We start from the raw sequence: 57,161 nt of genomic DNA, 5'->3' as shown, positions 1-57,161 counted from the left end.
GATGGTGTTGTGCTGGATATAAAGAAAGCTGTGGGTGCAGTTCGCCGCATTACTATTGAACAAACCAGCTCTGCCGACCATGAAGACCAGGACTTCAGCGCGAAACGATCTGTAATGGAAAGTGTGGAAGCCAAAAGCAAAGATGTTATGGCAGCGGCATTTGAATTTAAATGTATTCCTTATGAGGGATTAGGCGAGCGTCGCTTTAAATTGCGCTATAGCATTCTCACTGGTGGTAATACCCCCGTATTAGTATTGCGCATTGTCCAACTGGAAGCGGAAGAAGAAAAAATTGCTGTAGAGTTTCTTGAACTGCTTACCGGTAAATTTAAAGACGTCGAAGTTGAAACCTTTATTGGTAAATTCAAAGCGTAATTAATTAAACCTTAACTAATTAGTATCACTTCAAATATCCCAGCAATGGGGTATTTGGCGGGGTATTACCTAAAAACCGTGTGGAGTATATTTATGTCTTATATTACGACTTATTCAGGGCTGGACTTTGATTATTTAAAACCACTGGCCAGCAGTATTTGTATTGAAGATATCGCGCAGGCGTTATCACATGAATGCCGCTTTGCTGGTCACCTACATAATTTTTATAGTGTGGCCCAGCATAGCCTTTTAATGAGCTTCATTGTCGAAGAGCAAAATGCACTTGAAGCATTGCTGCACGACGCATCCGAAGCCTATTGCAAAGATATTCCCTCCCCTCTTAAGCGCTTGCTTCCAGATTACCAGGCAATTGAACGGCGGGTTGATTTGGCTGTTCGTGAGAAATTTGGCTTGCCCGGTGAAATGGGTTTCGTCGTGCATTATGCGGATCTTGTCATGCTGGCCACTGAGCGCCGTGATCTGGATATCGATGATGGACGTGCATGGCCAATGCTCGAAGGTGTGCCGCCATCAGAGATTTCTATTACCCCGTTAACGCCATTGCAGGCCAGAGCAAAGTTTTTGCAGCGCTTCAATGAGCTAACAGGAGTGACAGCATGATGTACGGCCTGTTCTTGCTCGTCTGCTACACCTTCCAGCCGTGCCAGTACGAGCCGCAAGGCTACGTATACCCAGATGATAAAAACTGTATGGCAGACATCCAGCAACAAGCCCTCCCGCCTGATTATGAATGCCTGCCGATTGATGGCGTTATTTATGCGAGGAAACAATGATGAAAAAGACAATTACCGCAGCACCAGTTGAACGTGATTCCTGTGGCTTCTGGACTCATCCCGATTTCTTTGAGCCTGCAAATGGTAATGAGTTTGGTGTTGAAGGTGAATTCGATGCATGGAAAGCATTAAACCGTGTTACTGGCGCGATAGGTTGGATGGATAGCGAAGAAAATGCAGAAGAGATTAAAGCTGCGTTCGACTCTGTTGGCTGTAATCTCAGCATGTGGCAACCCACTCCACCAGCAGGTGACAGTTGGTTTATGGTTTCAATACATGACACTGAAGAGGGGCCGGTTTGTTACTGGTTGCGCCCTATCGAATGCGATCCCGAAGCGTTAGCTAATCACCTAGAACGCAGCCATCTTGAAGCATTAAAGATAGCGCTTCTCGATAAGCATCAGGCAGCAGTGACAGCAGCGCATGAATATTTTGCGGCGTGTGATGTGGGGGAGGAAAGGCTTTTTGCGGCAGCAATCTTTGAACGTCTACGGGTGGCCACTAGAAAACATCAAGGTGACCTATGAGCTTTCAACTGTTGTTCGAACAAAAAGGCGACTTTCAAGCCTGGTATGCATGCCAAGCGTGGCTTAATGATCGTGGCTACAGTTACGGCCAAACATCTGCTCGCGCACCGGGGGCCGGTGTTCTTAAGGGGGATTTCTGTATCGCCAAAATGCACAACCTAACCAAACGGGAAATTAGCCAACTGGACGGAATAGTTGACGGTAATTTCCGAGATGGTCCAGTGTGCCTACGGCTAAAGGTTGAACCAGAAGTTATGGTAAGCAGCGAATCAACGAAGCAACAGCGCCTTGATCATGCCAATCAGTTGATCGGGATTATTGCCGCCTATGGTCGCCGGTTCTTCTTTGACCCGAGAACGGAGAGAGTTGCCAAACTCGAATTGAACAGCACCGGCAGGGTTTTTCTGATTGATGAATATACCGGTAAGCGAATTTATACCCACTTTGAAAACCGCCACTGGAAGGGATTTAACCACGGTGGAACTTTACGGTCGCTGGTTATTATGATGCGGAATTATATCTGCAGGGGTGAGCGTATTGATGCTTACTATCTAGGACCGGAACGCAGCAGCCTATGCAAAGGAAATATATGGGGCTATCCACAAGAAGCGATCGAGGCTGTTCGTAGTGAAGCTGGATTACTGCCAATCATCGCAGGAGAGGCATGATGGATAAGTCAATTCTAGATATGTGCTGCGGCTCCCGCATGTTTTGGTTCGACCGTGCTGATCCCCGCGCTGTGTTCGTCGATATCCGCTCTGAAAGTTATACGCTATGTGATGGCCGGAACTTAGATATCAGGCCGGATATTGTGGCTGATTTTCGCCAGTTACCGTTTGCCGATAACACTTTCCAAATCGTTGTATTCGACCCGCCCCACCTCACACACTGTGGGCCAGAGGGTTGGCAGGGGAAGAAATACGGCATCCTCAGTAAGTCATGGAAAGACGACCTAACCAAAGGCTTTGCTGAGGCGTTTCGTGTATTACGTGCCGGGGGAGTTCTTATATTTAAGTGGAATGAAGTGCATATCCCTACTCGCGACATTATCAAACTGTCGCCGGTACCGCCAATATTTGGACATCCATCAGGCAAACGGGCAAATACCAACTGGGTGTGCTTTCAAAAGCCAGGTAAAAACTTGATGGCCCAACTGGCAGCAGCAGAAGCACAGATAAAAGATATGAAAGAGGTTTTACGCGGGATTCATAACACAGCCATCGATCCCTACGGTTCACGGGCTGGGATAGCAATTGCCGCTAAACGAGCGGTTCTGGGGGTTACATATGCTGAGTAAAGATAAGCTGAAATATCCAACAGAGATAACCGACGAGCAGCTCCGGTACCTGATTACCGCTTTCGAAAATAATATGGCAGAGTTTTACCCTATTGGTCGAGAGGCAGAAATAGCACGACAGCTGCTCTCACTGCGTGAGCAGAATCTAACGTTAAGCCATCAGCTCGATGTCATGACAGCTGCAGCACAAGCATTGCGTGATGAAATGTATAAAGGGGATGCGAAACTAGAGGCGTTGGCGGCGGCTGGTGAAACTTGTTGGTCATGTGGTAAATACTTCACGTATCTACAGCATACAGAGTGTGATGGTTTCTGCCCTCATTGCGATGCAGAAGTTGAACTGACGCCCTCAGCACTCGCAGTCCCTGATATAAAAACCATTCAAGATAATCTGATCGAACAAATTGGATTAATGTGCGACCGATCAACCAATATCCATGAAAAGAATGTCTATGGTGAAGCTTTTTGTGTATTGAAATACGGAATACTCCCTTACCTGCGCAAGCAAGGAAAACAATGAATAACTTAATGATCGACCTGGAAACTATGGGCAATAAACCAAATGCCCCAATTGTGTCTATCGGTGCGGTATTTTTTGAACCAGAAACAGGTGAGCTTGGCCCTGAGTTATATGCAGCAGTTGACCTCAAGTCAGAAGTCGCACTGGGGGCCGTTCCCGATGCTGACACTATCTTGTGGTGGCTAACTCAAAGCAGTGAAGCAAGAGCAGCTATTACTGGTGAAGCAATGCCGATCCGTGATGCTCTGTCAGAACTTAACGCCTTTGCTGCACTTAATAGTGCATCGCCCAAGAGTCTGCATGTTTGGGGGAATGGTGCCTCATTCGATAATGTCATCCTGCGGGCTGCATATGAACGTTGCCAGATACCTCCATGCTGGAGTTGGTTCAACGATCTGGATGTTAGAACCATCGTTAAACTCGGTCGAGCTGTTGGCTTCGATCCCAAGCGAGATATGCCATTTGATGGCGAACGGCACAATGCGCTGGCTGACGCAATTCATCAAGCTAAATATGTTTCAGCGATTTATCAGCGCCTGGTACCGTCCACCAGCAACGATATCGATTAACAATACGGCCCGATTGCGGCGGGCCTTTAAATAAACAGTGTGGAGAATGGCCATGGCGAGAACACAAACATTAACAACGTGGGCAATGGAGGAATTTGAGGAGCCGGTTCCTAGTTATCCTACGTTAATTAAATATGCCAAAAGCGGCATGATATCCCCTCCACCTATGAAGGCGGGTAAATGCTGGCGGGTCGATAAAACGGCAAGATTTATCGGGGTAACAGTCAAACCAGTGATTAAAAAAACCGATGATCCACGCCTAAAAAGGATAATGGAAGATGGGCAGGCCACGTAAGTACAACGTCGATGTACCAGGTCTATCATGCTATACGGACGCCAGAACCAAAAAGGTCTACTGGCGCTATAAACATCCCGTGTCAGGTAAATTCCACGGATTAGGCGACAACGAAGCTGAGGCAAAAAATATAGCAGTAGAAGCAAATGCACGACTCGCTCAACAGCAAATGGGGCAGCTAATTACAGCCAGGGACAAAATCAGCAGAGATATGGGAAAAGGTATTTCTGTTAGCTCTTGGCTAGATATTTATTGGAAAATTCAAGAAGAACGCCTACAGGACGGGGAGTTAAAAGCCTCGTCAGTGAACCAGAAAAAGGCACCAATTAAGGTGATGCGGGCGGTGATTGGCAATAAAATGATTTCTGAGGTTTCGGTCAGAGACATCGCCGACATTCTATCGCCCTATAAAGAGCGTGGGCAGCTTGTCATGGCGCAGGTTGTCCGTAGGGTTATCATTGATGTTTTTAAAGAAGCACAGCACGCTGGCGAGGTTTCTCCGGGCTATAATCCGGCAACCGCGACTAAGCAGCCAAAATCTAAAGTTAAGCGGCAAAGACTTAGCCTGGATGAGTGGAAAATAATATTTAGCACTGCTGAAGGTATGCAGACTTATTTACAACGAGCAATGCTCTTAGCTGTTCTTACGGGACAACGTCTTGGTGACATTGTCGCTATGAAATTTTCAGATGTTTGGGATGATCATCTTCATATAATTCAGGGCAAAACAGGGGCAAGACTAGCGATCCCATTATCACTTAGATGTAACGCCCTCAATGTGACACTGAAAGAAGTTATTTCACGGTGCCGGGATGGAATAGTCAGCCCTTACGTTCTACATCACCACCATACCGTAGCCAGTGCCAAAAGAGGCGGGCCAATAAAAAGTAAAACAGTAACCAGTACATTCAGCAGCGCAAGAGACGCAAGCGGCCTTACTTGGAAAGAAGGAACCCCACCAACATTTCACGAACAGCGATCACTTTCAGAGCGGCTATATCGCGATCAAGGGGTCGATACAAAATCTCTGCTTGGTCACAAAAATCAAATAATGACTGATAAATATAACGACGACAGAGGGAAGGAATGGATCACTATTGCAGTTTAGAATAGAGCGATATTTAACCCGTTTTGCAGGATAGTTTTGCTGGGGTTTTGCAGGGGAATTTTAAGGGCAGATTGTTATTTTTTTAAAAAATGGCTAAGCCAGATAAATTCTTTTAGTTTACAATTAATTATGATTAATAAATTTCTTCCATGTGATTTTATTCTTATTTCCTAATCACATATCGATATACCAATTACTTACTTCCATAGCCATACTGTTAGCGTATGCTTTGAACGTTTCCTACATTTTCATAGAGTTAAAGGACGGGCTATGAGCAAGATATATGAAGACAACTCTTTAACAATCGGCCATACGCCGCTGGTTCGTTTGAACCGTATCGGTAACGGGCGCATTTTGGCGAAGGTTGAGTCGCGTAATCCAAGTTTCAGCGTTAAATGCCGTATCGGCGCGAATATGATTTGGGATGCCGAAAATCGTGGCATTCTGACCGCAGACAAAGAGCTGGTTGAACCTACCAGTGGCAATACTGGTATTGCACTGGCGTTTGTCGCCGCCGCTCGCGGTTATAAATTAACCCTGACCATGCCCGAAACCATGAGTATTGAGCGCCGCAAGTTGCTTAAAGCACTGGGGGCCAATCTGGTGCTGACCGAAGGTGCCAAAGGGATGAAAGGGGCGATTGCCAAAGCGGAAGAAATTCAAGCTACCGACCCAGACCGCTATCTCATTTTGCAGCAATTCAGTAACCCAGCAAACCCTGAAATTCACGAGAAAACCACCGGCCCGGAAATCTGGGAAGATACAGATGGTGAGGTAGATGTCTTTATCGCAGGTGTCGGTACTGGCGGTACTCTGACTGGCGTCAGCCGCTATATCAAAAATACCAAAGGCAAAGCGATTACCACAGTTGCGGTAGAACCCACTGATTCTCCTGTTATTACTCAGGCGTTGGCTGGTCAGGAAATCAAACCTGGCCCACACAAAATTCAGGGTATTGGCGCGGGTTTTATTCCCGGTAACCTCGACCTGAGTCTGGTGGACCGTGTGGCACTGGTCACCAATGATGAAGCCATTTCCATGGCCCGCCGGCTGATGGATGAAGAAGGTATCCTGGCGGGTATTTCTTCCGGCGCAGCCGTTGCGGCTGCGGTCAAGCTTTCTGAAGAAGATGGCTTTACTGACAAAACAATTGTGGTTATTCTTCCGTCATCGGGTGAGCGCTATTTAAGTACGGCGTTGTTCGCAGATTTGTTCACTGAACAAGAGCTGCAACAGTAGTCAGGCCGTCGCACTAAATGCTAAAAAAGCACCCTCATGGGTGCTTTTTTTGTGGCGCGCTTCAAAGTTTTTACTACATAAAGATTGATTTTACCCTCTGGGTTTAGTATTTAACCGGTCAATTATTTTGATACGCGAAATTAATCGAATATTGAACGCCTCTCTGGCTGAATCGATTTATCAATTATGCAACACAACAAAAAATGTCATCACTGAGCGCTGATTGAAGACATAATGCAAAGAGAGCATTATTCTTAGTTGTAGCAGTATCGATTTTAAGCCTGAACTCAGGTTGTATCGGAAACTGTCTTTGTGACTTACCTGCGGTTGAGGCATAGTCATGCGCGAGTTGAAAGATGAGTTATACGCGCACCAATACAGGCTAAAGTTTGGGTTTTACACTAAACTTTAGCTCCACAACATAAATCCAATAAGTTGGGGAAATACAATGTTCCAGCAAGAAGTTACTATTACTGCACCAAACGGTCTGCATACCCGCCCTGCTGCCCAGTTCGTAAAAGAAGCAAAAGGCTTTGCGTCTGAAATTACTGTTATCTCTAACGGTAAAAGCGCTAGCGCCAAAAGCCTGTTCAAACTACAAACTCTGGGCCTGACCCAAGGTACTGTTGTTACGATCTCTGCTGAAGGCGAAGATGAGAAGAAAGCTGTTGAGCATCTGGTAAAACTGATGGCAGAGCTTGAGTAATCACGCGCTCTTTTTTAGTTAACACCAGTCAAGAGTAAGGTAGGGTTATGATTTCAGGCATTTTAGTATCACCGGGTATTGCTTTTGGTAAAGCACTTTTACTGAAAGAAGATGAGATTGTCATCAACCGGAAAAAGATCTCTGCTGACCAAGTGGAGCAAGAAGTCGAGCGTTTCAAAACTGGGCGGACTAAAGCTGCTGAGCAGTTGGAAGCGATTAAGACCAAAGCTGAAGCAAGTCTCGGCGAAGAGAAAGCGGCCATCTTCGAAGGGCATATCATGCTGTTGGAAGACGAAGAGCTTGAGCAGGAAATCATAGCCCTCATCAAAGATGATAAGCAATCTGCTGATGCAGCGGCTTATTCTGTCATTGAAGGCCAGGCGAAAGCACTGGAAGAACTGGATGACGAATATCTGAAAGAACGTGCGGCTGACGTACGTGATATCGGAAAACGTCTGCTGAAGAATATTCTCGGCCTGACTATTGTCGATTTGAGCGCAATCCCGGATGAAGTCATTCTGGTTGCAACCGATCTGACCCCGTCAGAAACCGCACAGCTTAATCTGGATAAAGTGTTAGGGTTCATCACCGATTTAGGTGGCCGGACTTCACATACCTCGATTATGGCACGTTCGCTAGAATTACCGGCTATCGTCGGGACCAGCAATGCGACCAAACAAATCCAGAATGACGACTATTTGATCCTGGATGCGGTCAATAACAAAATCTATCTGAATCCAACTGTTGAAGTCATTGAGCAGTTAAAAGCGGTGAAAACCCAATACATCACCGAAAGAAATGATCTGGCCAAACTGAAAGATCTGCCGGCAATCACTCTTGATGGCCATCAGGTTGAAGTTGTTGCCAACATTGGTACTGTGCGTGATATCGCCGGTGCTGAGCGTAACGGCGCTGAAGGTGTTGGTCTGTATCGTACCGAATTCCTGTTCATGGACCGCGATTCACTGCCCACAGAAGAAGAGCAGTTCCAGGCTTATAAAGCCGTTGCGGAAGCCATGGGCTCTCAGGCAGTTATCGTCCGTACTATGGACATTGGCGGTGATAAAGACCTGCCGTACATGAACTTGCCAAAAGAAGAAAACCCATTCCTGGGCTGGCGCGCCATTCGTATTGCTATGGATCGCAAAGAGATTCTGCACGCACAACTGCGCGCCATCTTGCGTGCCTCGGCGTTTGGTAAATTGCGTATCATGTTCCCGATGATCATTTCGGTTGAAGAAGTGCGCGAACTGAAAGCAGAGCTTGAACTGCTGAAAAGCCAATTACGCGAAGAAAATAAGGCCTTTGATGAAACTATCGAGGTCGGTGTGATGGTTGAAACACCAGCGGCGGCGGTCATCGCTCGCCATTTAGCTAAAGAAGTTGACTTCTTTAGTATTGGGACAAACGATCTAACTCAGTATACTCTGGCAGTAGATCGTGGCAATGAGCTGATTTCTCATCTCTATAATCCAATGTCACCATCGGTATTGGGCCTGATCAAACAGGTAATTGATGCGTCTCACGCTGAAGGTAAGTGGACCGGTATGTGCGGTGAACTTGCTGGCGACGAACGTGCTACACTGTTGCTATTGGGCATGGGGCTGGATGAGTTCAGCATGAGTGCGATTTCGATCCCACGCATCAAGAAAATTATCCGTAATACGAATTTCGAAGATGTGAAGGTGTTGGCAGAGCAGGCATTAGCTCAACCAACAGCGAAGGAATTGATGGATTTGGTTACCACATTCATCGAAGAAAAAACGCTCTGCTAATTCCACGATACTGGAACGCTGCCCAATATAAATACTTAGGAGAAGATCATGGGTTTGTTCGATAAACTGAAATCACTGGTTTCAGATGATAAAAAAGACAGTGGCACTATTGAAATCGTAGCTCCGTTGTCTGGCGAGATCGTCAACATCGAAGATGTTCCTGATGTTGTGTTTGCAGAGAAAATCGTTGGTGATGGTATTGCCATCAAGCCTTCAGGCAATAAAATGGTTGCTCCTGTTGACGGCACCATCGGTAAAATTTTCGAGACTAACCATGCTTTTTCTATCGAATCAGACAGCGGCATTGAGCTGTTTGTCCACTTCGGTATTGATACTGTTGAACTGAAAGGCGAAGGCTTCAAACGCATCGCTGAAGAAGGCCAGCGCGTCAAGAAAGGTGATGTTGTTATTGAGTTCAATCTGGCCCTGCTGGAAGAGAAAGCCAAGTCTACTTTGACTCCGGTTGTTATCTCCAACATGGATGAGATTAAAGAACTGATTAAACTGTCTGGTAGTGTCACCGTGGGTGAGACTCCGATTATTCGTATTAAGAAATAATTTTATACGAATGAAAAACGGCGCCTAAGGGCGCCGTTTTTGTTTTCTAAATCACCATCCAACGTGGAATTCGCAGTGTAATCACTAATCCGCCTTGTTCACCGTTTTTTGCTTCAACCTGTCCTCCATGTGCCAAAATCACCTTACGGGTAATCGCCAGCCCTAAGCCGTAACCTTTACCCGATACGGCCGACATAATGCGCACGAAGGGATCGAAAATGCTGGATAACTTACTCTCATCAACCCCCGGCCCTTGGTCAGAAACTTGAATCTGATAACTCTTATCAATCAACGAAAGTACCACTTTGACCTGTTGGCCATGGGTGGAGAAACGCAGCGCATTACGGACGATATTATCAATCGCCCGCCGCATCAGCTCAGCATTCCCCTTGACGGTATAATCAACTTGCGGCGTGACCTGTAACAGGATTTCAACGCCCGGCACCTGTGCCTCATAGCGAGCATCATTGACTACCGCCGTCACTAACTCATGCAGATCGAAATACTCATCATCATCGGCGATATTGTGGTTTTCGGCACGTGATAATGCTAATAACTCACCAATCATCTTATCGAGGCGTTCCGACTCATGCTCAATGCGCTGCAAGGAAGTTTCGACATTATTGGGGTTCTGGTGGGCTAATCCGATAGCTAATTGCAAACGGGCTAGCGGAGAACGTAACTCATGGGAAACATCGTGCAGCAACTGCTCGCGAGCACTGACCAACTCGTTCAGTCGCTCAGCCATTGAATCAAAATCCCGTGCAACTTCAGTCAGTTCATCATGACGACGGCGCATGACAGGTAACAATCGCACAGATAAATCGCCCTGCGCCACCCGTTCAAAACCGGCACGTAACAGGCGCATAGGCCGAGTCAGATTCCAGGCCAGTAATGTGCTAAAGAACAACCCGCCTAGCACTCCCATCCAAATCATGGGGATAGGAATATTCAGTATTTCACGGCGTTCCGCGCCATTCGGCTGATTAACCGTCCTAAACCCATCAATATCGTAACTAATACGATAGTTTTGACCATCAAGGCCTTTGACCCAGGTCGTCACTTCTCGGCTATAAAACTCGGGTTCTCGCCCTTTTTTTGGGGGTGCCATATCCGATGATTCTGCTGTAACCAGGGGGATTTCTGCTACAGGTAACACCGAAAAATGTCTTTTATCTGTCTGCGACCAGTTGGCAATCATGGAATTTAGCGCAGGTAATCCCCCGCTTTGTAATACTGAGGCCGCAGAGGCGACCTGTAGTTTAGCAATCTGGCGTACCATCTCGCGCTCAGGGGGTTCATGGCGATTACCATAAAAGGAAAACACCACCCATAACATCTGAGTCATTAAAATAAAAGTGACCCAAAACCCCAGCAAAATTTTCCAGAATAACCGTCCACGCATATCTGACTGACTCCACTAATGGCGATTATCTGATGCGGTAGCCAATGCTGCGTACCGTTTCAATATTTAACGTACTCCCCGGCAATGCCGCAAGCTTCTGTCTGATATTACTGATGTGCACATCCACACTGCGGTCATAGGCTTCTCGCGGTCGACCTAACCCCTTGTCGGAAAGCTCATCTTTAGTCACCACGCGGTCTGGCGAGCGCAATAACAGCTCCAGTAAATTAAATTCCGAAGCAGTCAAATCAAAAGGCTTACCTTGCCATTCACTGCTGCGAGTCGACGGGTTAAGCATCAAGTCACCCTGCATAATGATGCTATTATCAGCCGATGACACATCAGGATGCTCATCAAAACGGCGTAATACTGCGCGCAGCCGTGCCACCAATTCACGCGGGTAGCAAGGCTTCGGCATATAGTCATCAGCGCCCATTTCCAGGCCGATGACGCGGTCAATATTATCGCCTTTGGCTGTCAGCATAATAATGGGTAAACGGCTTTTTTTACGCACTTGGCGCAAGACATCAATCCCACTCATATCAGGCAGCATAATATCGAGGATCAAGGCGGTATAGTCCCCGGACAAGGCTGCTGTCACCCCCTCTTTACCCGTTAATACCAATTCGGCATTAAACCCTTCGCCGCTCAGATATTCCCGCAACATGGTGCCCAGTTCAATATCATCATCGACTAACAAAATTTTCATGTATTCACTCTCCGGCCTGATTTCGGCTATTTTCATGCCTATTTGACTCGCATGCAGCCAGTTTTACTCAATCCTTACATATCCTTGAATTTCACTTAACTCACAGTCACCAGCCTTGGCGGTAAATTATCCCCTGGCATTTGGTTTCACTATTTTCTTCATCGTGTTTCAAGGAATTTTGATTGATTATGCAAAAGGTTACTGGGTCGAAAAGACGCCTTATAGGGCTGGCTGTTGTGCTACTGGTTGCCGGCGGAATATTGCTCTTTAGATTCATTTCACCGCCGGAAAAACTTGGATTTATCACCGCCCCGGCAGAAATCCGCACTCTGGAACAAACCGTACTGGCCGATGGCACTATCAAGGCAAAAAAACAGGTGACTGTGGGCGCTCAGGTTTCAGGGCAAATCAAAGCCCTCCATGTCACCCTAGGTCAACAGATTGAAAAAGGCCAATTAGTCGCTGAAATTGATGATCTTACTCAGCAAAATGCGCTTAAAGATGCAGAAGAAGCGCTGAAGAATGTTGTGGCCCAGCGCGCAGCCAAAGTCGCAACACAGAAAAATAACCAATTGACCTACCAACGGCAGCAACAAATTCTGGCCAAGGGCCTGGGTGTGCGGGCTGATTTTGACAGCGCCAAAGCAACATTAGAGAGCACTGGAGCTGAAATTAAGGCCTTGGATGCTCAAATTGCACAGGCAGAAATCGCCGTCAGTACCGCTAAGCTCAATCTCGGTTATACCAAAATCAGTTCGCCAATTACCGGCACAGTTGTTGCTATTCCCGTTGAAGAGGGGCAAACCGTCAATGCGGTGCAAAGCGCCCCCACCATTATAAAGGTCGCACAACTCGACACCATGACCGTCGAGGCGCAGATTTCTGAAGCTGACGTGGTAAAAGTCAAAATCGGCATGCCGGTTTACTTCACCATTTTAGGTGAGCCAGAACAGCGCTTTAGCGCCACACTGCGCGCCATTGAACCCGCACCTGACTCTATCAATGATGAAACCACCACCTCATCAAGCTCGAGTAGCAGTTCCAGCTCGACCACTACCGCCATTTACTATAACGGCTTGTTTGATGTCGCTAACCCAAACGGAGCATTACGTATTTCGATGACGGCGCAGGTGTATATCGTGCTGCATCAGGCTGAAGATGCCGTTGTTATCCCTGCCACCGCATTGGAAAATGATAAAGGGCGCTATCAGGTACAGGTGGTCGATGGTAATGGCAAGGTCAGTGCGCGCGAAGTGACTGTCGGACTTAATAATAATGTCGATGCCCAGATTCTCTCCGGCTTGCAGGCCGGGGAGCCGGTAATTGTCAGTCAGGCGAGTCGCACCGCCAGCAACAGTAAGGCCCCGCGTATGGGGCCGCCAATGGGGATGTAGCCAATGCCCACTCTCAATCAAGGTAATATCCTGCTCCAACTCGATAATGTCAGCCGCTGGTTTGTTACGGGTGAAGAAACAGTTCAGGTGCTGAAAAATATCAATCTGACAATCCACAGCGGTGAAATGGTGGCGATTGTCGGCGCATCTGGCTCAGGTAAATCAACACTTATGAACATTCTCGGCTGTCTGGATAAACCCAGTTCAGGCGAATATCTGGTGGCAGGGCGCATCCCCCAGCATCTGGGCAGCAATGAATTAGCCGAATTACGCCGGGAACATTTTGGCTTTATTTTTCAGCGCTACCATTTACTGAATGATTTGAGCGCACGAGAAAATGTCGAAATTCCAGCTATTTATGCGGGTGTAGATAGCCAAAAGCGCCATCAGCGAGCAACCAGCCTGCTAACCCGCCTCGGATTGGTTGACCGGTTGGATTATCGCCCAAACCAACTTTCCGGCGGGCAACAACAGCGAGTCAGTATCGCCAGAGCGCTGATGAATGGTGGCGAGGTTATTCTAGCCGACGAGCCAACTGGCGCACTGGATACCCGCAGTGGTACTGAAGTCTTAAATATCCTGAAAGACTTACACCGGCAAGGTCATACCGTGGTGATTGTCACCCATGACATGTCGATTGCAGAACATGCTCAGCGGATTATCGAGCTTAAGGACGGCGAGGTCATCGCTGACAGGCAAATGTCACCGCCAGAACCGCCAGCGAAAACCCACGCAATAATAGCGCCGGAGTTAGCCAATAAAGCGCCACTAACCGCGTGGAAAGCGCAATGGGATCGCCTGCAAGAGGCGTTCAAAATGGCACTGATAGCGATGACGGCACAGCGCTTGCGCACCTTGCTGACCATGCTGGGGATTATTATCGGCATTGCTTCTGTGGTCTCTGTTGTGGCATTGGGTAAGGGGTCACAACAGCAGGTTTTGGCGAACATCAATTCAATGGGCACCAGCACCTTGGAGATTTTCCCCGGTAAAGATTTCGGGGATATGCGCTCAGCCGCAATTCACACGCTACGGGCCTCTGATGCTGATGCTTTAGCACAACAAGGCTATATCCACAGTGTGACGCCGACGGTATCCACCAGTACCACTTTGCGTTATGGCAATAAATCAGTCACTGGCACGGTCAATGGTGTCGGTGAGCAATATTTTCTGGTGCGCGGTTATACCCTCGACCAAGGAATGGCGTTTAACCGCAGCAGTGTCAATAATCTGATGCAAGAAGCCGTGATTGATGAAAACACCCGCGATAAGCTGTTTCCCAATGGCGAAACGCCTATTGGAAAAGTCATTTTGCTCGGCTCACTGCCCTGCCGGGTGATTGGTGTCGCGGCCAAAAAACAGAGTGGATTTGGCAGTGATGAGAATCTCAACGTGTGGATCCCCTACACCACCGCAATGAAACGTATGCTCGGGCAGTCCTATTTGAAAAGTATCACTGTGCGCGTTAACGATGATATTGATCTGGCGAATGCCGAGCAGGGGGTGACCAAACTATTGGCTCAACGCCACGGGACACAGGATTTTTTCGTCATGAACACCGACAGCATCCGCCAAACCATTGAGAAAACCACGTCGACCATGACATTGTTAGTGTCGATGATTGCGGTTATCTCATTAATTGTCGGCGGGATTGGGGTGATGAATATCATGCTGGTTTCTGTCACAGAGCGCACCAAAGAGATTGGGGTGCGCATGGCGGTTGGCGCGCGCGCGAGCGATATTATGCAGCAATTCTTGATTGAAGCCGTACTGGTATGCTTGCTCGGTGGTGGCCTCGGGGTGCTGCTGTCACTGGGTATTGGCCTGGTATTCAGTCAATTTAGCAGTAGCTTTTCAATGATTTACTCCGCGACATCAATTATCACGGCGTTTATCTGCTCCAGTTTAATTGGGGTGATTTTTGGCTTTTTCCCCGCCCGGCGGGCAGCAGAAATGGATCCAATCAGGGCTTTAGAGCGGGAATAAGTTTGATTAGGTTGATATTGAATAGATGGATTCGGCTATTAGCACTTCACAGCTTACCTCGCCTGTTATGCTTCAATCGCCAAAGAGTACTCAAATATGCTTTTAATATTAAAGCCAAAAAATAGGGTTTGGACTTTATCTTGTGATGTTGAGTGCAATCAGAGATATTGCCGCCAGGGACGGCGGCGGTCTTATTTCGCGCCTGAGCGCAGGGCTGCAAAGGGCTATGACCCTTATTCAAATACTCCAGTCGATAAATAGCGGTCACCGCGATCACATATAATCGCCACAATCACTGCTCCCGGGTTTTCGGCTGCCACTCTTAATGCTCCCGCTACCGCGCCACCGGAACTGACACCACAGAAAATCCCCTCTTCTGTTGCCAGCCGGCGCATGGTCTGTTCGGCTGAAATCTGCGTGACATCCAACACCTGATCCACCAACTCAGGGCGAAAAATTCCCGGCATATATTCCGCAGACCAGCGGCGAATCCCTGGAATACTGCTACCTTCTGCTGGTTGCAAGCCAATAATAGTGACATCTGGATTCTGACTTTTCAGATATTGGCTAACACCGGTAATGGTACCGGTAGTGCCCATGCTGGAGACAAAATGGCTGACTCTCCCGGCAGTTTGTTGCCAAATCTCCGGCCCTGTACCAGTGAAATGCGCATACGGATTATCGGTATTATTGAACTGATCCAGCACCTTGCCCTGGCCATTGGCCTGCATCTGCAATGCTTGATCGCGTGCGCCCTCCATTCCCTGCTCACGGCTGACCAAAATTAACTCGGCACCGTAAGCGCGCATGGCGGCCTGACGCTCCAGACTCATGTTTTCGGGCATCAGTAATTTCAGCTGATAACCTTTCAAGGCGGCAATCATCGCCAGCGCAATGCCAGTATTACCGCTAGTTGCCTCGATCAATTCATCACCCGGAGCTATTTCCCCGCGTAACTCTGCGCGTTGGATCATCGCCAGTGCTGCCCTGTCTTTCACCGAACCGGCAGGGTTATTGCCTTCCAATTTGACCCAAATCTCCGCATTTAGCCCTTGACTCAAGCGTTGCAGTTTTACCAGTGGGGTGTTGCCAATGCAGTGTTCAAGGGTCGTCACGTTAATTACCTAACTTGAATTGATTTCAATAAAAGAAAAAGGCGGCTATTAGGCCACCTTTGTTCGCCGTATAAAGAAAAACTTATCAGGCGCTTTGGGCTAAAGCAATGGGTTGCAATAATTGATCGCCAGAATATAAGCGAGCATTTAATCCGCCAACATAATAACGATTGCCACGCACCGGCGCGTCGATGTTACCTTCCGGCAATACCACACTAATAGGATCCTGATGCCAACCAATAGGTTGCACCGTCAGTTGCCAGAAATGGCCACGCGGGCTAACTTCAAGCACCTGAACCGGCAACGGGCAACGTGAGCTTGATTGTGTGCTGACCTCCATCTCCCAAGGGCGCAGGAAGAGATCCACACTGCCTTGGTGCATTGGCGCTAAATCCAGCGGCCAGTGATGAGCGCCGATAAATAATTGTGAACCGCGAATTTCGCCACTCAGACGATTAACTTCACCCAGGAATTCCAACACAAAACGTGTTGCTGGGTCCCGCCACACTTCATCTGGCGTCCCGACCTGCTCAATATTGCCCTGACTCATCACCACCACGCGATCCGCCACTTCCATTGCTTCTTCCTGGTCGTGTGTGACAAAAACACTGGTGAATTTCAATTCTTCGTGCAGCTGGCGCAGCCAACGGCGCAGCTCTTTACGAACCTGTGCATCCAGCGCGCCAAAAGGCTCATCCAGCAGCAGAATTTGCGGCTCAACCGCCAGCGCACGCGCAAGAGCTACGCGCTGTTTTTGACCGCCAGAAAGTTGTGATGGATAGCGGCTAGCCAGATGGCCCAATTGCACCATTTCCAGCAACTGCGCGACTTTCTGTTTGATAGCCGCCGCATTGGGCCGCTCACGGCGAGGTAACACCGTCAAACCAAAAGCAATGTTATCGAACACCGTCATATGACGAAATAGCGCGTAATGCTGGAAAACAAAGCCAACACGCCGGTCGCGGGCATGCAAACGGCTGACATCAGTGCCGTGGAAACTTAAACGCCCAGCGTTTTGGTTCTCCAACCCGGCAATAATGCGCAATAAGGTGGTTTTTCCCGAACCAGAAGGGCCAAGCAAAGCCACCATTTGGCCAGAAGGAATATCAAGTGTGATGTCATTTAGTACTTTGGTGCGACCAAAATACTTGCTGATATTATCAATCTCAATGCTCATGCTTTTGCTCCTGTTCGAGACGAACAACTTGACGCGCTAAGCGCCATTGCAGGCCACTTTTCAGAAAAAGGGTCACTATTGCCATCAGGGTCAGTAACGCGGCGGCGGTAAATGCCCCGGCGGTATTGTAATCCTGATGCAACAACTCAACTTGCAGCGGCAAGGTGTAAGTCTCGCCACGAATAGAACCGGATACCACCGAAACCGCGCCAAATTCACCAATCGCGCGGGCATTGGTTAACACCACGCCATACAGCAATGCCCAGCGGATGTTGGGCAAGGTCACGCGGCGGAACATTTGCCAGCCGGAGGCCCCCAGCAATACGGCAGCCTCATCTTCCTGACTGCCTTGGCTCATCATGACCGGCACCAATTCGCGCACCACAAATGGGCAGGTCACGAAGATAGTCACCAGCACCATTCCGGGCCAGGAGAACATCAATTGGATGTCGTGAGAATCCAGCCAGCCCCCCACCACACCGTTTGAGCCGTAAAACAGCAGATACATCAGGCCAGCAACCACGGGGGAAACAGCAAAAGGAATATCAATTAATGTCATCAATAACTGACGGCCCGGGAACACAAACCGCGTCACCAACCATGCCAGTACCACACCAAACACCAAATTCACTGGCACAGTAATCAGTGCCACCAATACCGTCAGCCAAATGGCGTGTAGCATGTCCGGGTCAAATAAATTCTGCCCAACCACCGCAATCCCTTTCGAGAAAGCAGTGATGAAAATCCACACCATCGGAATGACCAGCAGTAAAAATGAGAACAATGCGCCAATGGCGATCAGCGTCCATTTACCCCAGTTGATTGGAGGGCGGGCCACACCATTAAACTCTGTAATATCAGCCATCAATGCCCCCCTATCCGCCGACCAAAGCGACTTTGTAACGTGTTAATGCCGAACAGCAGTACCAGTGAGACCATCAGAATGACGGAGGCAATGGCGCTGGCCGCCGGATAATCAAATTCTTGCAGGCGGATGAAAATCATCAGCGAAGTCACTTCGGTTTTCCAGGCGATGTTACCGGCGATAAAAATAACCGCCCCGAACTCACCCAGACTGCGGGTAAAGGACAATGCGGTCCCCGCCAATAATGCCGGAGCCAGTTCGGGCATCACCACCAGACGGAAACTCTGCCAACGGCTGGCACCTAAGGTTTCAGCCGCTTCTTCATATTCCGGCCCCAACTCTTCCAATACTGGCTGCACCGTGCGCACCACAAATGGCAAGCTGGTAAACGCCATGGCGACCGCAATTCCTAACCAAGTGAAAGATACTTTGATACCGAATTCATTTAACCAGGCCCCATACCAGCCCGTGGTAGAGAACAAGGTTGCCAGTGTCAGGCCCGCCACCGCAGTCGGTAAGGCAAATGGCAAATCCATCAAACCATCAAGCAAACTGCGGCCGGGGAATTGATAGCGTGTCAGAATCCAAGCCATCAACATGCCAAATACCGCATTGAATACACTTGCAACGCCGGCTGCCAGCAAGGTCACTTTATAAGCAGCGACGACCTGAGGGTTGGTAATCACCTCCCAGTACTGTGCCCAAGTCATTTGGGCAACTTGCATCACTAATGCGCTGAGCGGTAATAACAAGATCAGGCAGGTGTAAAGCAGGCTGCTCCCAAGACTGAGGGTGAATCCGGGCAAAACCCGTTTACTGGATGCCGACAACATTACTGATGACCTTCTGCTAACAATTTATCCAGCACGCCACCAGTGGCGAAGTGAGTACTCATCACTTGTGGCCAGCTACCGAACTGCTCTTCAACCCGGAATAATTTGGTCTCAGGGAATTGAGATTTAGCGGCTTCCATCGCCGCTTTATCATAAACACGGTAGTTAAAGCTGGTAATGACCTGCTGTGCCGGTGGGCTATAAAGGTAAGTGAGGTAAGCTTTGGCCGCTTTCTCAGTGCCATTCTTCTCGACATTTTTATCCACCCAAGCTACTGGGAATTCCGCTAAAATATCGACTGGCGGGACAATGACTTCATATTTGTCACTGCCATACTCTTTGCGGATATTATTCACTTCAGATTCGAAACTGATCAGCACATCACCTAAGCCGCGTTCAACGAAAGTGGTGGTCGCGCCCCGGCCGCCAGTGTCAAAAACCACCACATTTTTCACAAAGCGTTTCATCCAATCGCGGGTTTTCGCATCGTCCTTACCATTGGCTTGTTCTGTTGCCCCCCAAGCAGCCAGATAGGTATAGCGGCCATTGCCGGAGGTTTTGGGATTCGGAAATACCAGTTTGACGTCTTCACGTACCAAATCATCCCAATTATGGATATTCTTTGGATTGTCCTTGCGCACCAGGAAAGCCATGGTGGAGTAGAACGGCGAGCTGTTGTTGGGTAAGCGGGCTTGCCAATCAGCCGGGATAAAATTGCCGCGGTCATGCAAGATTTGCACATCGGTGACCTGGTTATAAGTCACCACATCGGCTTTCAGCCCTTGTAAGATAGCCAACGCCTGTTTGGAAGAACCGGCATGGGATTGTTTGATAGTGAGCTTGTCACCGGGGTTTTGCTGCTCCCACTGTTTCTCAAAGCCGGGATTCAATGCAGTGAACAACTCGCGGGAAACATCATAAGAACTATTGAGTAGTTCGGTAGCTGACACAGTTGCACTACCGAAGATTAACGCGCTAAATAAGGCAACACGGGTCCATCCATTTTTCTTTATTAAAGTCTGTTTCATTTTGCACCTTATTCACTGAGTTTCTCTGGCAGACCTATCATTCATTAAGAATGCTGTGCCTTTAAATTCCATTCAGTGTATTTATAACTAGGTGCATACCTATAACGCTTTTATATACCGTTTAGTGATGTGCAAGTATCAAATGCTCTAAGCCAGTCACAACGCTGGCCGCCAGCCCCCTGTTTCACTGATATCGCGTCACTAAAAAGCCCGGCCAACCTGCACCGGGCAATAAAAAAGGCTTATTCGGTAAAAATGTTACTTCTGCGTGACAACACTGGCACGGATTGGGCCTACAGCACCACTGAATGGCTTGCCATCAATCGCGTCCACCATCCGTAGGCCAGATGGGCGAACCCAGCGCTGCACACGGGATGGCATATCAAAACCAATCAACAAAATGACCACAAATGTCAGGCTAAATGAAAGTGAACCCAATGCAGTACCAAGGCTAAGATGCTGAGCAATTGATGCCCCCAAAATAGGTGCTAATGCTCCTCCCAATGCGCCGACGTTATAGGTAAAGCCCAAGCCCGCCGCGCGCTGTTCAGTATCAAAGTAGCCCCCCAGCAGTTTTGGCAGCAACCCGGCAATCCCTTGGCCTAACATCTGTTGCAGGAACAATAATCCCCCAAGGAACAGGATGCTGTTGCCCTGAATCGCGAACAACGGAATTATCAGTAATTGTGAAATCAGCAAACTGGTGACATAGGCTTTACGTGTCCCCAGCCAATCACCCAAGAAGCCCCCAACGCAGCAGCCCACTGCGGCACCAAACCCGCTGAAGAACAATATGTTACCTACGGTATGCGGGTCATAACCCAAATCCATTTTTAAATAAGTGGGCAGTAATGCTTGAATCGGCCATGAGTAAAGGAAAGCGCAAAACACCACGACCATCAGCATCACGCCAGTTGGCCAGCGCTCACCACTGGTTTGAACCATAAAGTAGATGAATATCGCGGCACAAAGAATACCGAGAATAACGACCAAAGGCGTTGATACCATGCCGGTGAAACACGCATAGAGTGCTGCCGCAGCAAAGATTGTTAATGCAATATTCAGGTAGCTCAAGTGACTGCGATACAGAATATCCACCATATTGCGGTCTTTATTTTGTTTAGACTGCTGTTGTTTACTTTGCGCTTTTTCCCAATCCTCTGCTTCGGGCAGGTTTTTACGCAACCACAAAGCAAAGATAATTGGCAGTAAACCAATATAGAAAAGCATACGCCAGCCGAATGCCGGAACCACGTAACTATAAGCTTGTGCGGCTAATACAGCGCCGATTGAGAAGCCAGAAATCAGGAAACCACTGGCTTTATTACGCATATTCTTAGGCCAACTCTCCATCACATAAGTGGAACTGGAGCCATACTCCCCTGCCATTCCGATGCCAATAATCAGTCGAGCAATAAATAGCGTGGTATAACCCGGTGCTAAGCCGCAGGCCAGCGTACCAAAGGAGAACAGTACAATACTGGTGATCATCGCCAATTTGCGGCCATAACGGTCACCCATCGCCCCCAGCACTAACCCACCGAACCAGCGAGAAATAAAGGCAGCTGAAATCAGACTTGTTGCTTGAATCAGCGTCAGACCAAATTCTTGTTTAATATCAGTCAGAACCAGGGTAATAAGAACAAAATCAAAGCCATCCAGGGCATAACCGATCCAGGCGGCAATAAATGCCTTCCATTGCGCCGGGGTGAGCTGCTTGTACCAGCGCAATGTTTTATCTGCACGAGGTGGTTTGTCCGTATGGGGTTGTACTGAAGTGCTCATATCGTCGCTCTCTCTCCACCACCAGCTAAGTTCACTGGCAGAAACTGTTTTCCTCGCGGCAGGTAAACCATAGCAACTGATTGTTTAACATCACTTAATCTGTCGCCGGCCGACGTTTTTCGCCACATTTATATTTATGTGGTTTTACTCCAAATAAAACAACACAAAGGAGCAAAACTCCATTTGAGTGTATAAGATCAGCCCGCTATTTCAATCACAATGTGTCTAAAACGTGACAAAGATGGCGAAATGCTAGAGGGAGTGAGATAAGCAAGAGGATAAGGGGGGTTTACCACCGCTGGCGGGAGATTTCCGCAGCAGCGGCCAAATATAGCAGCAGAAATGGATTACCGGTCATCCATTTTGGCTAACGGCTTGTGTCGTTTTGCGTTTAATGCTTTCAGCTTGAGCCGGATCAGATTTGACCAGCAAAGCATAAATCAGATCCAAGACAAACAATTGAGCAATTTTGGTGCCTATGGAATCCCCTTGCAATTGCCCCTGCCGATTACCATTGATCAGCACGAAATCCGCCAACTCCGTAATGGTGGAACCCATATTGTGTGTCAGCGCGACAGTAGTTGCCCCGGCCTGTTTCGCCAGTTTTAATGCATGCACAGTTTCAGCCGAGGTGCCCGAATGGCTGATACCAATTGCCACATCACCGGGGCCCATCAAAGAGGCCTGCATATACATAAAGTGGTTATTTGTGGCCGCATCGACCCGTAACCCAATACGCATCAATTTGCCTTTGGCATCTTCCGCAGTGATACCGGATGAGCCGACACCAAAAATGCAGATACGATCAGCCGGGCGCAGTAGCTTAACCACCTGCTCGACACTCTCGATAGAGAGTAAATTCAGGGTTTCAGACAACACATTATTAATGGCTGACTGCAATTTATTGCCAATCGCCAACGCATCATCGCCCTCTTGCACATCGGCATCTAACAGGCTGTTCTCACTGTGATGGCGGGTGGCCACTTCAATGGCCAGGTCCATTTTGAAATCCTGAAAACCCTTATAACCCAGCGTCCGGCAAAAACGGATAATAGTGGCTTCACCGGCCTGTGTAAGCGCAGAAAGATCAGCAATAGAAAGCTGGGTCACTTTGGCCGGTTCCGTCAGGATATACGCGGCAATACGCTGCGCTGAGCGGGTCAGGCTGTTTTGCATTGCACCCAAGGCATCAAGAATTTTACCGGGCTTAAAACGGGGAGCACCAGTTTTCACGCGCACACCTCAAGGGAAAGAGAATTAACAGACAGGGACGTTTCTGAGGCGCATCATTACATAATTGGCCCATTTGGTGAAGAAAAATGGCTGTATTGTGCGGGATGAGATCAATAAAAAAACCCCGGGGGGCCGGGGAAGATGTCAAAGATAGCGTGCATTTTTATTATTTAAAAATCATGTAGATAGTTTCTTTACAATAAAGAGTGATGAACTTTCACCACTGCTTTCTTGATAGTGCCAGAACCCGCAATCTGACACCCCGGCTTATGAGGTTCGCCCGGTAAAAACACGGCGAACATCCCCGGTAACATACGTAATTGGCTTTTATCTGGAATGTCAGCGATAAGTTGGTAGTCATCATCAGCATGATAAGGTTCAAGATGCTCGGTCGGTGTCAGCACCGAATACTCAATACCCTCAATGCCACTTATCAGCAATTGAACATCGGCATAGGTTTGGTGCATTTCGGCTTTCTTGCTCTCAGCCAGTTGAGTGTCGAACTCCATCACATTCATGAAAACAAGTTCGCCATCAATTTCATGACGCCCGCAACTTAATTCAGCCAATGGCGTCTTGGCCAAATAAGCTAAAACCCATTGCAAACGCTCCGGTAACCCACTGAAAAATTTAGTTTGTGTTAATGATCCGCTGATCATATTGGCCTCAATAGTGTTGGTCTGATGTTATAACTACAGGGATGATTTGGCCCACAATGCGGCCCCCAACAGCCCACTATCCTGCCGGTGATAAGCAGCTTGAACGGGCACCCGATAGATTTCTGGCAATGTCTTTTGTGCGCCGATGACACGCTCCAAATACCCAACCGCTAATCCGACACTGCCCCCCAGAATGACCACTTCCAGATCCAGTGCCATTTTCATATCTGCCAGCATCTGAGCAATCGCCGTCGCGGAGCGGTTAATAATGTTTTCCGCATGAATATTGCCCTGCTGGGCTAATTCAAATACCTTGGCGGCGGCCACTGGCTGTTTCCAACCCAGTGTTTCTGCACCAATTGCCGTGCCGGAGGCCACACTTTCGACACATCCTCGGCGACCACAACCACAGAGCAAACCATGAGGATCGGACAACGTGTGACCAATGTGCCCGGCCAGCCCGTGATGGCCGACCAGCAACTTTTTATTCAACACGATACCGCCGCCCACACCGGTGGAAACCGTCACGAACATCATGTTATTTAACGAAATTATATTGTCGCAATCACGACTCAATGCCTGATACTCAGCCCAGGCCGCGGCTTGCCCATCATTGAGCAGCACACAAGGCAAGTCAGCAATAGATTGGAGACAATCTTGTAAGGGAAAATCCGCCAGCCCCCCCAGATTGGCGGGATTGAGTGCCGTCAAACGGCCGCCGCTGATAATGCCGGTTGAAGCAACAGCAATAAAATCAACCAGATGACGATAAGGTTTAATTAATGTTTCCAGCGCGATAGCCAGTTGTGCTGCCCCTCCGCGTGGTGTAGCCACCTGCTGACGACCAACCAACATGCCGCTTTCAGTCACAACTGCCGCAGCAATTTTTGTTCCACCGATATCCAATGCCAACACTTTTCCCATCTGGCCTAACCTCTTGCACCTATAGTGAATGTCATGACGATGATGGGATGACTATGGCAACTTTTCCGCTAAAACTCCATTAATATTTTATTCGTGGAGTAATACTCCTTAAGATTCACTTACTGGTGAACAGCTGCGCGCAGCAACTCCTGCCGCTTCAAACTCGCAAGGTATGCTTCACATTTTAGCTTTCTCGCCATTGCACCTTGGGAATAAAAGATCTAACATAATGGAGTAAAACTTCATTTAAAATTAAAGATCGGAGCTAAAAACCGTGCGCAACCTGACTGCGAGTGACCAGACGATGAGTAACACAAGTAATCTTCGCCACAAGCTCCAAAATGGGCTTATTGCCTCTTGCCAGCCGGTACCGGGCAGCGCCATGGATACGCCAGAAATCGTGGCCGCAATGGCGCAGGCGGCACTGACCGGTGGCGCAGTTGGCTTGCGTATTGAAGGAATTAGCAATATTGAAGCAGTGCGCCGGGTTACTGATGCCCCCATCATTGGCATTATTAAACGCGACCTGCCTGACTCCGAGGTCAGAATTACGCCGTGGCTGGAAGATGTTGATGCCCTGAGTGCCGCTGGCGCCGATATTATTGCATTTGACGTCACCTGCCGCCCTCGGCCAGTATCCGTGGAAGCTTTATATCAGCGGGTGCGGGCAACCGGCTGCCTGGCGATGGCTGACGCCTCCAATCTTGAAGATGGCCTGTTGGCATACCGGCTAGGCATCGATTTTATTGGCACCACATTATCCGGTTACACCCAAAACCCTATTCCTGATGAGCCGGATCTGGCACTGGTTAAACAGCTATCCCAGGCGGGCTGTAGAGTCATTGCTGAAGGCCGTTATAACTCGCCAGCACTGGCGGCGGCGGCGATATCTGCGGGGGCTTATGCCGTCACAGTCGGCTCGGCTATTACTCGTATTGAACATATTTGCGGTTGGTTCTGTGATGCCATTCAACAACATATTCCACAAGAACACCAAACTGCAAAACTGACTGAATGTTGATTGCACTGAATATTAGCCAGTGCAATTGATGGAAAACTCAAGATTGATAGCCCTAAAAACTCGCGTGACCAACCGGGTCACCCACTTTCTCTGATTTATAAAGGATGCGTATGAAAAAGTTAACTGGCCTGATCGCAGCTCCGCACACTCCCTTTGATGAGCAGGGTGAGGTTAATTATCCCGTCATCGACCAAATTGCAGAGCATCTGATAAATGATGGCGTGAAAGGCGTTTATGTTTGCGGCACCACCGGTGAAGGCATTCATTGCTCAGTAGAAGAACGCAAAAAAATAGCAGAACGCTGGGTAAAAGCAGCACAAGGTCAACTGAGTATTACCTTACATACTGGTGCGCTGAGCATTAAAGATGCCGTCGACCTTTCTCGTCATGCTGAAACACTGGATATCTTCGCGACTTCCGCCATCGGCCCTTGCTTCTTTAAGCCGGGTAATATTGACGATCTGATCGCCTATTGTCAGGCCATCGCAGCCGCAGCTCCGTCAAAAGGTTTCTATTACTACCATTCCGGAATGTCCGGTGTGAATTTGGATATGGAGCAATTCTTGATTAAAGCCGAATCAAAAATCCCAAATTTGTCAGGAATTAAATTCAATAATTCGGATTTGTATGAATTCCAGCGCTGTCTGCGGGTGAGTGGCGGGAAATTTGATATTCCATTTGGGGTAGATGAACATTTACCGGGCGGTCTGGCGGTAGGTGCTATTGGTGCTGTCGGCAGCACTTATAATTATGCGGCTCCCCTGTTCCATAAAATTATTGCTGATTTCAATGCCGGTAATCAGGCCGCCGTTCAGCGTAGTATGGATCAAGTTATTGCGCTTATTCGCGTATTGGTCGAATTTGGTGGGGTTGCAGCCGGAAAAGCGGCGATGCAATTACATGGTATTGATGCCGGTAATCCACGTTTGCCACTGCGCGCATTAACCAAAGAACAGAAACAAACTGTACTGAATAGAATGCGAGATGCGGTCGCTATTTAGAACACGTCCAAAAAAATAAAGGCCGGATATCCGGCCTTTTGTTATTTACAGAGACAGTAATTTAGTCAATGACGGCGCAAAATAATAGCTGCCAGTCACCGGTTTGCTAAAACCGAGTAATAAGTCGTGCTTGCCATCTAATGAGCCAAACATACTCAATAATTGCTGTTCGATATTGTGTAAACGCGCACAATAGGCAATGAAATATAAACCATGTTTGCCGCTGGCTTTACCGTAAGGCAAGCTTTGGCGCAGAATTTTCAGCCCCTTACCATTCTCTTTAAGATCAACCCGGCTAACATGGGAAGTATCAGGGCGTTGGTCTGATGCTAATTCCTGACTATCATGCTTGGTACGGCCCACAATTTGCTCTTGCTTGTGTTCAGGAATGCGTTGCCATTTTTTCAGGTCATGCTCATAGCGCTGTACCAATACATAACTACCACCCGCATCCTCTTCGCCCTCAGCAATGACCGCGACTTCTGGCCGGCTTTCACCTTGTGGATTTTCGGTGCCATCAATAAAGCCAGTAAAATCACGCTCTTCAACCCAGCGGAAACCGTGAGTCTCTTCCTCAACCGCAATAGCCTCGCCAAAAGCGGCAATAGCAGCTTGCGCTAGGGTAAAGTTAATATCCTGGCGTAATGACTGAATATGAATCAATAAATCGCGTTGTGTGGCTGGTGCAATCATGGGCGCTTTGCCCAAAGCAACAAAAGGCTTTAGTTCTTGTGCGCCCTGACCATTGGACAAGTCATGCCAAATATCTGAACCAAAAGCAATAACAGCGCCTAAATGCTCATTAGGATATTTTTGTTGTAACTCTTGTAGTGTCTGGCAGAATTTTTTACACCCTTGGCGAATGACATCAAATTCGCCCTGTATTTTTGCTTCCATAAAAATGGCAAAACGGCAATGTTCCAGCAAAATGCCACTCTGAACTTGAGTCATTTTTCTTCCTCACTAAAAACCCATATCAATTATGTCGAATATCATAACTGAAGCGATTAAAATAACCTTGCGTCAACGCAAAATAAAATTGAGCAGGAATTGAGGGCTTTGAGTGGGATGAAATTGTTATTAAGGCGCCAGACATAAGCCGCGCCTTAATAGAGTGACAATAAAATGATAATAATATTTATTCGCTTTTAGCGCGCCATATAATCTTACTGACTTTCCAGCTTTGCAAAGCATCGTCAGATGGCATTAAGCCTTCCGGGCCATGCCAGTCGCCCGCAAATAAATAGCTGACATGCTGACTATCTGGCGCAGCACATTCTATTTGTTCACTATCATCGCCAGAGCCTTTATGGCAAACGCCAAAGGCTTTTTTATAGAGCTGACTAAATGGCGTGCCAATGCCCACACCCCATTGGCTCGGAATATCTTTATCCATGACATCAATGCGCTCTACCGTGCCTTTTGGTTGACCGGAGATAACCAGTTTAATTTGGTCTGCTTTCATTGCCTGGAAGAAAGAGACTAATTTGCCATCATTGGTTGCCATACCGCTGCGCAGCCGATAATCACCTTTCAGCCCTTCTTTGATGTCATTTTCGCTTAAAGGCGTACTGGCCGTGATTCCACCGACACCTTTATCAGTAACTTGCATGCTACTGCTGCCGCCAAACCAATTAAGCGGGGACAAACTTGACCAAGAAAAACCGGACGTGGCTGAACAACCGGCCAGCAACAAAGGGGCTCCCAGTAATAACAAGCGCACCCCAGACAACCGTGGGCGAATATTCATCTAAAGCTCCTTAAAAAACCACTGCATCCAATGAGCTTTTCTGCAAAAACCTTTTCTTGCAAAGAACCTTATTTTGCAAAGAACAATGCACAGAAGCAAAAGCATGGCAGTTGAAAAATGATAACCAGAGATTGGAGTCCAACACGTGGAAAAAGTGCCATAACACTGTAGTCTTTAATTATTCTTTCCCATAATCGGCCTATCCAAACGAATGCAACCTGTGGTGGAAAAGCCCCCAATCAGATTGATAAAATAGACTTTATCCCCATATATACTCTTCCGGCAGCCATTTTCAGCTTAGTTGAAGATATTAATAGGCCAATTCTAATGTAATTTTGGTCTAGTATTGGGTAACGAGACCGACAAGGTCTCTGGTTTCAAATGTAATAATTCATTCATTGAAGGAGCAATAAAATGAAGAAACTGACCTTAGCTGCAACCTTGGTTATGTTATGCAGCACACCATTCTTGGCGCAAAGTGCGACAAACACCGCGCAGGGTGGTTTTGATGGTCCGGCAACAACACAGACTCAATCTGTAGCACAGGGCGGGTTCTCTGGCCCGAGCGCCACCAATACCACAGTAGATAAAGTGAAAAGCATGCGTGATGATGCCCGCGTCACTCTGGAAGGGAATATCGTCGAACGCCTGGGTCATGATACCTACACTTTCCGCGATAGCACCGGCACCATCACTGTTGATATCGACAGCAAGCGCTGGAAAGGCCAAACCATCACACCACAAGATAAAGTCCAAATTGAAGGGAAAGTTGATAAAGACTGGAACTCTGTGGAAGTTGATGTGAAAAATATTACTAAGATTAAATAATTCGACTTAACCTCGGGTACTGTATTGACATAAATTCAGTACCCGATATTTATGTTTCCTCTTAATTCCCGCCCCGCAAAATTAAATATCACTTAACAATGCATTATGTAAATATATTTAATTATATTACTGTGAGAATATGTTTATTGTTTGTTTATTTTAACTGAATAAAAAAGTGATTAGAGTACAACTTGTCAGGCGCACCAAGACAAGTCGCTTGCAATGATGAACTCAACTAATAAATCAGGAAAAACAATGACAGATAATAACCATGCAGCAGAAGATTCAGCAACCAAAGCAAGAATATTAAAAGGCGAGTCAGGAGATGATAATTTTAATGTAGACTTAGGATCGAGAAATTATGTTATTAGAGATACTGGTGGCTCTGATACCTTAACATTTAAAAATACCAAAATAGATAACTTAGAATATTCAAATAAAGAAGGCCGTGCCTATATACGCGACAAAAAAACTCAAAATGTAGTGACATTTGATGATAGCGGTTACGCCGAACGCAAGAGAAATGTAGATAAAACCTATGATTCTTTTAAGTCGATCTATCAAAGCATTGATATGAATAAGACCCTCGAAATGGAGACTGATACCGGTGTCAGTATCCATAGTGAACAATCTGAATTCCACAAAATATACGACTTTTATCAAAAAGGAATGGTTCCAGCAGCTCTACTTTCAAGATCTGTTGAGAGTGTTAATAGTAAACTTAGCGAGATGATTAGTATTGCTGACTCGCGCAATGACAAAAAGAGTTCGAATCTATACACCACGATAAAAACATCATTCAGTGATTACACTTCTCAACTTCTTAAGTTAGATATTAATCATGCAACTGTTATTGAAAAGATAAATATTGACGGAAAGATATATGATGTAAATAGTCTTTTAGTTTCCGCAGCATTCAATAACTCAAATGCCACACACCCCAAAGATATTTCCGATCTTGCCGATATCACTGACATTAGAATACTTAAAGATAATATATCTGATTATACAGAACAAGAAGTAGAAGATCTTCATACTGAAATATACTCTGCCGACACTATGATTGAATATATGGCAGGGTTCAAAGATCTAGGCCAACAACTAGGAATACAAAATTTGCCTCATTATTATGATTTCAGCCCTATGCCCGATATTGTCCCGGTGCATTAATCACACACCACGTTAGAAATAAACTTCCCCTCCTTCTGGAGGGGAAGTTTATTTCTAACGTGGCCTGAGTGTGACAAAAAAGATTTTATCAATGCGTGTGGCTAAATTATGGCAAACAAGGTCTTTTTGAGGAGAAAAAAACAATAGAAAACAGAAAAATTGGCGGCTAAAAATCTTGCGATAAAGGCCGAAATCACCTTATCTGTTGCTCGGTCATTTCGGCCAGTGCCGCTATTGAGTTAGAAATAAATTTAAATTAAATATCTTTTAAATTCAATTTACTAAACCCTCAATACTCCTGATCCACAATCAGCCGTTTGCCCAGCATAATTGAATCTTGCGTTTCATAATCAAGCTTTTCATACATGCCAATGACCGCGTCATTGTCTTCGCGCACCATGATATTGAGCTTCGGGCAGCCACGGGCAATTAATTTCTTTTCTAACCGACTGATCAGCGCATTGGCAAAGCCAATTTAAACTCTGGTGCAAACTAGGATTAAGAGTATATTTTCAATAAAAATCAAAATATTATGTAAACAAAGAATTGCAGAACACGAGGTTGAATTGCAGTATTGTGCGTTGTAAGTGTGGCAAGATTGTGGCGTAGTAACATTAAGATTTAGTGTAAGATTTTCCCTGTTCCTCTACCGCGATGTCTTTTAATCACTCTGCAAATATTGCACTCATCTGAAACCCGATGCGATCCAATGCAAGAAGCATGGTCGCAAGATGGAGTGCTTATGCAAGACTTAATGACCGCCGAACAACTTTCTAAAATCATCCATAAAACCGTGGCCAGTATCCGCAGCGATGCCACACGCAATCCAATGTCATTACCACCTATCTGCCGCTTACCCAATACTAAGCGCTTATTATGGCGCTTGGAAGATGTAGAACAATGGTTGGCTGGCCATGTGTGTACTCCACAACAACCTCCCCTACCCAGCTCGATAAACCTTGTTGTTCCTGCCAAACGTGGCCGCCCAACAAAAGTGGAGCAAATAGCCCGCAACAAAAAAAGATCGGTATTAGCAACAGCTCTGAACACTAAACGGTAGTCTTGTGAGCCATATCAACGCTAAGCCTATAGCCGATTCTTATCTTATTCATAAAGATAAAATCGCACTGTTAGATAAAAATAATATAAAACAGAATGATAGAACGCTATCTCTACCAAATACCGACGAGTCATATCGAATAATGCCGAATCATATCGCTCGTTCAAGCCTGTTCGCGCCAGTTAATTCAAAAAAAAATCCAGTGTATGTGGGTACCACTCTTGTCAGCCGCGTTGATGCTGTTATTAAATTTTGGGGAGAGCAACTTGATGAGTCCCAAGCTGATGTCTGGATGCAAGCTATGTATGAAGCCTCAAAGCACTCATTAGGTGAACCCATTGTAATCAGTCGCTCAAAATTCCTACGCGCTATAGGCCGCAATACCAGCGGTGCAAACTATGAATGGTTACACCGAAGCATGCTATGTCTTGAACAAGCAATGTTTTCTATCGAAACCAATAGGTTCGCGACGGGTTCACAATCTCCTTTACATATGATTGATAAATTTGAATACGACAATGAGATTAAATCTTATATATTTCAAATAGATCCACGCTGGGTAAGAATGTACTACAACAACGAATTCTCATTAATTGATTGGAACCAACGCCTTAACTTTTTCCACAATCAAGATATAGCGAAGGCTTTGCAACGACTCATTTCAACCTCAAATGAAGCGCAGCAAAAACACTCACTTGAATGGTTGAAAAGCAAACTAATCTATACTGGGCGGCTCAGAGACTTTAAAAATTCAATTGAGAGGGCTGGTGCTGAACTAAAACGTGTCGGCATCATCTCAGACTTCTGTATTGAAGCTAGTAGCAAGGGAAAACTTCAGGTAAACATGACTAGATTAAAGCAATCATAACCATCTGAGGCTGTTATCGTAGTCATATCGCTTTTTTATCGTAGTCATATCGCTTTTTTCGTAGTCATATCGCGTTTTCTCGTAGTCATATCGCGCTTTTTCGTAGTCATATCGCGCCGAATTCTCCGCAACCCGCATGTAGCGTGCTTTCCAGAGCAGCGAAGTGTCCTCTACCTTATTTCTACCAATAACTACGCTGACTTAGAGACAAATCAGGGATAACAAACGTAGGTTTGAAAGTAAGAGTCGCGACTCAAATCCCGTTTCAAGACGTTTTACGCCAGAGAAAGGCGCTATGATGGAGCTAACGCGAATACCCACAGTAGGTTGATCAAGATGAAACAAACGCTATCAGTAAAAATCGCCCCAGAAATGAAAGACAGGCTGGCGCAGCTTGCTCTCACGAAAGACCGCTCAATACACTGGTTATTGACGCAGGCTATTACGCGCTATATAGAACAAGAGGAAAGACAGGAATCGATCAAGGCTGCATCACTAGATGCCTGGGTAAGCTTTCAAATGACAGGGGTTGGAGTTCCATCAAAGGATGTTTGTGATTGGTTGTCCGATTTAGCACAAGGGAAATATCGAAACCCACCGCTCTGTGATGATAAATAAAGGTGTCCTCTCTAGTTTAGTTATCAACATACTTCGCCGGAAGAAACCAAATTTCGAGAGGACAGGCAGGTATTAACCCACTAACAATTATAGTGCTGAATTTTTTTCAAAGCAATTTCCGTGGTCAAAAACGCAATCCACTTTTTAAAATTTAATTTAAAGACGCATTATTAAGAATATTGCTTCGCTATCATAATGCTAAATTTTAGCGGCTAAAATTTAAGTTTTGCTGGCAAAATGAATCAATATTAAAAGATGAGTTATATTTATCATCTTTTCTGCTCTCTAATTCTAATTTATCAATTTCGTTCGTTATAGTGGATAAAAGGTCTAACTCAATAAGTTCTGGAGTTAATAATTCATTGCTTAAGATATTACGAACATTTTTAAAATAGATATCACAGATATAAATGCCTACGCCTTCAAGTTGAGTTTTTCTGTCTGTTATTAAGTGAAATCTATAAGCCGCTACAGCTCTGGCTAAATCTGCAATGGTCAATGTCTCTGTATAACCTAAATTTGCCGATATGGTTATTGCCGTTGAAAACTCTTTTAGTGGTGATGACGCCGATATCATTGGATGCGTTCGCATACAGGCGACCAATTGGCTGGTATGTCCCCACAGAGCCGCCCACAGCCCTCCGGGGCCATATTGATACACTATCTCTATGTCATCAAAGAACATTTTTAGATCAGCTAAGGTCTTCTTTGTTATGGATTGATCGCCTTTAGCTATCGGATACCACTTCTTCGATGTTGTTGTTTCAGGAATCTCTTTTCCATCGATTCTCATACTCTCGGTACGCAGATCAAACCATTTGGCGAATTGATTTGGATTGGTTGTATTAGTTCTTCGCATTAACTCTTGCATCAGAAAAGTAGTACGAACCTTATCCCTTTCGATTAACTCTTTTTTCGAAAACATATAGTGAGTTCACTCATAAGGTGTAGGAATTTTAAATAATATTACCATGCAAACTAACCAAGTCCAGATAATAATAAATCATCCAATGTTAATTGAGCCAAGTTTATGAAAAGTAATTTCGATATATTGATTGAAACACATGGAGCAGTGATAACACTGGAACAACTCGCGGCCATTTTAAGTAGAAAGCCGGAGGGTCTAAGAATGGCTTTATTGCAACCCAAAGAGCCTTGGGCCAAGAAGTTAAATGACAAGAAATTTTATGTCGGCAGAAGAATGTATTTTCCAACGGAAACAGTTTCAGAGGTAATTTCAGGCGATTTTCTATCACCTTGAAAAGTTAAATTACGATATATCGTTTGCTCATATTTATATCTTATTTAATTTTCTTGGATATATCTTGGATTAATCTTGATTTCATCTTGGTTCTATCTCGGTTTTATCTTGCTTGAATCTTGGTTTTATCTTGATTGAGAAATATGTCTTGAAAACAAACTGGCAGATACGAGGGCAAGATAGGTGAAGTTAGCTAACCAGCAAGCTGGTTATCAATCTTCACTCTCCCTTATTCGCACCTTCGGCGCTCAACGGGGATCTTGCTCTGCGAGGCAAAAGTATTGGGCCTGTTATCTCGCGACACATGCCCTCATAACAGCGGAGAAAAATATGCATTGCACTAAGTTAGCGATAGCAACCAAGTTCACATTAGTCATCTTCATGGCGTCAACTGCCGTTTTCCCTATTTCAGAAATTCAAGCGGCGGGGGCGGGTATCCCAGTGATGGATGCCACCAACCTCTCGCAAAACATCATGACTGCGATGGAAAGCGTGGCTCAAACGCTAAAACAAATTGAGCAATATAAAACCCAATTACAGCAGTACGAAAACATGCTGCAAAACACCGCTGCACCTGCGGCGTATATCTGGGATCAAGCCAACAGCACCATCAACCAGTTGATGGGCGCAATTGATACTCTGAGTTACTACAAACAGCAGGTCGGCAACATTGATGCTTATCTAGCTAAATACCAGAACATCAATTTTTACCGAACATCCCCCTGCTTCAGCAGCAATAGCTGCACCCCCGAACAGATGCAAATCATGTTGGATTCGCAAGCCTATGGCTCAGAGGCACAGAAGAGAGCCAATGATGCGGTGCTCCGTGGTGTAGATCAGCAGCAAACCGCCTTACAAAATGATGCACGCCAATTAGTCCACTTACAGCAACAAGTACAAGGCGCGACTGGGCAGATGGCCGCAATCCAGTACGCCAATCAATTAGCCAGCGCCCAAACTAATCAGTTATTGCAAATCAGGGGGCTGTTAGTCGCCCAACAAAATGCTGACGCCACCCGTTCCGCAGTTATTACAGATAGGGAAGCCCAGCAAGCAGCAGCTTCCCTTCATCTACGCAGAGGCTCATTTAAGAAAAGCCCCCCTGGAAGCTGGTGAGGACAACACTATGATCATAAAAATCAGTTTTGCCGTTGCGGTATTAGTCCTTAGCGGATGCGATAACTCAAAAAACAATCAGTCATGCAGTGATGTACGCCACATGGAGGATTCCCCCCAACGTCGGGAGCTAGCTTCCAAATGTCTTCGTAAGGGCGAGTTCAAGAAAAGCCCTTCCCAAAGTTGGTAATGGAGCAAATAAAATGAAAGTGAAAATATGTTCTAAATGGATGTTAGCGTTAGCCAGTTTCCTCATGTGGTATTCCGTTAACGCCACAGCAGCAATTGATAACTCAGGGATAATGAATACGGTATTAGACCGCTTTCAGAGCGCCGCCAGTGGTTGGGGGGCTGTCATGGTTCAATACGCTTCATGGTTATTCTGGGGAATGGCTTTATTAAGTATGGTTTGGACTTTTGGCATGATGGCATTAAGAAAAGCAGATATTCAGGAGTTCTTCGCAGAAGCATTACGTTTTCTGTCCGCCACTGGCTTCTTTTTCTGGATATTGATTAATGCCCCTGCGATAGCAATGTCGATCATTAAAACTACTCAAATGATCGGAGCTGAAGCCGCTGGCTTAGGTAGCCAACTACAGCCCTACGATATTGTTGATATGGGGTTTGATATTCTCTTTCGTGCGTTTGATCAGTCAACTTTTTGGGCACCAGTCGATGCAACCTGCGCCATTCTTTTCTCGCTAGCCACATTACTGATTTTAACGCTGATAGGGGTGCAAATGCTGCTACTGCTCGTGACCAGTTGGATACTTGCATACGCCGGTATTTTTCTACTGGGTTTCGGTGGTAGTCGGTGGACATCAGATATCGCCATTAACTACTACAAAACAGTAGTGGGAGTGGGGATACAGCTAATGATGATGATTTTACTGGTTGGTATTGGCAAAACATTTCTGGATGAATATTACGTCAAGTTGAGTGATACCATCAGTTTAAAAGAAATGGCCGTAATGCTAGTTGTCACGGTCATTTTATATGCGCTCATCAACAAAATCCCAACGCTACTGGCTGGGATTGCCGGCGCAGGTGCAATACAAAGTGGTATCGGCACTTTTGGGGCCGGGGCTGTAATGGGAGCCGCAAGCATGGCCGGTGCCGCAGTTTCTTCAGTTGCATCAGGTGCAATGTCGGCGGCCACCAGTGCCGCAGGTGGCACATCAGCGCTTCAGGCAGCATTTGAATCAGCGCAACAAAGCATTGACGCTGGCGGCAGCCCTAGTGGTGAAGGGCGTCGCTCTTCAGGTGGAAGTCTTTCAGAAGCAATGGGAAGAACAGGGAGTTTTGCTAAATTGATGGGATCAAGCCTTGCTGATGCTGCCCGTGATGTTGCTCAAGAAAAAGCTGGAGCAATAAAAGACTCTATTCAAGAAAGAGTCTCTGAAACCACTGGTGGAAAAATGGCTGACTCTATCCGTGAAAGTAGCGGAATGAATAATGGAAATTATAGCAGTCAATTTGATGGTGATGGTCTAGGGGCTGGGAACAATGCGGGACATCGCACTTCTGCGCTAGAAACCGACGAAGAAATGATCGATAACTTCATTAATAAAAAGCCAAGGAATGATAGCTAATGGACAATTCACAACCAATCAAACAGGTTGAAAATTTCATACCCTTTTTAAATGAGTTAATAGCAATTATATCTACACCAGCTGAAAACACTCAGCCACAAAGCCAAGCCATAGCTTTTGCAGACCTACTGGTTGATATCAGTGTTATGTTGCACTGCCATCTTAGCGGTGGCCCTGTGATATCAGCACTACAAATTGATGAACTAAGAGCTGATGCCAGGCAAATTATAAGATAATCGAGTAAAAAGATTATTCAGCAAATCCAGTGTAGTAATCAGACGCTGGATTTTTTATTTCGTAATACCCACCGCTCATGGTTATCTTGGACGTTAAACCAAAACTCTGGATTGGTATCGAAGAATGCTGCTAGCAGAGATATTTCCTTAGCATTTATCCGATCAGTTCCCTCACAGATCGCGCTAACCCGCTCAATAGAAAGTCCAAGCCCTTCAGCAAGCATAGGCTGACTAATATTGGTTGGGTTCATAAACTCCTCAACCAGCATGATAGCCAAAGTTGTCGGTTCTCTCGAAATAGTATCCATATCGCTCCTATTGGGTTGTAATTATACTAAACAGTGCTAGGTTAGTATCTATTAACCTTTAAGGGAGAACAATATGGCAAAGTCTATTATCGACCTAATTGGCAGAGAAGAAGCCAACAGGCTGATGGCCGCAGCAGTAGCCAAAGCAGCTCAAGAGAATAGAGATCTTGGATTGCCGGAACCAGTGAAGGTTAATGGGGTATGGGTTAAAAAATATCCAGATGGAAGCATACAGAAAATATAAAACTCGGCTCGGGCTCTATCTACTTATTTGGATTAAAAAAATAAAGAAATGAATAATATTCAAACATCAGATAGCTTGGTTGTTGGCCAGGTCTATACAAGAAATGATCTCAAAAAGCTTTTTAATATTACAGATGCGACAATCAATACTGGGATTTTTCAACCCAAAAATCATGCATCTATATGGTTGTTTATCACAGAAGACAAGACAACCGATCGCACTCAATATCATGATTTATTGGAAGAAGATACTCTTTCCATGCAAGGACAAACTAGTGGGCGTAAAGATGATCTCATCATATCCCATATGAAGAATGGGCTCGAAATCATCCTATTCTATCGAAAAAGAAAATATGAGTTCGATAAAGCAGGCTTTCGCTATGAAGGTAATTTCTCCTATAAATCACATTCAGGTGAAAAACCTACTACATTTTTGCTTAATCGTATTAACAATAAAAAATTTAAGCATGGAAAAAAACGCACCTGGGAACTAGCCATTGATGCAATAACTTCCCTAGGTGGAAGTGCTACTCAGCAAGATATACTAAAACATATTACAACTCGACATTCAGATTATATCCCATCTAATCTAGCACCTGATTTAACTATGCTATCAGTCAATAAAAATTCTAGAGTAAATTTATCTCAAAATATTAATCCTAGGCGAACCGATAGCGATAACCAATTTGATAGATTATTTAAATTAGGCTCTGGGGTAAATGCTAAATATGAGTTTTACGACCCCACTGCACATGGTGTCTGGGAGATTTATCTAGAATCTGAAAACAATAAACTCGCTGTTCGTTCACTAAATGATGCAATTACAGCAAAAGCATTAGAACACGCGCAGAAAGAAGCAGAAGCGAGTCATGCATTTGATGCAACAAGTGTTGAAGATCAAAGAAAAAAAGTCCTCAGCAATATCGTGCGCAGACAAGGGCAACCCGCATTTAGAAAGGCTCTACTAGAAGCATATGAAGGGAAATGCGCCATTACTGGCTGTGCCTTGACCGAACTTCTTGAAGCAGCCCATATTCATCCCTATAAAGGAGCACATACGAACGTTGTGTCAAACGGTTTACTGCTTCGAGCAGATATACATACTCTTTTTGATTTGGGGTTAATTAATATTGATCCAGATAGTTTTAATGTGTATATATCTGAAAAACTAGTCGGAACAGATTATGAGTATTTACAAAATGTTCGAATTAGGTCGCCGAATAAAAAGATAGATGCCCCTAGTTATGATGCATTGATATGGCGTTTATATTTATAAAATCAAATAAGATAATTATAATAATGCACATGACGTTATAATTCCTTGAGTAAACAAAGCCTTCAATAATACATTGTATTCTATTGAAAATTAATATTAAATTTAACATTTTAAGTTATCCACCCTAAGTAGAACAGATATGGAGTCCCTATAAAACATCAACAAAAGCAATGTAATTTCTAATTAACACTCTAGAAGAAAACTAAAAAATCACCAATGGTACTAAATAAATAGGAGGGTTAAAGTATAGAAAATAGTTAAAAAAATTAATAGACTGCGGCCTTTTTCTTTCAAAGAATACCTATACTAATTAACTCTAACAATAAAGTTTTTAACTTTACCTAAAAGTAAAGAAATAAAATTTAGAATTCCCATTACAATAGAAGTTTCTGCAAGATTAACATCTTCCTTAATTTCTTTATCTTTTAGTAAAGGAATCCAATATTTATCCATAAAACCATTTTCAAAAAATGAACTATGTCCACCAACAAAAAACCTATTCATGATTTTATTATGATGTAAACCTTTGAAACCTAGCCTCCCTCCCATACCCGCCCCTGGAACTAAAGCTTCACTGAATAATAAAGGTATATCATTTACAGCACAGTCATTAATGATTTTCACATTAATACTGTTCTGTAAAGAACAAAAATCATTATCTCTGCGAAGAACACTACCAGCAAGAACTATCAGATCTAAATTTTTTAACTTAGTTTTATCTTCGATACTCTCAATGCCTTTAATTAGTACATATGTACCAAAACTATGAGCAAAACAAACTATACGCCTGGTTCTATTCTTATCTAACCATTGTTCAAAATCAAGTTTGAACTTCTCAACTACTTTACGTCGCAAATATGGAACAAAAAATCTAGCTGTATTTGTAAATGCCACTTTAAAACATAAATGGGAAACCTTTTTATCGACATTAATAGTTCTAATCTCATTAGCTAAAGTTTCCTGCCAATTGCCAAAAGTTCTAATTCCATGAACTGTAACAATAGCAATATCTATACTATTCCTTTCAAAATTATCTCCATACTCAGAATAATATTCAATAATACCACTTATTCCACCTAGCCAAGAATAATCAGAATTAGTAGCATAACAAAACTTAAAACCACGATTATCAAACTCTTCTTCTAACTCTTTAACATTCTCTTCCAGAGCAGTAAAACCAACTACATAGCTTGGTTTTCTATATCGATTACCTCTCAATGTAGTAAGTAGATCAACCCCAGAATTATGTTTTGGTTTTTCATCTTTATTTTCTGGCAGAGACATATCAATAAAGGCAATGGAATAATTTGTATTTCTAAAAAGAGTTCTAGCCTCTTTGGTACAACAAGCTAGATCTATATTATCTTCAGGTATTTTATATTTTGAAATTAAAATTTCTTTAATTTTACTTCTGCGAAAATAATCATCATCAACGATTAGATACATATTCATAATGCTTCAATCACCATTCGTAGTTCATCTTTCCATGAATAACCAGCGTGCTCGTAATAAATACATCCAGCATATGTTTCCGGGTACTTATCTCGTACAGATTGATCAACATCTTTTAAATCAATGCTCTTATTATCATATGAAAATGAGGTGTATTGAGTTAAGAATATAAACTTCAAAGAAATATTTCTCCTTTTAATTTTTCTGGCGATATCTATTCCGCCATACACTCTAAACTCCCCTCGTAAGGAACCTGAATCATCATCGAATGTTGGTAAACTCATATCGAGAATAGCTAAATTATAGAAGCCGTCAACAATAGCCTTTAATCCAGAAGAATATGATCTAAATATATCGATAGTAACATTATTGTTTATACTTAGTAAAAACTCTTTAACCCGATCACTTTTATATTCGTTATCTTCTACAATGATTATTTTCATTATTTAATCCGGAGTAAAACCTATTGATTGCACAAATGAAAGGTTTTCTTGAGCGATACTAAATTCGGCAACGCCAAACCCATCCTTAATATTTCTATAAACTTTATATAGACCGGTCCCACCTTCAGTTATAAGTTTTTCGGTATAGTGCTCGCTATCATAATTTTCAACCTCTTTAATAATGCCATTATCAACTATTCTTTTCTTTGTTTCCTCATTAATTTCATTTTTTATGATAATACTATAACAATAATCATCCTCGATAACCTTTAAAAAAACATCTGTTTTTGCTCTATTAGCCCCATGTTTAAAGCAATTTATATAAGATGTAACTAATGCCCTAGTTAAATATAAAGACTGCTTATTACTCAACTCATTGTTATTTACAATTTCATCAATAGATAAATGCATAGTTAATACCTGCGGATCATATATCCCTTTAACACAATCAATTGATGCATTTACCACATCGATAACTCGGTATTTTTCATCCATTATTCCTTGTGGTCTTTTAAACCAACCTTCAATGTTAGCTACCTTTTCAATAATTTCATACTGTGCGGTTTTTATATTATCAATTAAATTTTGTGGGTTTGAACTTATAGGTAAAACAGCCAACCTCTCTATAAAGTCAGTACATAGTTTGTTAAAACCATCCTTGAGATTTAAATTAAACCTCTCTTTTATATTTTCAAAACATTGATCTAATTGTATCCATATGAAATTTTCGCAAGCATTAAACATTCTATTTATATCATCATCTGAAGTTGCCTCATGGCTTTTGTAGTCTATTGTTTCTTTAATAGCCAAATAAAACTCATACGTTTTATCATCATCAATAATGAAGTAAAAAGATGATTTGTCATCTTTATTACCTAGGGCTACTTCACTCCAAACAGTTACTGGTTTAGTCCAAGAGTTTGCTTTGTTTATTAATTCATCAACTCCACCACAGAACCAATCTAATTGGTTCTGTATATACTCAACATCAAGAGTTGGAAGTTTATCTAAATATGTCTTAGCCCAATATTCATTTGGTGAATATTTTCCTGATATACCTTTTTCGGTAACTAAACTCAACGATTCGAAAACACTACGCATCTGATTAGGCATGACACCATGTCTAATTTCAGAGCTTAGGTATCTAATTAAACCATAGTCATGATCCATTATAAAATCATTAATAACCTTAGAATAAAAATTACCATAAAAATATAAAATAGATACTTCAGAATTTATATCTTCATCTTCTATTAAGATAGAATTATTTATTTCCTGATCAATAGTCGAACTATCATTAATTTCTTCCTCATCATTTTCCTCATCAGGAAAATACTTGGTTAATAGATTTGTATTAAATAATGTCACCTCAGATAAATTTTCATAAAATGATTTATACTCTAAATATTTAGCTCCCTTAAGCCCCTCAGAATCAATCATTATCTTATTACTTTCATGATGCTCTTTTATATTATTAACAAGAAGGAAATTGAATATTTCTTTTTCCTCACTTTCGAGTAATTCGGATGTATAGTCAAACTTTTCATGAAGTAATGAAATTATCTTAAGTCTTTCCAACATAGTCAGCTTTGATGAATTCAACTCCAAAATACTACCTAAAATTTGTTGATTACATACTTTGTCAAAAAACATCTCATGTTCATAAATATTAGGAAGATTTGCAATTAACTCGCTAGGAACTTTAACATTATTTACTAGTAAATAATCCTCTAAGTAGTCAGCAGTCGTTTCTTTATAGCTTTTATCAAAATTTATGTAATACAAATATGAAAATATTGCCGCATTTAATTTATTTGATATATTCTCAGACTGAGAATTTATTACTTCTGCAATATAATGCGCCGGAAATAACATCATATCATTGATGTTTTTATTACATACTTTATTTATTTCTTTGATTAAAAGATCAAATTGACATAATTTAATATAAGCTATAGATTTTATTTGATTTAATTCAGCTATGGTCACGTCATGCATACTTTCAAGTTTACTCAATAAGTTATCTATTTTTATACTATCAGGTGAGTCTGACTTTATTTCACTCTCTATATATAGTCTAATTTTTCTACTATCTGACAATTCAATTGCATCAGTATTATCATGTTCAAAAGAGCTCAACTCTCTATCACTGAGCATTAGTTTCGCATTATACTTTGGAGTTATAAATGTGTAACCGCAACTCAGTAATCTACAGTATCGTCTTAATTCAATCTCATTGATAAATGGATACGCTGCATAAAACATCGCACATATACTATGTGTAAAATTTAAATTTGAGAATTTAAAGGACAATAAATCTATATTCTCTTTAACTTTTTCATAATTATTTGTACTAACATATAGCATAAATTGGCTATGAATCAATGTTTCAACTAACGTTTTTCTTTCCTTTTTATTTACTTTATCAACCGCTGAGTTAGACAGATAAAACAATGCCTTAGAGTATATATCTATCACTGACAATTCTGTAGGATATCTATTTATAAAAGCATCGCATAAATTAACAGTAGTTAAGTAATCACCTTTGGAATAAACATTAATTATACTTTTTATGTCTTCATTAATTCTTACAGTTGGCTCTGAGTTAATCAGTTTTTTTATATTAATCCATGATTGATCTTTTGAAACTTTAGACATAGAATGAATAAAATCATGATAAACACTGTCATTTAGATCACTTTTTCTACTGGATGAGATATAAGATGATATCGCTTTTTTTATTATAAATAACTTATCTATCGGATATAACTTTTGAGAAAAAATAATTACATCATCTATTTTAACTCGATTGTTTAAATTATAAGGTAACAAAATCAACAATAAAAACTCAGAAAATGAACTAAAGTTTTTGCTTTTTAATTCACTAACTGTATGATTTAATATCTGTTGCTGAAATGCTAGTGCGCCTCTGGATAAATGCTTCTGCTGTAATAATGATGATATATGGGCTAATCTATGTTTTCCTTTTATATTTATTTTTTTAACATCCTCACTAGTTTTATATTTTCCTGTAATAGCCATCCTAGCATCTAGTGACCAGATACTTCCACCATACTTTAGATCTATGAAGTCCAATAGTTTTATAGCATCATCAAATTTTTCTAGAATGACTAATTTTTCTAGTTCCTCCATATTTTTTTCAATAACATTGAAAATGTCGATATTACTTGAATAAAATCCATAAAATGAAGATAGAATAAAGTCTATTGGTACTTTTCTTTCAGGTAAAAGATCTATAAATATATCTCTTTTAAAGAAACCAAGATTTATTATCTCTCTTATCTGAACGTTTTTACTGCATGCGATAGAGAAACCTCGAACATACCGTGGTTCTATATTATCTAATGCTCGCCTCAATCGAATAAAAGCATTCCTTTTATTTTTATATTTAGGGTAGTTCCCAACAATTTTTTTAATATCTGTTAGATATTTGATTTGATTAAACATACTTCACCTAATGAGAGTGATAATTATTATCATGAATACGTATATTGTAAATTCAAAATTTTCCTTTTAACTAAAAATAGCTACCGCACAATCTTGTATGAATTGCAACAAGAAGGATCTAAATATAATTGTTTGATTACTAGTCATTTAACTTATTTTTATGTTTTTAGTCTTTTCTATTCAATCTAAAAAATTAGCAGAATACCACTATAACCAATACAATTATGTCCGCTAAACCAACTTCTTAGCCAAATCCTCTGCCCTAGGATGATAGTATCTCATCAGCATTCTAGGGTCTTTGTGGCCAGTTATTTTTGTGAGTTCGTGCATGGGAAAGATTTCAGCCAAGCGTGATGTGGCTTCATGGCGTAAATCGTGGAATCGCAAATCCAGTAAATAATTTGAGTTGGCTTTCTTTCCTGAAACAGAACATTCTTGCTCATACAGTTTACGAGCACGCTTTCTGGCTCTATCAAATGCACAGCTTATTGCGTCAACTCGGGCTTTAAATACACGATCATCAGTTGAATTCTCGTCCTCTTCCCTGGCTTCCGCGATAACCTTTAGTTTTTCTAATGCTGCCACCGCCTTTGAAGAAAGCGGTACATCACGCGAATCGCCATTTTTCGTCTTGGGCAAGTGAGCGACACGCAGCTTTAAATCCACATATTTCCAGCGTAAGCCAACAATTTCACCACGTCGCATAGCCGTTTCCAACGCTAAGCAAACCGCTGATGGCAATATCGGAGATTGAGTATTGGTAATAATCCGCTCGATTTCGTCCTGAGCGCTGTTTCTTAGCGTTTTAACCTCATTATCTGATTCGTCTATGGCTGGTACAGCCTCAACCGCTATACGCCGTGTACGGGCATTATCCGGCTGGGGTTTGCGGATCAGGTCAACAGGATTAATCAGGCTTTCCATTCCCCACTCTTTGCGGGAAATATTAAATAAGTGGGAAAGCAGAGATAAGCGGCGTAACACCGTGGCCGGCGCATAGTCTTTTAGCCATTCGTCTCTTAATTTGGCGACATCGGCACTACGAATACTGGCCATATAACATCTGGCTAATGGTTGCCGTTTAAAGATACGGATAATAGACCTATCTTGCACCGCTCCCTTTTTGTTGGCGACAATTTCATTTTCATAACGCGCAAGCGAGTCATATAGTGTTGTCGATTCCGATTCGCTACGACTAAGCCACACGCCGCGAGCCATTTCCGACTCAACCATTTTTGCCCAAGCATCAGCCTCGGCTTTGGTATTAAACGTTTTAGTTTGTGACGGGAAGCCACGTTTACGGATTTGAGTTTCCCATTGATAGGCACCACGCTTGCGGATCGTCGCCATTCTGCACTCTTTTATTTCTAACTGTGGCAAGAGTGTGGCAAAAAAGAATTTATTTATCTATGCGCATGGATAAGTTATGGCAAATAAGGTCGATTTGAGGAGAGAAAAACAGCAGAAAACAAAAAATTGGCGGCTAAAAATTTTTGAGATAACGGCCAAAATCACCTTATCTGTTGCTCGGTCATTTCGGCCAGTGGCGCTATTGAATCAGAAGTGAATTAAAAATTAAATATCTTTTAAATTCAACAAACTAAACCCTCAATACTCCTGATCCACAATCAGCCGCTTGCCCAGCATGATGCTGTCTTGCGTCTCGTAATCCAGCTTTTCATACATGCCGATGACTGCGTCATTGTCTTCGCGCACCATGATATTCAGCTTTGGGCAGCCACGAGCAATTAATTTCTTTTCTAACCGGCTGATCAGCGCATTGGCAAAGCCACGGCCGCGAAAATCGGGATGAACCCCCAGATAATATGCAGATCCACGGTGGCCGTCATAACCGCCCATTACTGAGCCGACAATCGCACCGCTGACTTCTGCCACTAAAAATAATTCGGGGTCATGATTCAACTTACGTTCAATATCCATTTCCGGATCATTCCAAGGTCGCAGCAAGTCGCAATGCTCCCACAGCAGAATCACTTCTTCAAAATCGCCTTGCTGAAATACGCGGATTTCCATCGATATTCGCACCCTTGAGTAAAATGGATATGCTGATCATTGTGCAATATTATATCACGCAATAATAAAGTGATATTTCCCATAGCGATAGTGCGTAATGATATTTGATAAGAAGCAGATAAATCTTGCACAGCGCTCTGCTGAATAAGCACTAATCCACACCGAGAGTACAACAATGACGGCAAATCGGGGTATACTTAGCCCCTGAAAATTGCCAGGTAACAAGAACCCTTCTGATGAATTTACTCGATATAGCCCAAATCAAAACCTATCTGCTCGATTTGCAGGATAGAATATGCTCTGCATTGGCTCAAGCTGATGGCAGTGCCGAGTTCACAGAAGAAAACTGGGTTCGTGAAGAAGGCGGCGGTGGCCGTAGTCGGGTATTAGTCAAAGGGGCGATATTCGAGCAGGCGGGTGTAAACTTTTCGCATGTATCAGGCGCGACACTACCTGCATCCGCCACCGCACATCGTCCTGAACTGGCTGGCCGCAGTTTTCAAGCGCTGGGCGTGTCGCTCGTTATTCATCCGCTCAGCCCTTATCTGCCCACCAGCCATGCTAATGTGCGTTTTTTTATTGCTGAAAAACCCGGCGAAGATCCCGTGTGGTGGTTTGGTGGTGGCTTTGATTTAACACCCTTTTATGGTTTTGAAGAAGATGCGATTCACTGGCATCAAACCGCCCATAAGTTGTGCCAGCCATTTGGTGAGCAAATCTACCCTCGTTATAAGAAATGGTGCGATGACTATTTCTACATTAAGCACCGCAATGAAGCTCGTGGTATTGGCGGCCTATTTTTCGATGATTTGAACAGCCCAGATTTTGATACCTGTTTTAACTTTACTCAGGCGGTTGGCAATGGTTTTCTTGATGCTTATATGCCGATTGTTGCGCGGCGCAAAACCCTGAGTTGGGGGGAGCGCGAGCGCGAATTCCAACTTTATCGTCGGGGCCGTTATGTCGAATTTAATCTGGTTTGGGATCGTGGCACATTATTCGGTCTGCAAACCGGCGGCCGCACAGAATCTATTTTAATGTCTCTGCCACCACTGGTTCGCTGGGAATATAATTATCAACCGGCGACAGACAGCGCTGAAGCGGCACTGTACCGCGATTTTCTGCCAGTAAAAGACTGGCTGGCCGCAGGAGAACACGACTGATGCAAATTTGGGTTGATGCGGACGCCTGTCCGAATGTCATTAAGGAAGTGTTATTTCGTGCCGCAGACCGCACCGGTGTGATGGTTACACTGGTGGCAAATCAGCCACTAAAAACACCGCCCTCAAAGTTTATCCGTACATTACAGGTAGCATCCGGCTTTGATGTTGCCGATAACGAAATCGTGCAGCGCGTCGAAAAAAATGACCTGGTCATTACCGCCGATATTCCGCTGGCGGCTGAGGTAATTGAGAAAGGGGGAATTGCGCTAAACCCTCGTGGCGAGCGCTATACCCCAGACACTATTCGTGAGCGGCTGAATATGCGTGACTTTATGGACACCATGCGCGCCAGTGGTATTCAAACCGGTGGCCCCAATACCTTGAATCAGCGCGACCGCCAGCAATTTGCCAATGAGCTGGATAAGTGGCTACAACAAGCCAGTAAAAACCGCCGCAATCCCCTTAGCACTTAAAGCTGCGGGGTTGTTAGCTGCGCACACTCACCCGAATCATATACAAATGTAAGTGATTCGGGGTTTGCTTGCTGACTGCCCAAGCGCAAGAGTATTTACAGTGGCTGGGTTTGCGCCTCGACCACTGCTAATGCCACCATATTCACGATACGACGCACAGAAGCAATTGGCGTCAGAATATGTACCGGTTTCGCCACCCCCATCAGCACTGGCCCTACCGTCACGCCCTCAGAAGAAGTCACGCGCAGCAAGTTATAACTGATTCGTGCGGCTTCCATATTCGGCATAATCAGTACGTTTGCGGCTCCTTTCAGTGGGCTGTCTGGCATCAGGTTATGGCGGATACTTTCCACCAGCGCTGCATCGCCGTGCATTTCGCCGTCAATCTCCAGCTCAGGTGCCATCTGATTCACCAGCTCAAGTGTACGGCGCATTTTACGGGCAGCCGGGCAATTCGATGTCCCGAAACTCGAATGAGATAGCAACGCCACTTTGGGTTCGATACCAAAACGGCGCACAGTTTCAGCGGCCATCAACGTAATCTCGGCCAGTTGCTCCGGCGTTGGATCGTCATTGACATAAGTATCGGCAATGAAAGTGTTACCGGTTGGCAGCAACAGCGCATTCATTGCACCAGCCACATGCGCGCCGTCACGGAAACCAAAGACTTTTTCGACGACATCATAATGCTCATGATAGGTGCCAATCGTGCCACAAATCATGGCATCAGCCTCTCCCCGATGGACCATAATGGAGCCAATCAGTGTTGGGTTACCAATGACGGCACGGCGCGCTTGTTCCTGTGAGACGCCACGGCGTTTCATTATTTGATAGTATTCGTGCCAATATTCATTAAAACGCGGGTCAGATTCATTATTGACCACTTCGAAATCTTTTCCGGCCGTAATTTGCAGACCCAATTTTTTCAGTCGAGTCTCAATGACACTTGGGCGACCAATCAAGATTGGATATGCCAGCCCCTGAGAAACAAGCTCCTGAGTTGCATGTAATACTCGCTCCTCTTCCCCTTCCGCCAAGACTACCCGCTTCATCTCTTTTTTCGCCTGCGAGAAAATCGGCTTCATAAACAGGTTGGTTTTGTAGACAAATTCCGTCAGTTTCTCTACGTAGGCACTAAAGTCGGTGATTGGGCGAGTTGCCACACCGGAGTCCATCGCCGCTTTCGCCACCGCCGGTGCAATTTTCACAATCAACCGTGGGTCGAATGGTTTAGGAATGATGTATTCAGGGCCAAAGGAAAGGTCTTGTTCACCATAGGCAGATGCCACCACATCACTCTGCTCAGCCAGTGCCAAATCTGCAATCGCATGCACACAAGCCAGTTTCATTTCTTCGTTAATGGTGGTCGCGCCCACGTCTAATGCGCCCCGGAAGATAAACGGGAAGCACAGCACGTTGTTGACCTGATTCGGGTAATCCGAGCGGCCAGTACAGATAATCGCATCTGGGCGCGCCGCTTTTGCCAATGGCGGTAAAATTTCAGGTTCCGGGTTCGCCAGCGCCAAAATGAGTGGGCTAGGGGCCATAGTTTTCACCATGTCTGGTGTGAGAACGCCAGGGCCGGAGCAGCCGAGGAAAATATCCGCACCTGGCATTGCATCGCCTAACGTGCGCTGGCCGTTGTCTTCAATCGCATAAGCCGCTTTGGTTTCGGCCATATTGGCTTCACGACCCTGATAAATCACTCCCTTGGAATCACACACCGTAATATTGTGATGTTTTAATCCCAGAGCAACTAATAAGTTCAGGCAAGCAATGGAAGCAGCACCCGCCCCTGAGACCACCAACTTCACATCGCTAATATCTTTCTTCACGACCCGCAAGCCATTGAGCACCGCAGCGGTGCAGATAATCGCCGTACCATGTTGATCATCATGGAATACCGGGATCTTCATGCGCTCACGTAATTTCTGCTCAATATAGAAGCACTCAGGTGCTTTGATATCTTCCAGGTTGATGCCGCCGAATGTGGGTTCCAGCGAAGCAATAATATCAATCAGTTTATCGGGGTCGTGTTCATCGATTTCAATATCAAATACATCAATACCGGAAAACTTCTTAAACAAAACTCCCTTCCCTTCCATTACCGGCTTACCCGCTAATGCTCCAATATTACCCAGCCCCAGTACCGCAGTGCCGTTCGAAATAACCGCAACCAGGTTGCCGCGTGCCGTATATTTATAAGCCGCCAATGGATCAGCAGCAATCTCCAGACACGGAGCAGCAACACCAGGAGAATAAGCCAGCGCCAAGTCCCGTTGGGTGGCTAGCGGTTTGGTTGGCGATACCTGAATTTTCCCTGGAGTAGGATATTGGTGAAAATCAAGTGCGCTCTGTTTCAATTGTTCGTCCATTGTAGGTTCCCTTTGCTTTTATGCTTTGAGGTGGTATGACCAATAACAGAACCAGTATAGTGAGAGAATTATCACAATCTATGAAGCAGGGCATACTCTGCGTAACATTTTTGCATCAACAGAAGAATTTACTTATCAATCAGAAGGGATTATCAACATTCAGGGGATCAATGCCGCGAGATCACGGCAACAGAAGAGTGCAGCGCACTGGATAAGAAGAATATTAATTTAATAAGCCGTGGATTTGGGCGTATTGCAGCAGCATGATGGTTTTGCCATCTTTAATTCGGCCATCGGCCATCATGGCAATAGTTTCAGTGAATGGTAATTCAACCACCTCAATCACCTCGTCTTCTACCCCGACGTTATCAGTGATTTTCTGATCCGAATGATATTCAGCCGCAAAGAAATGGATAATTTCAGTGACGCCACCCGGTGACATATAGGCTTCAAACAATTTTTGTACACTATCAACCTGATAACCGGTCTCTTCCATGGCTTCACGGCGAATACATTCTTCGGGGGAGTCGTTATCCAGTAATCCGGCGCAAGCTTCCAGTAACATACCGTCAGGATTGCCATTGACGTATGTTGGCATGCGAAATTGATTAGTCAGCACCACAGTGCCATTGGAGCGGTTATATAACAGAATAGTCGCGCCATTGCCGCGATCATACACTTCGCGAATCTGTTGTACTGGAGTTCCATTATCGGTGACTAAATCAAAGGTATATTTATGTAGTTTGAACCAGTTTTTAGATAACAATTCACTCTGAATATTTTCAATTTTGACTGACATAACACCTTCTTTAATCCCAAAAACACCCTAAAACTTTATTTGCTAAGCTAACGCTAGTCCCGATGCATTTGCAATAGAAATAAGTGTCATAAAAATGCCCCGATAACGGGGCATTTAAGATGAAATATTGGAAACGTTGCTATCAGAAACCGGTCGGTACATCCTTCATATCTGGCAACTTATGGGCGATGCCTTTGTGGCAATCGATACAAGTTTTCCCCGCCTCAATGGCTTTACTGTGCATTTTTGCTGCTACCGTTTTCTGCGCGGTAAAGTCCATATTGTCGAAGTTATGGCAGTTGCGGCACTCTTGCGAGTTATTGGCTTTCATCCGCGCCCACTCATTTTCGGCCATGGTCAGGCGGTGGGCCTCAAACTTCTGCGGCGTATCAATCAAACCAAAGGCCTTGGCATACAACTCCTTACTGGCTTTGATTTTACGCACCATTTTCGGCCCCCATTCATGGGGCACATGGCAATCCGGACAGGTTGCCTTCACACCACTGCGGTTGCTGTAGTGGATGGTTCCCATATATTCCTGATAAACGTTGTCTTTCATTTCATGGCAGCTAATACAGAATTTCTCAGTATTCGCCATTTCCATGCCGGTATTAAAACCGCCCCAGAAAATGATGCCACTGACAAAGCCAATCAGCAGTAACGTCCCGAGCGCCAGTCGGCTAGGCCGACGCCACCACTGCCATAATCGTTTGATAATGCCGGGCTTTTTAGTCTCATTCATTGTTTGATCTCACAATAGCCATCTCGCTTATTGACCAAAACCAGGGGCTGGCTGGAAGCTATTACCGACAATCGGCGCTGCATCAGTTTGTGGCACATGGCATTGCAAGCAGAAGTAGCGGCGTGGCGAAACTTCACTCGATACTTTGCCATCGCGGTCAATAAAGTGAGTCGGACTAACACGCGGCGCACCTGTCGTCCGATAATGTTCAACGCCATGACATTGCAAGCAGCGGTTAGTATTTTTGCTGATTTGATAACCATCCACACTGTGTGGAACCATGGGTGGCTGGTTAACATAGTTCAGTGCCATCCGCTGTTGCTGTTTTGGCATTTTCACCGTCCCTTCAGCCGTCGCAGAGACTTCCGGTGATTGGCTTAAATCCATCTCGACATTGCTGGCGGCATTAACGCCCCCCGCCATCACCAATACCGCCAGTAGCGATATCACAGATATTACCCGGCGATTGAATACGTGAAACATCGTGTTATTCATTATTTTCTCCTGAGAACACCGTACTTCCTGAACTACGCGACGACCCGAGCCAATTTCACTGCACATTTCTTAAAGTCAGTTTCTTTGGATAACGGGTCAGTGGCATCCAGCGTCAGGTTATTCACCAACTGGGCGGCATCAAAGAACGGCATATACACCAGCCCTTGTGGCGGACGGTTACGGCCGCGGGTTTCGACCAGCGAAATCACTTCACCACGGCGTGAAATCACTTTCACTTTGTCACCGCGCCGTAAGTCACGGGCTTTAGCATCCAGCGGGTGAATAAATAGCACCGCTTCTGGGAAAGCACGATGTAACTCAGGCACCCGACGGGTCATTGAGCCGGTATGCCAATGCTCCAGCACACGGCCAGTGGAGAGCCACAGGTCATACTCTTGGTCCGGGCTTTCAGCCGCAGGTTCGTAAGGCAGTGCGAATATCACAGCTTTACCATCCGGTTTGCCGTAAAAACGGACGTCGTCGCCTTTCGGGACGAAGGGATCAAAGCCTTCGCGGTAACGCCAGAGGGTTTCTTTGCCATTGACTACCGGCCAGCGCAGCCCGCGTTCCTGATGGTAGCGGTCAAACGGGGCTAAATCGTGACCATGACCACGGCCAAAATCGGCATATTCTTCAAACAGCCCTTTTTGCAGATAGAAACCAAAATCACGCGCTTCATCATTCAATTGGTCAGCAGGGATTTCACTCAGCGGGTATTTATTCACAACATTGTTGGCAAACAGCACGTCATACAGCGTTTTACCGCGATACTCCGGTTTCTTGTTAATCAGCTCATCAGGCCACACTTCTTCAACTTTGAAGCGCTTGGCGAACTCGACCATCTGCCATAAGTCAGATTTTGCCTCGCCCGGTGCAGGCACTTGTTGACGCCAGAATTGGGTACGGCGCTCAGCATTCCCGTAAGCCCCCTCTTTCTCAACCCACATCGCGGTCGGCAAGATAAGGTCAGCGGCCAGAGCACTCACTGTTGGGTAAGGGTCTGAAACAACAATAAAATTACGCGGATCACGCCAACCCGGCATGCGCTCTTCATTGATATTTGGCCCGGCCTGCATGTTGTTATTACACATCACCCAGTAGGCGTTGAGAGTGCCATCTTTCAATGCGCGGTCTTGTGCTACTGCATGTAAACCGACTTTTTCCGGAATAGTGCCCGCAGGTAACTGCCATTTGGTTTCAGCAATCTGGCGATGTTTTTCGTTGGTCACCACCATGTCTGCTGGCAGGCGGTGGGAGAAAGTCCCGACTTCACGCGCAGTGCCGCAAGCGGAAGGCTGGCCGGTCAAGGAGAAAGGCCCAGAACCCGGTTTAGAAATCTTGCCGGTTAACAGGTGCAGGTTGTAGCACATGTTATTGGCCCAAACGCCACGAGTATGCTGGTTAAAGCCCATCGTCCAGTAAGACACCAGTTTCACTTTCGGGTCAGCATACAACTGCGCCAGTGATTCTAATTGATCTTCCGGCACGCCACTCATCTTGGCGGCTTTTTCCAGTGTGTATTCAGCAACAAAGGTTTTAAAATCATCAAAGCTCATCGGCTCAGATGCATCACTACCTGGGTTTTTGGCCGCTTTTTCCAAGGGGTGTGTTGGCCGTAAACCATAGCCGATGTCGGTAGCACCGCGACGGAAATTCACATGACGGTCGAGGAAGCCCTGATCAACAGCATTATTTTGAATAATATAATTGGCGATATAATTCATAATCACCAGATCGGTCTGAGGGGTAAAGACCATCGGGTTATCGGCCAGTTCAAAGCTGCGATGTTCAAAAGTAGACAGTACGGCGATCCTGACATTGTCATTTGTCAGACGTCGGCTGGTCATACGCGACCATAACACTGGGTGCATTTCCGCCATATTGGAGCCCCAGAGCACGAAAGCATCTGCCTCTTCAATATCATCGTAGCAACCCATTGGCTCATCCATACCAAAGGTACGCATAAAGCCCACTACGGAAGACGCCATACAGTGACGGGCATTGGGGTCAAGGTTGTTGGAGCGGAAGCCGGCTTTCAGCAATTTCGATGCAGCATAACCTTCCCACACGGTCCATTGGCCGGAGCCGAACATGCCCACAGCCGTCGGGCCTTTTTCTTTTAGTGCATTTTTAAATTTCAGCTCCATGATATCAAAGGCTTTTTCCCAAGTTACCGGGGTGAAATCGCCTTCTTTATCATATTGACCATCTTTCATGCGCAGCAATGGCTGAGTCAGGCGGTCTTTCCCATACATGATTTTAGGCAGGAAATAGCCTTTCACGCAGTTCAGCCCACGGTTGACCGGTGAATCCGGGTCACCTTGAGATGCCACGATACGGCCATTTTGCGTGCCGACCAAGACACCGCAGCCAGTACCACAGAATCGGCAAGGTGCTTTATCCCATTTGATTGCATTTGTTGTCTCACCTGTAACCGCCTTGGCGACTGTAGGTATGGTCAATCCGGCTGCGGCAGCCGCTGCAACTGCGGCATTGGCCTTCATAAAATCCCGGCGACTGAGTTTCATGGTATTTCCTCACCTTGCTGATCCTGCTGGTGATAAACCAGCGATACAGCCAGCACGCCATCCAGATTTCGTGCTGACTCAATATAATTCAGGAGTACGTCTGAGCGCGCTGCCTGCATAACCACCACCAATTTTCCCAGAGCGACATCACTGGTAGGTATTTCTGTCCCCGGAATCGCCAGCAGACTGTCGGTTAGCTGCGCTATTCGCGCGGGCTTGGCTTGTAATACCAATCCACAGACATGCCATTCTTTATCGTCCATCTTGACTCCGGGTAAGGGTGACTGCCTGGACTGGGCAACTGGGTACGCAGGCACCACAGCCGGTACAGGCAGGAAGGTCTAATTCAGGTTGAGCAATGCCATTCAGCCGTGGACGGAATTTAATCGCCCGCGTTTCACAACTATCCTGACAACTGCGGCATTCAATATTGTGAAAAGATAAACAGCGGTCTGATATGTTGACTTTAAGCGACCATGCCGGCAGCGCCGTTGAAATGAAAACGCCTGCTTTACATGCTTGCACACAGGCTTGGCAGAAACTGCACTCGGCGCGCTGAAAATCTATTTCGGGGAATCCGCCAGCACCGGCAACCAACACGCCAGTTTCACAAGCGGCAATACAATCATGACAACGGGTACAGCCCGTAATAAAATCATTTTCAATTACCGACCAAGGCGGCCGGGTAACCGAGGATTGCTGTTTACCCGCTTGCCAAAAACCAGTCAGCAATTTACGCCGTGATAAATCAGTCATGCTGATATCCTTAACATCTACTGGCGCGCCCGCGTGTACGTTAGAAATTGTTTATTTAAAGCTCAGTGGGTTACATTAAACTATTTGATAATAATTCTTATTTGTATTAATAGAAGAATTCCCCAGTGTTTGGGTATTAAATACAGAATAATGAGTAATAAAATAATTACTCTTTAGGGTTAATCGCTAGTAGATATTGAGCAAGATCAATTAATTTAGTGGTTATTTGCGCAATTTGTCACTGTTAAATCTATTTGCGTTATTACATTTTTTATATAACGATTTGTTTAATGAGAATGGCTATCAATGAGAAATGATAATTTGGCCATTATTCTTCAGATAAACTACCGCTGTTAAATGAATTTGATCGGGGTTTTAAGGTACACTTAAAGCGTGGTTCAACTAACTATGATGGATAACATGGTCGGCCAAATCAGCGACCCTAAATAATCCACGATCAACAGCCAGTCATTTAATGCTACCGGTTACAGGGACAATACTTATTATGACCAAAAGTCACACCATTATGATCGTTGACGATCATCCCCTCATGCGCCGTGGGATCAAGCAGTTACTTGAGCTGGATAGCAACTTTGATGTGGTTGCTGAAGCCAGCTGCGGAAACGACGCCATTACCGAAGCGGCTAAATGTCAACCGGATGTCATTCTGCTCGACCTGAATATGAAAGGAATGTCTGGGCTGGATACCTTGAAAGCATTACGCCATGAAGGTATTGATGCACGGATTATTGTTTTGACCGTCTCTGATGCACGCAGTGATGTATACGCAATGATTGATGCCGGTGCGGATGGTTATCTGCTTAAAGACAGCGAACCTGAAATATTGCTGGAAAATATCCGCCTTGCTTCAAAGGGTGAGAAAGTATTCAGTGATGCAGTTACACAGTATTTATCGTCCCGAGATGAACAGGTTAATCCATTCTCTGAATTAACCGAGCGTGAATTAGACGTTCTGCAAGAAGTAGCGCGGGGCATGTCCAATAAACAAGTCGCGTTTGAGTTACACATTTCAGAAGAAACCGTGAAAGTGCATATCCGTAATTTATTACGCAAACTAAATGTTCGCTCACGTGTCGCGGCAACTATCATGTTTTTAGAAAATAAAAAATATTAACGACTGCTTTATTATTTAATAGCAGCCAAGTTATTACATTATTCAATGGCTGCTAAAATAAAATCATGGTTATC

General features: G+C 44.7%; 61 protein-coding genes and 1 pseudogene (2 of these 62 running past the window's edge). 33 read left to right on the top strand and 29 right to left on the bottom strand.

Annotation, left to right across the window (positions count from 1 at the left end; translation table 11 throughout):
• From F0T03_RS06410 to crr, 14 genes are all read left to right on the top strand, one after another.
• On the top strand, window positions 1–375 hold the 3' portion of the coding sequence (locus tag F0T03_RS06410) for a YfdQ family protein (protein ID WP_159677484.1). 453 nt of this gene lie to the left of the window's left edge; the window shows 375 of its 828 coding nt (coding positions 454–828); its start codon lies off the left edge, out of view; the stop codon is at window positions 373–375.
• A gap of 93 nt (window positions 376–468) precedes the next feature.
• Window positions 469–996, top strand: coding sequence for an HD family hydrolase (locus F0T03_RS06405; protein WP_159677483.1), 528 nt, complete (start codon window positions 469–471; stop codon window positions 994–996).
• Window positions 993–1,169 carry a hypothetical protein gene (locus tag F0T03_RS21520; protein ID WP_167515571.1) on the top strand — a complete coding sequence of 59 codons (177 nt, stop codon included), beginning with the start codon at window positions 993–995 and terminating at the stop codon, window positions 1,167–1,169. The genes F0T03_RS06405 and F0T03_RS21520 overlap by 4 nt, the downstream gene beginning before the upstream one ends.
• Entirely contained in the window at window positions 1,166–1,696 is a 531-nt protein-coding gene (locus F0T03_RS06400; protein WP_246169931.1) for a hypothetical protein, read from the top strand. Before F0T03_RS21520 ends, F0T03_RS06400 begins: the two co-directional genes overlap by 4 nt.
• On the top strand, window positions 1,693–2,364 hold the full coding sequence (locus F0T03_RS21580) for a hypothetical protein (protein ID WP_208787097.1): 672 nt from the start codon (window positions 1,693–1,695) through the stop codon (window positions 2,362–2,364). Before F0T03_RS06400 ends, F0T03_RS21580 begins: the two co-directional genes overlap by 4 nt.
• Window positions 2,361–2,993 carry a class I SAM-dependent methyltransferase gene (locus tag F0T03_RS06385; protein ID WP_343032873.1) on the top strand — a complete coding sequence of 211 codons (633 nt, stop codon included), beginning with the start codon at window positions 2,361–2,363 and terminating at the stop codon, window positions 2,991–2,993. Before F0T03_RS21580 ends, F0T03_RS06385 begins: the two co-directional genes overlap by 4 nt.
• Window positions 2,983–3,513 carry a hypothetical protein gene (locus F0T03_RS21665; protein WP_246169930.1) on the top strand — a complete coding sequence of 177 codons (531 nt, stop codon included), beginning with the start codon at window positions 2,983–2,985 and terminating at the stop codon, window positions 3,511–3,513. The genes F0T03_RS06385 and F0T03_RS21665 overlap by 11 nt, the downstream gene beginning before the upstream one ends.
• Window positions 3,510–4,082, top strand: coding sequence for a 3'-5' exonuclease (locus F0T03_RS06375; protein WP_159677482.1), 573 nt, complete (start codon window positions 3,510–3,512; stop codon window positions 4,080–4,082). Before F0T03_RS21665 ends, F0T03_RS06375 begins: the two co-directional genes overlap by 4 nt.
• A gap of 52 nt (window positions 4,083–4,134) precedes the next feature.
• Window positions 4,135–4,377 carry an excisionase gene (locus F0T03_RS06370; protein ID WP_054882998.1) on the top strand — a complete coding sequence of 81 codons (243 nt, stop codon included), beginning with the start codon at window positions 4,135–4,137 and terminating at the stop codon, window positions 4,375–4,377.
• Window positions 4,361–5,485 carry a phage integrase Arm DNA-binding domain-containing protein gene (locus F0T03_RS06365; RefSeq protein ID WP_054882999.1) on the top strand — a complete coding sequence of 375 codons (1,125 nt, stop codon included), beginning with the start codon at window positions 4,361–4,363 and terminating at the stop codon, window positions 5,483–5,485. Before F0T03_RS06370 ends, F0T03_RS06365 begins: the two co-directional genes overlap by 17 nt.
• 270 nt (window positions 5,486–5,755) lie before the next feature.
• A complete protein-coding gene (cysK, locus tag F0T03_RS06360) occupies window positions 5,756–6,724 on the top strand; it encodes a cysteine synthase A (RefSeq protein ID WP_145554654.1) in 969 nt (322 codons plus the stop codon).
• A 448-nt stretch (window positions 6,725–7,172) separates the two neighbouring features.
• Window positions 7,173–7,430 carry a phosphocarrier protein Hpr gene (ptsH, locus tag F0T03_RS06355; RefSeq protein ID WP_004393588.1) on the top strand — a complete coding sequence of 86 codons (258 nt, stop codon included), beginning with the start codon at window positions 7,173–7,175 and terminating at the stop codon, window positions 7,428–7,430.
• Between the two features lie 47 nt (window positions 7,431–7,477).
• Window positions 7,478–9,205 (top strand): phosphoenolpyruvate-protein phosphotransferase PtsI, encoded by a 1,728-nt coding sequence (ptsI, locus tag F0T03_RS06350; RefSeq protein ID WP_145554655.1) that lies wholly within the window; start codon window positions 7,478–7,480, stop codon window positions 9,203–9,205.
• Between the two features lie 48 nt (window positions 9,206–9,253).
• The gene (gene crr / locus F0T03_RS06345; protein WP_004392561.1) at window positions 9,254–9,763 is read left to right on the top strand and encodes a PTS glucose transporter subunit IIA; all 510 of its coding nucleotides are present in this window, start codon (window positions 9,254–9,256) and stop codon (window positions 9,761–9,763) included.
• A 46-nt stretch (window positions 9,764–9,809) separates the two neighbouring features.
• Here crr and F0T03_RS06340 read toward each other — a convergent pair whose 3' ends face one another.
• Both F0T03_RS06340 and F0T03_RS06335 read right to left on the bottom strand, forming a co-directional pair.
• On the bottom strand, window positions 9,810–11,168 hold the full coding sequence (locus tag F0T03_RS06340; protein ID WP_159677481.1) for an ATP-binding protein: 1,359 nt from the start codon (window positions 11,166–11,168) through the stop codon (window positions 9,810–9,812).
• Window positions 11,169–11,193: 25 nt separating this feature from the next.
• Window positions 11,194–11,877: a response regulator transcription factor gene (locus F0T03_RS06335; RefSeq protein WP_159677480.1), complete on the bottom strand. Its 684-nt coding sequence runs from the start codon at window positions 11,875–11,877 to the stop codon at window positions 11,194–11,196.
• A gap of 188 nt (window positions 11,878–12,065) precedes the next feature.
• Between F0T03_RS06335 and F0T03_RS06330 the strand changes: the two genes are divergently transcribed.
• Window positions 12,066–13,271 carry an efflux RND transporter periplasmic adaptor subunit gene (locus F0T03_RS06330; protein ID WP_159677479.1) on the top strand — a complete coding sequence of 402 codons (1,206 nt, stop codon included), beginning with the start codon at window positions 12,066–12,068 and terminating at the stop codon, window positions 13,269–13,271.
• A gap of 3 nt (window positions 13,272–13,274) precedes the next feature.
• Window positions 13,275–15,257: a MacB family efflux pump subunit gene (locus tag F0T03_RS06325; protein ID WP_162526896.1), complete on the top strand. Its 1,983-nt coding sequence runs from the start codon at window positions 13,275–13,277 to the stop codon at window positions 15,255–15,257.
• Window positions 15,258–15,490: 233 nt separating this feature from the next.
• Here the strand turns inward: F0T03_RS06325 and cysM are convergent, their stop codons facing one another.
• The 9 genes from cysM to F0T03_RS06280 all read right to left on the bottom strand — a co-directional run bounded on the left by cysM (window position 15,491) and on the right by F0T03_RS06280 (window position 24,876).
• Window positions 15,491–16,372 carry a cysteine synthase CysM gene (gene cysM, locus F0T03_RS06320; RefSeq protein WP_159677478.1) on the bottom strand — a complete coding sequence of 294 codons (882 nt, stop codon included), beginning with the start codon at window positions 16,370–16,372 and terminating at the stop codon, window positions 15,491–15,493.
• Between the two features lie 85 nt (window positions 16,373–16,457).
• Entirely contained in the window at window positions 16,458–17,549 is a 1,092-nt protein-coding gene (cysA, locus tag F0T03_RS06315; protein ID WP_159677477.1) for a sulfate/thiosulfate ABC transporter ATP-binding protein CysA, read from the bottom strand.
• Window positions 17,539–18,414 (bottom strand): sulfate/thiosulfate ABC transporter permease CysW, encoded by an 876-nt coding sequence (gene cysW / locus F0T03_RS06310; RefSeq protein ID WP_159677476.1) that lies wholly within the window; start codon window positions 18,412–18,414, stop codon window positions 17,539–17,541. Before cysW ends, cysA begins: the two co-directional genes overlap by 11 nt.
• On the bottom strand, window positions 18,414–19,247 hold the full coding sequence (gene cysT / locus F0T03_RS06305) for a sulfate/thiosulfate ABC transporter permease CysT (protein WP_145554662.1): 834 nt from the start codon (window positions 19,245–19,247) through the stop codon (window positions 18,414–18,416). Before cysT ends, cysW begins: the two co-directional genes overlap by 1 nt.
• Entirely contained in the window at window positions 19,247–20,275 is a 1,029-nt protein-coding gene (locus F0T03_RS06300; protein ID WP_145554663.1) for a sulfate ABC transporter substrate-binding protein, read from the bottom strand. Before F0T03_RS06300 ends, cysT begins: the two co-directional genes overlap by 1 nt.
• A gap of 258 nt (window positions 20,276–20,533) precedes the next feature.
• Window positions 20,534–22,060 (bottom strand): MFS transporter, encoded by a 1,527-nt coding sequence (locus F0T03_RS06295; protein WP_162526895.1) that lies wholly within the window; start codon window positions 22,058–22,060, stop codon window positions 20,534–20,536.
• Window positions 22,061–22,414: 354 nt separating this feature from the next.
• Window positions 22,415–23,236 carry a MurR/RpiR family transcriptional regulator gene (locus tag F0T03_RS06290; protein ID WP_484630293.1) on the bottom strand — a complete coding sequence of 274 codons (822 nt, stop codon included), beginning with the start codon at window positions 23,234–23,236 and terminating at the stop codon, window positions 22,415–22,417.
• Between the two features lie 251 nt (window positions 23,237–23,487).
• Window positions 23,488–23,952 carry an N-acetylneuraminate anomerase gene (gene nanQ, locus F0T03_RS06285; protein WP_159677475.1) on the bottom strand — a complete coding sequence of 155 codons (465 nt, stop codon included), beginning with the start codon at window positions 23,950–23,952 and terminating at the stop codon, window positions 23,488–23,490.
• Between the two features lie 33 nt (window positions 23,953–23,985).
• Window positions 23,986–24,876, bottom strand: coding sequence for an N-acetylmannosamine kinase (locus F0T03_RS06280; RefSeq protein ID WP_159677474.1), 891 nt, complete (start codon window positions 24,874–24,876; stop codon window positions 23,986–23,988).
• A 304-nt stretch (window positions 24,877–25,180) separates the two neighbouring features.
• On the opposite strand from F0T03_RS06280, the gene F0T03_RS06275 reads away from it, so the two are divergent.
• Window positions 25,181–25,897 carry an N-acetylmannosamine-6-phosphate 2-epimerase gene (locus F0T03_RS06275; RefSeq protein WP_159680719.1) on the top strand — a complete coding sequence of 239 codons (717 nt, stop codon included), beginning with the start codon at window positions 25,181–25,183 and terminating at the stop codon, window positions 25,895–25,897.
• Between the two features lie 110 nt (window positions 25,898–26,007).
• Window positions 26,008–26,898, top strand: a complete 891-nt coding sequence (locus tag F0T03_RS06270) for a dihydrodipicolinate synthase family protein (RefSeq protein WP_145554669.1) — start codon at window positions 26,008–26,010, stop codon at window positions 26,896–26,898.
• Between the two features lie 45 nt (window positions 26,899–26,943).
• Here the strand turns inward: F0T03_RS06270 and F0T03_RS06265 are convergent, their stop codons facing one another.
• Together F0T03_RS06265 and F0T03_RS06260 are read right to left on the bottom strand one after the other, a co-directional pair.
• On the bottom strand, window positions 26,944–27,849 hold the full coding sequence (locus tag F0T03_RS06265) for a Dyp-type peroxidase (protein ID WP_145554670.1): 906 nt from the start codon (window positions 27,847–27,849) through the stop codon (window positions 26,944–26,946).
• A gap of 187 nt (window positions 27,850–28,036) precedes the next feature.
• Window positions 28,037–28,648 carry an RpoE-regulated lipoprotein gene (locus F0T03_RS06260; RefSeq protein WP_145554671.1) on the bottom strand — a complete coding sequence of 204 codons (612 nt, stop codon included), beginning with the start codon at window positions 28,646–28,648 and terminating at the stop codon, window positions 28,037–28,039.
• A gap of 414 nt (window positions 28,649–29,062) precedes the next feature.
• Here F0T03_RS06260 and F0T03_RS06255 point away from each other — a divergent pair, with 414 nt between their 5' ends.
• Together F0T03_RS06255 and F0T03_RS06250 are read left to right on the top strand one after the other, a co-directional pair.
• Complete coding sequence (locus tag F0T03_RS06255) at window positions 29,063–29,476, top strand: YgiW/YdeI family stress tolerance OB fold protein (protein WP_145554672.1); 414 nt, start codon at window positions 29,063–29,065, stop codon at window positions 29,474–29,476.
• A gap of 255 nt (window positions 29,477–29,731) precedes the next feature.
• Window positions 29,732–30,646, top strand: coding sequence for a hypothetical protein (locus F0T03_RS06250; protein WP_159677473.1), 915 nt, complete (start codon window positions 29,732–29,734; stop codon window positions 30,644–30,646).
• Between the two features lie 289 nt (window positions 30,647–30,935).
• Here F0T03_RS06250 and F0T03_RS06245 read toward each other — a convergent pair.
• Window positions 30,936–31,118: pseudogene (locus tag F0T03_RS06245) on the bottom strand (GNAT family N-acetyltransferase); the annotation flags it as partial.
• A gap of 270 nt (window positions 31,119–31,388) precedes the next feature.
• Between F0T03_RS06245 and F0T03_RS06240 the strand changes: the two are divergent.
• From F0T03_RS06240 to F0T03_RS06230, 3 genes are all read left to right on the top strand, one after another.
• A complete protein-coding gene (locus tag F0T03_RS06240; RefSeq protein WP_246169929.1) occupies window positions 31,389–31,706 on the top strand; it encodes a DNA-binding protein in 318 nt (105 codons plus the stop codon).
• A 4-nt stretch (window positions 31,707–31,710) separates the two neighbouring features.
• Window positions 31,711–32,574, top strand: a complete 864-nt coding sequence (trfA, locus tag F0T03_RS06235) for a plasmid replication initiator TrfA (protein ID WP_159677472.1) — start codon at window positions 31,711–31,713, stop codon at window positions 32,572–32,574.
• Between the two features lie 336 nt (window positions 32,575–32,910).
• The gene (locus tag F0T03_RS06230; protein ID WP_159677471.1) at window positions 32,911–33,192 is read left to right on the top strand and encodes a CopG family ribbon-helix-helix protein; all 282 of its coding nucleotides are present in this window, start codon (window positions 32,911–32,913) and stop codon (window positions 33,190–33,192) included.
• Between the two features lie 205 nt (window positions 33,193–33,397).
• Here the strand turns inward: F0T03_RS06230 and F0T03_RS06225 are convergent, their stop codons facing one another.
• Window positions 33,398–34,117: a hypothetical protein gene (locus F0T03_RS06225; RefSeq protein ID WP_162526894.1), complete on the bottom strand. Its 720-nt coding sequence runs from the start codon at window positions 34,115–34,117 to the stop codon at window positions 33,398–33,400.
• A 105-nt stretch (window positions 34,118–34,222) separates the two neighbouring features.
• Here F0T03_RS06225 and F0T03_RS06220 point away from each other — a divergent pair, with 105 nt between their 5' ends.
• From F0T03_RS06220 to F0T03_RS06200, 5 genes are all read left to right on the top strand, one after another.
• On the top strand, window positions 34,223–34,453 hold the full coding sequence (locus F0T03_RS06220; protein WP_011815845.1) for a hypothetical protein: 231 nt from the start codon (window positions 34,223–34,225) through the stop codon (window positions 34,451–34,453).
• 330 nt (window positions 34,454–34,783) lie between these two features.
• A complete protein-coding gene (trbJ, locus tag F0T03_RS06215) occupies window positions 34,784–35,569 on the top strand; it encodes a P-type conjugative transfer protein TrbJ (protein ID WP_159677470.1) in 786 nt (261 codons plus the stop codon).
• A complete protein-coding gene (gene trbK / locus F0T03_RS21880; RefSeq protein ID WP_080993780.1) occupies window positions 35,457–35,759 on the top strand; it encodes an entry exclusion lipoprotein TrbK in 303 nt (100 codons plus the stop codon). Before trbJ ends, trbK begins: the two co-directional genes overlap by 113 nt.
• 13 nt (window positions 35,760–35,772) lie before the next feature.
• Window positions 35,773–37,161 carry a P-type conjugative transfer protein TrbL gene (gene trbL / locus F0T03_RS06205; RefSeq protein ID WP_159677469.1) on the top strand — a complete coding sequence of 463 codons (1,389 nt, stop codon included), beginning with the start codon at window positions 35,773–35,775 and terminating at the stop codon, window positions 37,159–37,161.
• Entirely contained in the window at window positions 37,161–37,397 is a 237-nt protein-coding gene (locus F0T03_RS06200) for a hypothetical protein (RefSeq protein ID WP_159677468.1), read from the top strand. The genes trbL and F0T03_RS06200 overlap by 1 nt, the downstream gene beginning before the upstream one ends.
• A gap of 38 nt (window positions 37,398–37,435) precedes the next feature.
• Here F0T03_RS06200 and F0T03_RS06195 read toward each other — a convergent pair whose 3' ends face one another.
• A complete protein-coding gene (locus F0T03_RS06195) occupies window positions 37,436–37,705 on the bottom strand; it encodes a helix-turn-helix transcriptional regulator (protein WP_159677467.1) in 270 nt (89 codons plus the stop codon).
• Window positions 37,706–37,778: 73 nt separating this feature from the next.
• Here F0T03_RS06195 and F0T03_RS06190 point away from each other — a divergent pair, with 73 nt between their 5' ends.
• Together F0T03_RS06190 and F0T03_RS06185 are read left to right on the top strand one after the other, a co-directional pair.
• Entirely contained in the window at window positions 37,779–37,949 is a 171-nt protein-coding gene (locus F0T03_RS06190; protein ID WP_155410774.1) for a hypothetical protein, read from the top strand.
• A 48-nt stretch (window positions 37,950–37,997) separates the two neighbouring features.
• Window positions 37,998–39,224 (top strand): HNH endonuclease, encoded by a 1,227-nt coding sequence (locus F0T03_RS06185; protein ID WP_159677466.1) that lies wholly within the window; start codon window positions 37,998–38,000, stop codon window positions 39,222–39,224.
• A gap of 306 nt (window positions 39,225–39,530) precedes the next feature.
• Here F0T03_RS06185 and F0T03_RS06180 read toward each other — a convergent pair whose 3' ends face one another.
• The 5 genes from F0T03_RS06180 to F0T03_RS06160 form a co-directional block, all read right to left on the bottom strand.
• A complete protein-coding gene (locus F0T03_RS06180) occupies window positions 39,531–40,676 on the bottom strand; it encodes a response regulator (RefSeq protein ID WP_159677465.1) in 1,146 nt (381 codons plus the stop codon).
• Entirely contained in the window at window positions 40,673–41,119 is a 447-nt protein-coding gene (locus tag F0T03_RS06175; RefSeq protein WP_159677464.1) for a response regulator, read from the bottom strand. The genes F0T03_RS06180 and F0T03_RS06175 overlap by 4 nt, the downstream gene beginning before the upstream one ends.
• 3 nt (window positions 41,120–41,122) lie before the next feature.
• Window positions 41,123–44,587: a hypothetical protein gene (locus tag F0T03_RS06170; RefSeq protein ID WP_159677463.1), complete on the bottom strand. Its 3,465-nt coding sequence runs from the start codon at window positions 44,585–44,587 to the stop codon at window positions 41,123–41,125.
• Window positions 44,588–44,818: 231 nt separating this feature from the next.
• A complete protein-coding gene (locus F0T03_RS06165; protein WP_159677462.1) occupies window positions 44,819–45,937 on the bottom strand; it encodes a site-specific integrase in 1,119 nt (372 codons plus the stop codon).
• Window positions 45,938–46,195: 258 nt separating this feature from the next.
• Window positions 46,196–46,621 (bottom strand): GNAT family acetyltransferase, encoded by a 426-nt coding sequence (locus F0T03_RS06160; RefSeq protein ID WP_004392525.1) that lies wholly within the window; start codon window positions 46,619–46,621, stop codon window positions 46,196–46,198.
• A gap of 236 nt (window positions 46,622–46,857) precedes the next feature.
• Between F0T03_RS06160 and hemF the strand changes: the two genes are divergently transcribed.
• Complete coding sequence (hemF, locus tag F0T03_RS06155) at window positions 46,858–47,784, top strand: oxygen-dependent coproporphyrinogen oxidase (protein WP_145553920.1); 927 nt, start codon at window positions 46,858–46,860, stop codon at window positions 47,782–47,784.
• On the top strand, window positions 47,784–48,257 hold the full coding sequence (locus F0T03_RS06150) for a YaiI/YqxD family protein (protein WP_159677461.1): 474 nt from the start codon (window positions 47,784–47,786) through the stop codon (window positions 48,255–48,257). Before hemF ends, F0T03_RS06150 begins: the two co-directional genes overlap by 1 nt.
• Window positions 48,258–48,352: 95 nt before the next feature.
• Here F0T03_RS06150 and maeB read toward each other — a convergent pair whose 3' ends face one another.
• The 7 genes from maeB to napF form a co-directional block, all read right to left on the bottom strand.
• Window positions 48,353–50,632, bottom strand: a complete 2,280-nt coding sequence (gene maeB / locus F0T03_RS06145) for an NADP-dependent oxaloacetate-decarboxylating malate dehydrogenase (RefSeq protein ID WP_145553916.1) — start codon at window positions 50,630–50,632, stop codon at window positions 48,353–48,355.
• 223 nt (window positions 50,633–50,855) lie between these two features.
• Entirely contained in the window at window positions 50,856–51,431 is a 576-nt protein-coding gene (gene nudK, locus F0T03_RS06140; RefSeq protein ID WP_159677460.1) for a GDP-mannose pyrophosphatase NudK, read from the bottom strand.
• Between the two features lie 142 nt (window positions 51,432–51,573).
• Window positions 51,574–52,173, bottom strand: coding sequence for a cytochrome c-type protein NapC (gene napC / locus F0T03_RS06135; protein ID WP_145553912.1), 600 nt, complete (start codon window positions 52,171–52,173; stop codon window positions 51,574–51,576).
• 27 nt (window positions 52,174–52,200) lie between these two features.
• The gene (napB, locus tag F0T03_RS06130; protein WP_162526893.1) at window positions 52,201–52,668 is read right to left on the bottom strand and encodes a nitrate reductase cytochrome c-type subunit; all 468 of its coding nucleotides are present in this window, start codon (window positions 52,666–52,668) and stop codon (window positions 52,201–52,203) included.
• 32 nt (window positions 52,669–52,700) lie between these two features.
• Window positions 52,701–55,196, bottom strand: a complete 2,496-nt coding sequence (napA, locus tag F0T03_RS06125; RefSeq protein ID WP_159677459.1) for a nitrate reductase catalytic subunit NapA — start codon at window positions 55,194–55,196, stop codon at window positions 52,701–52,703.
• A complete protein-coding gene (napD, locus tag F0T03_RS06120; protein ID WP_145553908.1) occupies window positions 55,193–55,459 on the bottom strand; it encodes a chaperone NapD in 267 nt (88 codons plus the stop codon). Before napD ends, napA begins: the two co-directional genes overlap by 4 nt.
• The gene (gene napF, locus F0T03_RS06115) at window positions 55,449–55,952 is read right to left on the bottom strand and encodes a ferredoxin-type protein NapF (RefSeq protein WP_145553906.1); all 504 of its coding nucleotides are present in this window, start codon (window positions 55,950–55,952) and stop codon (window positions 55,449–55,451) included. The genes napD and napF overlap by 11 nt, the downstream gene beginning before the upstream one ends.
• Before the next feature lie 505 nt (window positions 55,953–56,457).
• Between napF and narL the strand changes: the two genes are divergently transcribed.
• The gene (narL, locus tag F0T03_RS06110) at window positions 56,458–57,087 is read left to right on the top strand and encodes a two-component system response regulator NarL (RefSeq protein ID WP_159677458.1); all 630 of its coding nucleotides are present in this window, start codon (window positions 56,458–56,460) and stop codon (window positions 57,085–57,087) included.
• A 38-nt stretch (window positions 57,088–57,125) separates the two neighbouring features.
• On the opposite strand, the gene F0T03_RS06105 is transcribed toward narL, so the two are convergent.
• Window positions 57,126–57,161: the end of a winged helix-turn-helix domain-containing protein gene (locus F0T03_RS06105; RefSeq protein ID WP_145553902.1), read on the bottom strand. 243 nt of this gene lie beyond the right edge of the window; the window shows 36 of its 279 coding nt (coding positions 244–279); its start codon lies beyond the right edge, outside the window; it ends in the stop codon at window positions 57,126–57,128.

It is taken from the genome of Yersinia canariae (genome assembly GCF_009831415.1).
Lineage (GTDB): Bacteria > Pseudomonadota > Gammaproteobacteria > Enterobacterales > Enterobacteriaceae > Yersinia > Yersinia canariae.
The sequence above is the reverse complement of the archived record's forward strand: the minus strand, read 5'-3'. Positions and strand labels throughout refer to the sequence as shown.

Bases quoted from the DNA above. Each gene is read 5' to 3' on its own strand.
- F0T03_RS06405 (WP_159677483.1), top strand. From the start codon at position 469: ATGTCTTATATTACGACTTATTCAGGGCTGGACTTTGATTATTTAAAA.
- F0T03_RS21520 (WP_167515571.1), top strand. From the start codon at position 993: ATGATGTACGGCCTGTTCTTGCTCGTCTGCTACACCTTCCAGCCGTGC.
- F0T03_RS06400 (WP_246169931.1), top strand. From the start codon at position 1,166: ATGATGAAAAAGACAATTACCGCAGCACCAGTTGAACGTGATTCCTGT.
- F0T03_RS21580 (WP_208787097.1), top strand. From the start codon at position 1,693: ATGAGCTTTCAACTGTTGTTCGAACAAAAAGGCGACTTTCAAGCCTGG.
- F0T03_RS06385 (WP_343032873.1), top strand. From the start codon at position 2,361: ATGATGGATAAGTCAATTCTAGATATGTGCTGCGGCTCCCGCATGTTT.
- F0T03_RS21665 (WP_246169930.1), top strand. From the start codon at position 2,983: ATGCTGAGTAAAGATAAGCTGAAATATCCAACAGAGATAACCGACGAG.
- F0T03_RS06375 (WP_159677482.1), top strand. From the start codon at position 3,510: ATGAATAACTTAATGATCGACCTGGAAACTATGGGCAATAAACCAAAT.
- F0T03_RS06370 (WP_054882998.1), top strand. From the start codon at position 4,135: ATGGCGAGAACACAAACATTAACAACGTGGGCAATGGAGGAATTTGAG.
- F0T03_RS06365 (WP_054882999.1), top strand. From the start codon at position 4,361: ATGGGCAGGCCACGTAAGTACAACGTCGATGTACCAGGTCTATCATGC.
- cysK (WP_145554654.1), top strand. From the start codon at position 5,756: ATGAGCAAGATATATGAAGACAACTCTTTAACAATCGGCCATACGCCG.
- ptsH (WP_004393588.1), top strand. From the start codon at position 7,173: ATGTTCCAGCAAGAAGTTACTATTACTGCACCAAACGGTCTGCATACC.
- ptsI (WP_145554655.1), top strand. From the start codon at position 7,478: ATGATTTCAGGCATTTTAGTATCACCGGGTATTGCTTTTGGTAAAGCA.
- crr (WP_004392561.1), top strand. From the start codon at position 9,254: ATGGGTTTGTTCGATAAACTGAAATCACTGGTTTCAGATGATAAAAAA.
- F0T03_RS06340 (WP_159677481.1), bottom strand. From the start codon at position 11,168: ATGCGTGGACGGTTATTCTGGAAAATTTTGCTGGGGTTTTGGGTCACT.
- F0T03_RS06335 (WP_159677480.1), bottom strand. From the start codon at position 11,877: ATGAAAATTTTGTTAGTCGATGATGATATTGAACTGGGCACCATGTTG.
- F0T03_RS06330 (WP_159677479.1), top strand. From the start codon at position 12,066: ATGCAAAAGGTTACTGGGTCGAAAAGACGCCTTATAGGGCTGGCTGTT.
- F0T03_RS06325 (WP_162526896.1), top strand. From the start codon at position 13,275: ATGCCCACTCTCAATCAAGGTAATATCCTGCTCCAACTCGATAATGTC.
- cysA (WP_159677477.1), bottom strand. From the start codon at position 17,549: ATGAGCATTGAGATTGATAATATCAGCAAGTATTTTGGTCGCACCAAA.
- cysW (WP_159677476.1), bottom strand. From the start codon at position 18,414: ATGGCTGATATTACAGAGTTTAATGGTGTGGCCCGCCCTCCAATCAAC.
- cysT (WP_145554662.1), bottom strand. From the start codon at position 19,247: ATGTTGTCGGCATCCAGTAAACGGGTTTTGCCCGGATTCACCCTCAGT.
- F0T03_RS06300 (WP_145554663.1), bottom strand. From the start codon at position 20,275: ATGAAACAGACTTTAATAAAGAAAAATGGATGGACCCGTGTTGCCTTA.
- F0T03_RS06295 (WP_162526895.1), bottom strand. From the start codon at position 22,060: ATGAGCACTTCAGTACAACCCCATACGGACAAACCACCTCGTGCAGAT.
- F0T03_RS06290 (WP_484630293.1), bottom strand. From the start codon at position 23,236: ATGCAAAACAGCCTGACCCGCTCAGCGCAGCGTATTGCCGCGTATATC.
- nanQ (WP_159677475.1), bottom strand. From the start codon at position 23,952: ATGATCAGCGGATCATTAACACAAACTAAATTTTTCAGTGGGTTACCG.
- F0T03_RS06280 (WP_159677474.1), bottom strand. From the start codon at position 24,876: ATGGGAAAAGTGTTGGCATTGGATATCGGTGGAACAAAAATTGCTGCG.
- F0T03_RS06275 (WP_159680719.1), top strand. From the start codon at position 25,181: ATGAGTAACACAAGTAATCTTCGCCACAAGCTCCAAAATGGGCTTATT.
- F0T03_RS06270 (WP_145554669.1), top strand. From the start codon at position 26,008: ATGAAAAAGTTAACTGGCCTGATCGCAGCTCCGCACACTCCCTTTGAT.
- F0T03_RS06265 (WP_145554670.1), bottom strand. From the start codon at position 27,849: ATGACTCAAGTTCAGAGTGGCATTTTGCTGGAACATTGCCGTTTTGCC.
- F0T03_RS06260 (WP_145554671.1), bottom strand. From the start codon at position 28,648: ATGAATATTCGCCCACGGTTGTCTGGGGTGCGCTTGTTATTACTGGGA.
- F0T03_RS06255 (WP_145554672.1), top strand. From the start codon at position 29,063: ATGAAGAAACTGACCTTAGCTGCAACCTTGGTTATGTTATGCAGCACA.
- F0T03_RS06250 (WP_159677473.1), top strand. From the start codon at position 29,732: ATGACAGATAATAACCATGCAGCAGAAGATTCAGCAACCAAAGCAAGA.
- F0T03_RS06240 (WP_246169929.1), top strand. From the start codon at position 31,389: ATGCAAGACTTAATGACCGCCGAACAACTTTCTAAAATCATCCATAAA.
- F0T03_RS06230 (WP_159677471.1), top strand. From the start codon at position 32,911: ATGAAACAAACGCTATCAGTAAAAATCGCCCCAGAAATGAAAGACAGG.
- F0T03_RS06225 (WP_162526894.1), bottom strand. From the start codon at position 34,117: ATGTTTTCGAAAAAAGAGTTAATCGAAAGGGATAAGGTTCGTACTACT.
- F0T03_RS06220 (WP_011815845.1), top strand. From the start codon at position 34,223: ATGAAAAGTAATTTCGATATATTGATTGAAACACATGGAGCAGTGATA.
- trbJ (WP_159677470.1), top strand. From the start codon at position 34,784: ATGCATTGCACTAAGTTAGCGATAGCAACCAAGTTCACATTAGTCATC.
- trbK (WP_080993780.1), top strand. From the start codon at position 35,457: ATGCTGACGCCACCCGTTCCGCAGTTATTACAGATAGGGAAGCCCAGC.
- trbL (WP_159677469.1), top strand. From the start codon at position 35,773: ATGAAAGTGAAAATATGTTCTAAATGGATGTTAGCGTTAGCCAGTTTC.
- F0T03_RS06200 (WP_159677468.1), top strand. From the start codon at position 37,161: ATGGACAATTCACAACCAATCAAACAGGTTGAAAATTTCATACCCTTT.
- F0T03_RS06195 (WP_159677467.1), bottom strand. From the start codon at position 37,705: ATGGATACTATTTCGAGAGAACCGACAACTTTGGCTATCATGCTGGTT.
- F0T03_RS06190 (WP_155410774.1), top strand. From the start codon at position 37,779: ATGGCAAAGTCTATTATCGACCTAATTGGCAGAGAAGAAGCCAACAGG.
- F0T03_RS06185 (WP_159677466.1), top strand. From the start codon at position 37,998: ATGAATAATATTCAAACATCAGATAGCTTGGTTGTTGGCCAGGTCTAT.
- F0T03_RS06180 (WP_159677465.1), bottom strand. From the start codon at position 40,676: ATGAATATGTATCTAATCGTTGATGATGATTATTTTCGCAGAAGTAAA.
- F0T03_RS06175 (WP_159677464.1), bottom strand. From the start codon at position 41,119: ATGAAAATAATCATTGTAGAAGATAACGAATATAAAAGTGATCGGGTT.
- F0T03_RS06170 (WP_159677463.1), bottom strand. From the start codon at position 44,587: ATGTTTAATCAAATCAAATATCTAACAGATATTAAAAAAATTGTTGGG.
- F0T03_RS06165 (WP_159677462.1), bottom strand. From the start codon at position 45,937: ATGGCGACGATCCGCAAGCGTGGTGCCTATCAATGGGAAACTCAAATC.
- F0T03_RS06160 (WP_004392525.1), bottom strand. From the start codon at position 46,621: ATGGAAATCCGCGTATTTCAGCAAGGCGATTTTGAAGAAGTGATTCTG.
- hemF (WP_145553920.1), top strand. From the start codon at position 46,858: ATGAATTTACTCGATATAGCCCAAATCAAAACCTATCTGCTCGATTTG.
- F0T03_RS06150 (WP_159677461.1), top strand. From the start codon at position 47,784: ATGCAAATTTGGGTTGATGCGGACGCCTGTCCGAATGTCATTAAGGAA.
- maeB (WP_145553916.1), bottom strand. From the start codon at position 50,632: ATGGACGAACAATTGAAACAGAGCGCACTTGATTTTCACCAATATCCT.
- nudK (WP_159677460.1), bottom strand. From the start codon at position 51,431: ATGTCAGTCAAAATTGAAAATATTCAGAGTGAATTGTTATCTAAAAAC.
- napC (WP_145553912.1), bottom strand. From the start codon at position 52,173: ATGAATGAGACTAAAAAGCCCGGCATTATCAAACGATTATGGCAGTGG.
- napB (WP_162526893.1), bottom strand. From the start codon at position 52,668: ATGAATAACACGATGTTTCACGTATTCAATCGCCGGGTAATATCTGTG.
- napA (WP_159677459.1), bottom strand. From the start codon at position 55,196: ATGAAACTCAGTCGCCGGGATTTTATGAAGGCCAATGCCGCAGTTGCA.
- napD (WP_145553908.1), bottom strand. From the start codon at position 55,459: ATGGACGATAAAGAATGGCATGTCTGTGGATTGGTATTACAAGCCAAG.
- napF (WP_145553906.1), bottom strand. From the start codon at position 55,952: ATGACTGATTTATCACGGCGTAAATTGCTGACTGGTTTTTGGCAAGCG.
- narL (WP_159677458.1), top strand. From the start codon at position 56,458: ATGACCAAAAGTCACACCATTATGATCGTTGACGATCATCCCCTCATG.